Annotated in this window: 48 protein-coding genes (2 of these 48 running past the window's edge); 40 read left to right on the plus strand and 8 right to left on the minus strand. The window is 39.7% G+C overall.

The window, feature by feature from the left end; translation table 11 throughout:
- A protein-coding gene (locus F0342_RS08785; RefSeq protein WP_149155588.1) for an SLC13 family permease crosses the window boundary here: on the minus strand, positions 1-1,413 show its 5' portion. Its footprint begins 345 nt before the window's first position; 1,413 of the gene's 1,758 nt are visible here — the first part of the coding sequence; its start codon is at positions 1,411-1,413; its stop codon lies off the left edge, out of view.
- 29 nt (positions 1,414-1,442) lie between these two features.
- On the minus strand, positions 1,443-2,591 hold the full coding sequence (gene sat / locus F0342_RS08790) for a sulfate adenylyltransferase (RefSeq protein ID WP_262481679.1): 1,149 nt from the start codon (positions 2,589-2,591) through the stop codon (positions 1,443-1,445).
- A 400-nt stretch (positions 2,592-2,991) separates the two neighbouring features.
- On the opposite strand from sat, the gene F0342_RS08795 reads away from it, so the two are divergent.
- Positions 2,992-4,197 (plus strand): hypothetical protein, encoded by a 1,206-nt coding sequence (locus F0342_RS08795; RefSeq protein ID WP_149155590.1) that lies wholly within the window; start codon positions 2,992-2,994, stop codon positions 4,195-4,197.
- A gap of 52 nt (positions 4,198-4,249) precedes the next feature.
- Here F0342_RS08795 and F0342_RS08800 read toward each other — a convergent pair whose 3' ends face one another.
- The gene (locus F0342_RS08800) at positions 4,250-5,605 is read right to left on the minus strand and encodes a coiled-coil domain-containing protein (RefSeq protein ID WP_149155591.1); all 1,356 of its coding nucleotides are present in this window, start codon (positions 5,603-5,605) and stop codon (positions 4,250-4,252) included.
- Positions 5,606-5,881: 276 nt separating this feature from the next.
- Between F0342_RS08800 and miaB the strand changes: the two genes are divergently transcribed.
- The 3 genes from miaB to F0342_RS08820 all read left to right on the plus strand — a co-directional run bounded on the left by miaB (position 5,882) and on the right by F0342_RS08820 (position 8,874).
- Positions 5,882-7,447 (plus strand): tRNA (N6-isopentenyl adenosine(37)-C2)-methylthiotransferase MiaB, encoded by a 1,566-nt coding sequence (miaB, locus tag F0342_RS08805; RefSeq protein ID WP_149155592.1) that lies wholly within the window; start codon positions 5,882-5,884, stop codon positions 7,445-7,447.
- A 1-nt stretch (position 7,448) separates the two neighbouring features.
- On the plus strand, positions 7,449-7,880 hold the full coding sequence (locus F0342_RS08810; RefSeq protein ID WP_149155593.1) for a YlbF/YmcA family competence regulator: 432 nt from the start codon (positions 7,449-7,451) through the stop codon (positions 7,878-7,880).
- Between the two features lie 457 nt (positions 7,881-8,337).
- Positions 8,338-8,874, plus strand: a complete 537-nt coding sequence (locus F0342_RS08820; protein WP_113968133.1) for an outer spore coat protein CotE — start codon at positions 8,338-8,340, stop codon at positions 8,872-8,874.
- 118 nt (positions 8,875-8,992) lie between these two features.
- On the opposite strand, the gene F0342_RS08825 is transcribed toward F0342_RS08820, so the two are convergent.
- Positions 8,993-9,982 carry a YeiH family protein gene (locus F0342_RS08825; protein WP_262481680.1) on the minus strand — a complete coding sequence of 330 codons (990 nt, stop codon included), beginning with the start codon at positions 9,980-9,982 and terminating at the stop codon, positions 8,993-8,995.
- 150 nt (positions 9,983-10,132) lie between these two features.
- Between F0342_RS08825 and F0342_RS08830 the strand changes: the two genes are divergently transcribed.
- The 14 genes from F0342_RS08830 to F0342_RS08895 all read left to right on the plus strand — a co-directional run bounded on the left by F0342_RS08830 (position 10,133) and on the right by F0342_RS08895 (position 27,401).
- A complete protein-coding gene (locus F0342_RS08830) occupies positions 10,133-12,301 on the plus strand; it encodes a DNA topoisomerase III (RefSeq protein ID WP_149155595.1) in 2,169 nt (722 codons plus the stop codon).
- A gap of 101 nt (positions 12,302-12,402) precedes the next feature.
- Entirely contained in the window at positions 12,403-12,921 is a 519-nt protein-coding gene (locus F0342_RS08835) for an ankyrin repeat domain-containing protein (RefSeq protein WP_149155596.1), read from the plus strand.
- A 287-nt stretch (positions 12,922-13,208) separates the two neighbouring features.
- Positions 13,209-14,657 (plus strand): carbon starvation CstA family protein, encoded by a 1,449-nt coding sequence (locus tag F0342_RS08840; protein ID WP_149155597.1) that lies wholly within the window; start codon positions 13,209-13,211, stop codon positions 14,655-14,657.
- Positions 14,658-15,086: 429 nt separating this feature from the next.
- Positions 15,087-15,977 (plus strand): nitrilase-related carbon-nitrogen hydrolase, encoded by an 891-nt coding sequence (locus F0342_RS08845; protein ID WP_149155598.1) that lies wholly within the window; start codon positions 15,087-15,089, stop codon positions 15,975-15,977.
- A gap of 92 nt (positions 15,978-16,069) precedes the next feature.
- On the plus strand, positions 16,070-17,425 hold the full coding sequence (locus F0342_RS08850; protein ID WP_149155599.1) for an NAD(P)-dependent oxidoreductase: 1,356 nt from the start codon (positions 16,070-16,072) through the stop codon (positions 17,423-17,425).
- Between the two features lie 23 nt (positions 17,426-17,448).
- Positions 17,449-18,735, plus strand: a complete 1,287-nt coding sequence (gene preA / locus F0342_RS08855) for an NAD-dependent dihydropyrimidine dehydrogenase subunit PreA (protein WP_149155600.1) — start codon at positions 17,449-17,451, stop codon at positions 18,733-18,735.
- A gap of 16 nt (positions 18,736-18,751) precedes the next feature.
- Entirely contained in the window at positions 18,752-20,179 is a 1,428-nt protein-coding gene (gene hydA / locus F0342_RS08860) for a dihydropyrimidinase (protein ID WP_149155601.1), read from the plus strand.
- Between the two features lie 132 nt (positions 20,180-20,311).
- Complete coding sequence (locus F0342_RS08865) at positions 20,312-21,781, plus strand: NCS1 family transporter (RefSeq protein ID WP_149155602.1); 1,470 nt, start codon at positions 20,312-20,314, stop codon at positions 21,779-21,781.
- Positions 21,782-21,852: 71 nt separating this feature from the next.
- Positions 21,853-22,056 (plus strand): hypothetical protein, encoded by a 204-nt coding sequence (locus F0342_RS08870; protein ID WP_113968125.1) that lies wholly within the window; start codon positions 21,853-21,855, stop codon positions 22,054-22,056.
- Positions 22,057-22,077: 21 nt separating this feature from the next.
- On the plus strand, positions 22,078-22,263 hold the full coding sequence (locus tag F0342_RS08875) for a hypothetical protein (RefSeq protein ID WP_149155603.1): 186 nt from the start codon (positions 22,078-22,080) through the stop codon (positions 22,261-22,263).
- 72 nt (positions 22,264-22,335) lie between these two features.
- Entirely contained in the window at positions 22,336-23,937 is a 1,602-nt protein-coding gene (locus F0342_RS08880) for a PucR family transcriptional regulator (RefSeq protein ID WP_149155604.1), read from the plus strand.
- A 148-nt stretch (positions 23,938-24,085) separates the two neighbouring features.
- Positions 24,086-25,552: a CoA-acylating methylmalonate-semialdehyde dehydrogenase gene (locus tag F0342_RS08885; protein WP_149155605.1), complete on the plus strand. Its 1,467-nt coding sequence runs from the start codon at positions 24,086-24,088 to the stop codon at positions 25,550-25,552.
- 21 nt (positions 25,553-25,573) lie between these two features.
- Positions 25,574-26,926 carry an aspartate aminotransferase family protein gene (locus F0342_RS08890; protein WP_149155606.1) on the plus strand — a complete coding sequence of 451 codons (1,353 nt, stop codon included), beginning with the start codon at positions 25,574-25,576 and terminating at the stop codon, positions 26,924-26,926.
- Between the two features lie 106 nt (positions 26,927-27,032).
- A complete protein-coding gene (locus F0342_RS08895; RefSeq protein ID WP_149155607.1) occupies positions 27,033-27,401 on the plus strand; it encodes a VOC family protein in 369 nt (122 codons plus the stop codon).
- A 43-nt stretch (positions 27,402-27,444) separates the two neighbouring features.
- On the opposite strand, the gene F0342_RS08900 is transcribed toward F0342_RS08895, so the two are convergent.
- A complete protein-coding gene (locus tag F0342_RS08900; RefSeq protein WP_262481681.1) occupies positions 27,445-28,371 on the minus strand; it encodes a VanW family protein in 927 nt (308 codons plus the stop codon).
- A 129-nt stretch (positions 28,372-28,500) separates the two neighbouring features.
- On the opposite strand from F0342_RS08900, the gene F0342_RS08905 reads away from it, so the two are divergent.
- The 4 genes from F0342_RS08905 to mutL all read left to right on the plus strand — a co-directional run bounded on the left by F0342_RS08905 (position 28,501) and on the right by mutL (position 34,785).
- Positions 28,501-29,319 (plus strand): hypothetical protein, encoded by an 819-nt coding sequence (locus tag F0342_RS08905; protein ID WP_149155608.1) that lies wholly within the window; start codon positions 28,501-28,503, stop codon positions 29,317-29,319.
- 127 nt (positions 29,320-29,446) lie between these two features.
- Positions 29,447-30,067, plus strand: a complete 621-nt coding sequence (locus F0342_RS08910; RefSeq protein ID WP_149155609.1) for a DedA family protein — start codon at positions 29,447-29,449, stop codon at positions 30,065-30,067.
- A 184-nt stretch (positions 30,068-30,251) separates the two neighbouring features.
- Complete coding sequence (gene mutS, locus F0342_RS08915; protein ID WP_149155610.1) at positions 30,252-32,882, plus strand: DNA mismatch repair protein MutS; 2,631 nt, start codon at positions 30,252-30,254, stop codon at positions 32,880-32,882.
- Positions 32,883-32,895: 13 nt separating this feature from the next.
- On the plus strand, positions 32,896-34,785 hold the full coding sequence (gene mutL, locus F0342_RS08920; protein ID WP_149155611.1) for a DNA mismatch repair endonuclease MutL: 1,890 nt from the start codon (positions 32,896-32,898) through the stop codon (positions 34,783-34,785).
- A gap of 180 nt (positions 34,786-34,965) precedes the next feature.
- Here the strand turns inward: mutL and F0342_RS08925 are convergent, their stop codons facing one another.
- A complete protein-coding gene (locus F0342_RS08925) occupies positions 34,966-35,403 on the minus strand; it encodes a hypothetical protein (RefSeq protein WP_149155612.1) in 438 nt (145 codons plus the stop codon).
- A 439-nt stretch (positions 35,404-35,842) separates the two neighbouring features.
- Here F0342_RS08925 and F0342_RS08930 point away from each other — a divergent pair, with 439 nt between their 5' ends.
- The 5 genes from F0342_RS08930 (at position 35,843) to spoVK (ending at position 42,294) form a co-directional block, all read left to right on the plus strand.
- Positions 35,843-36,880, plus strand: a complete 1,038-nt coding sequence (locus F0342_RS08930) for a class I SAM-dependent methyltransferase (RefSeq protein ID WP_149155613.1) — start codon at positions 35,843-35,845, stop codon at positions 36,878-36,880.
- A gap of 176 nt (positions 36,881-37,056) precedes the next feature.
- Complete coding sequence (locus tag F0342_RS08935) at positions 37,057-39,441, plus strand: penicillin acylase family protein (RefSeq protein ID WP_395940670.1); 2,385 nt, start codon at positions 37,057-37,059, stop codon at positions 39,439-39,441.
- A 288-nt stretch (positions 39,442-39,729) separates the two neighbouring features.
- Positions 39,730-40,689: a tRNA (adenosine(37)-N6)-dimethylallyltransferase MiaA gene (gene miaA / locus F0342_RS08940; protein WP_149155614.1), complete on the plus strand. Its 960-nt coding sequence runs from the start codon at positions 39,730-39,732 to the stop codon at positions 40,687-40,689.
- Between the two features lie 27 nt (positions 40,690-40,716).
- Positions 40,717-40,953 carry an RNA chaperone Hfq gene (gene hfq, locus F0342_RS08945; protein WP_113968114.1) on the plus strand — a complete coding sequence of 79 codons (237 nt, stop codon included), beginning with the start codon at positions 40,717-40,719 and terminating at the stop codon, positions 40,951-40,953.
- Between the two features lie 387 nt (positions 40,954-41,340).
- Positions 41,341-42,294: a stage V sporulation protein K gene (gene spoVK, locus F0342_RS08950; protein WP_149155615.1), complete on the plus strand. Its 954-nt coding sequence runs from the start codon at positions 41,341-41,343 to the stop codon at positions 42,292-42,294.
- A gap of 72 nt (positions 42,295-42,366) precedes the next feature.
- On the opposite strand, the gene F0342_RS08955 is transcribed toward spoVK, so the two are convergent.
- A complete protein-coding gene (locus F0342_RS08955) occupies positions 42,367-42,975 on the minus strand; it encodes a trimeric intracellular cation channel family protein (protein WP_149155616.1) in 609 nt (202 codons plus the stop codon).
- A gap of 217 nt (positions 42,976-43,192) precedes the next feature.
- Here F0342_RS08955 and hflX point away from each other — a divergent pair, with 217 nt between their 5' ends.
- The 4 genes from hflX to glnA all read left to right on the plus strand — a co-directional run bounded on the left by hflX (position 43,193) and on the right by glnA (position 47,659).
- Entirely contained in the window at positions 43,193-44,434 is a 1,242-nt protein-coding gene (gene hflX, locus F0342_RS08960; protein ID WP_149156064.1) for a GTPase HflX, read from the plus strand.
- 18 nt (positions 44,435-44,452) lie between these two features.
- Positions 44,453-45,730 (plus strand): methionine gamma-lyase family protein, encoded by a 1,278-nt coding sequence (locus F0342_RS08965; protein WP_149155617.1) that lies wholly within the window; start codon positions 44,453-44,455, stop codon positions 45,728-45,730.
- 139 nt (positions 45,731-45,869) lie between these two features.
- The gene (locus F0342_RS08970) at positions 45,870-46,286 is read left to right on the plus strand and encodes a MerR family transcriptional regulator (protein ID WP_149155618.1); all 417 of its coding nucleotides are present in this window, start codon (positions 45,870-45,872) and stop codon (positions 46,284-46,286) included.
- Positions 46,287-46,324: 38 nt separating this feature from the next.
- On the plus strand, positions 46,325-47,659 hold the full coding sequence (glnA, locus tag F0342_RS08975) for a type I glutamate--ammonia ligase (RefSeq protein ID WP_149155619.1): 1,335 nt from the start codon (positions 46,325-46,327) through the stop codon (positions 47,657-47,659).
- Between the two features lie 128 nt (positions 47,660-47,787).
- Here the strand turns inward: glnA and lexA are convergent, their stop codons facing one another.
- Positions 47,788-48,408, minus strand: coding sequence for a transcriptional repressor LexA (gene lexA, locus F0342_RS08980; RefSeq protein ID WP_148969243.1), 621 nt, complete (start codon positions 48,406-48,408; stop codon positions 47,788-47,790).
- A 156-nt stretch (positions 48,409-48,564) separates the two neighbouring features.
- Here lexA and yneA point away from each other — a divergent pair, with 156 nt between their 5' ends.
- The 9 genes from yneA to F0342_RS09025 all read left to right on the plus strand — a co-directional run.
- Positions 48,565-48,891: a cell division suppressor protein YneA gene (gene yneA / locus F0342_RS08985; protein ID WP_149155620.1), complete on the plus strand. Its 327-nt coding sequence runs from the start codon at positions 48,565-48,567 to the stop codon at positions 48,889-48,891.
- Positions 48,892-48,902: 11 nt separating this feature from the next.
- Entirely contained in the window at positions 48,903-49,553 is a 651-nt protein-coding gene (locus tag F0342_RS08990; protein WP_149155621.1) for a YneB family resolvase-like protein, read from the plus strand.
- A gap of 105 nt (positions 49,554-49,658) precedes the next feature.
- Complete coding sequence (locus F0342_RS08995; protein WP_113968105.1) at positions 49,659-49,892, plus strand: DUF896 domain-containing protein; 234 nt, start codon at positions 49,659-49,661, stop codon at positions 49,890-49,892.
- 185 nt (positions 49,893-50,077) lie between these two features.
- Entirely contained in the window at positions 50,078-52,081 is a 2,004-nt protein-coding gene (tkt, locus tag F0342_RS09000; protein ID WP_149155622.1) for a transketolase, read from the plus strand.
- A gap of 205 nt (positions 52,082-52,286) precedes the next feature.
- Positions 52,287-52,724, plus strand: coding sequence for a sporulation inhibitor of replication protein SirA (gene sirA, locus F0342_RS09005; protein WP_149155623.1), 438 nt, complete (start codon positions 52,287-52,289; stop codon positions 52,722-52,724).
- Positions 52,725-52,808: 84 nt separating this feature from the next.
- Positions 52,809-53,030, plus strand: coding sequence for a YneF family protein (locus tag F0342_RS09010; RefSeq protein ID WP_044337285.1), 222 nt, complete (start codon positions 52,809-52,811; stop codon positions 53,028-53,030).
- Positions 53,031-53,218: 188 nt separating this feature from the next.
- Entirely contained in the window at positions 53,219-54,340 is a 1,122-nt protein-coding gene (locus tag F0342_RS09015) for a CamS family sex pheromone protein (RefSeq protein WP_149155624.1), read from the plus strand.
- A 193-nt stretch (positions 54,341-54,533) separates the two neighbouring features.
- Positions 54,534-56,282 (plus strand): ABC transporter transmembrane domain-containing protein, encoded by a 1,749-nt coding sequence (locus F0342_RS09020; RefSeq protein ID WP_149155625.1) that lies wholly within the window; start codon positions 54,534-54,536, stop codon positions 56,280-56,282.
- Positions 56,283-56,285: 3 nt separating this feature from the next.
- A protein-coding gene (locus F0342_RS09025) for an ABC transporter ATP-binding protein (RefSeq protein ID WP_149155626.1) crosses the window boundary here: on the plus strand, positions 56,286-57,671 show its 5' portion. 420 nt of this gene lie beyond the right edge of the window; only the first 1,386 of its 1,806 coding nucleotides appear in the window; the start codon lies at positions 56,286-56,288; its stop codon lies off the right edge, out of view.

Consider the following 57,671-nt stretch of genomic DNA (forward strand, 5'->3'; position numbering starts at 1 on the left):
TAAAGTAGCAATATAAGTGGCAACACCTGAGTTTATTAAGGCATATCCAATGCCAAATGAACACGAAACCAGTAACAAAACATTCCATTGGATAGCATTTTTCACCTCTTGTGCAGATACAATCTTTAATAAAAATAATACTAAGGCGGTACATGCCATTGCTGTCAGCATGGATATAAATCCTAATGTCACCAATAGGATCATTGTTCCTAATAATGCGATAGAGAACCATCCTTGCCTTGATTGTTTGCGGGTGCTGATTTTATTATCAATTGGAGTTGCGTAATAAAAGTCATTTGTATGGACTTTTTTATGAAAATCAGATCCAGTAACGAGCAGCAAAATATCTCCAGGCTTTAAAATAATATCCCCTATTTTGGCTTTTAAGCGCTGATTTTGTCTATGAACAGCGATGACGGCTGCATTGTGTCTACTCCTGAAATTCGTATCTTTGATCTTTTTATATAATAAGGTTGAATGATGTGATACGACAGCCTCCACCAATTGATGAAAGGGGAAATATGAACCGTTATTACTTTGTAATTGAAGACCCTTACTGAACTGAAGCTCCGTGATGGTTGTAATGTCCCCTATGAAAATTAAACGATCATTTTCTTTAAGAATGGTTGTATTGGTGACAGGGGTAATGATTTCGTCATCACGAATGATACTGACAAGAAATAGTCCTCTTAAACTCCTTAATCTGGCCTGTTCAACAGTTTTGTGGATATATGGGAATTCTTTAAGGACTAGGATTTCACCTGTAAACTCCCTTAAGGACTCAAGGTTTGTAATGGGGCTGCTTTGACGGACTGGCAACAAGTAAGAACTGAAAAATACAAGGTAACATAAACCAACGAGGGTTATTGGAACCCCGATCTTACTAAGTTCGAAAAAAGTGAAGCCACGAAGGTTATGATCAAGAAGCAAACCATGCACGACAAGATTCGTCGATGTTCCAATGAGTGTAATAGTACCGCCAAGAATCGTCGCATAAGAAAGAGGGATCAGGAATTTTGAAGGGGAAAGTCGATGATCTTCACACCACTTCTTAACAAGAGGGGTGAATGCAATGACAATGGGAGTATTGTTAAGAAAAGCTGACAGGAAAGAGATTGGGAAGAGAATCTTGGCAAGAATGTGTTTTCTTGAAGTTGAATGATTCAGCAACATCTGAAAAACGTGATCTACAATCCCGCTATTTTGAATACTACCAGCTATTATAAACAATAAACCGATGGTGAGCATCCCTTCATTTGAAAAGCCCCTTGTAGCTTCTTGAGGCGTAATGACACCTGTTAATACGAATAGGAGAAGAGTTGCGGGTAGAATGATTTCGGGCCGTTCCAATTCAAAGACCAAGCATGAGAGCATAACAATCATTCCAAATATTACAATATAAAATTCAATCATGATGTCGTCTCCTTGTGGTATACCTTGATCTATGAATCACGGTTCATTTCATTAATAAGTACGTCAATCACTTCTGGCCTTGAAAATTCCTTTGGCGGCATTATCCCATCCTTTAACATTTTCCGTACTTTGGTTCCGCTCAAATGAATGTGAAATTCATCGTCATGAGGGCACGTTTTTGTAGTAGCCATCGTAGCGCACTTAATGCAATAAAATGCATGTTCAAATTTTAAAATCTCTATTCCTATCTCTTCTTTTGTAAATTCAGAGAAGATTTTCTGAGCATCAAATGTTCCATAATAATTCCCAACTCCAGCATGATCTCTTCCCACAATGAAATGTGAACAGCCAAAATTTTTCCGTACTAAACTATGGAATACAGCCTCACGAGGCCCGGCATATCTCATTGCTGCTGGAAAAGTAGATAATAGTACCCGGTCTTTAGGATAGTATTCATCGAGTAGTTTTTTATAGCTTTTCATTCGAATCTCTGCAGGGATATCGTCTTGCTTTGTGTCTCCGACTAAAGGGTGAATCAATAATCCATCGACATTTTCCAAGGCTGTTTTTTGAAGGTATTCATGGGCCCGGTGTATGGGGTTTCTTGTCTGGAAGGCTACGATGGTGTCCCAACCTAATTCCGTATATCGTTTCCTCAATTGTTTTGGTGTTAGAAAATCCCTTCTGAAGCTATCAGGGTATTGGAGAAGCTTAACGGGTCCAGCAACATACACATCCTCTTTTGTGAAAACCTTCTGAACCCCGGGGTGAAGTTTGTCCAATGTTTTAAATACGAAAAGAGCCTCTGCTTCTTTACAGTATTCATACATTTCTTGTATATCCATCATACCGTAGACCTCTCCATCCTCTCCTTTAAGAAACACGGTATCACCAATTGAAAGACTATCCCTTAATTGTTTAGAAATAGGTAGCGTAATAGGTAAACTCCAAACCAGTCCTTTTGCCAATCGCATTTCTTTCAGCACATTCAGATAGTCTTTTTGGTTCATGAATCCCTGTAAGGGGCTGAAGGCACCTGTGGCAATCAGAACTAAATCGGAAAGCCCCCATGAATCTAACGTGATGGATGGAAGGGAAGATATTCGGGTTAATAGCTCATCACGTTCTTTCCCTTTTACTACCTGGTCAATGAGTTTACCGCCATGAGGGGTAATCATAATGAATTCTCCTTTCATAAAACATCAATTTTATTAAATATTGCTGACCAATAACATGGGCATCAACGTCCAAATGATGAAGTGTAGATCGATCACCTGACTCTTACTAGTTTATGTTAAAAATAATGAGAGGAGAGGGCTGTAGTATAAAACAAACATCAGCCTACCCCTTATAACGAAAGCATCTTTATCAGTACTGCTAGGCGTAAAGCGATATTTTTAATATTAAGATGTTGGGCCAATAGTTTCTGATTGACTTCCTCTGAAAAAGGAGCTGGATGAACCATATAATCAAGCGAATCGATATCGGCGTTTGCTACATGCGAAAGAACTAAATCATATTTCATTCTTAATTTTCATAAGATACATAGACAACTTCAATAGGGTGGTGAGCATTTACATGAAATTAAAAATTAATAATCATGATTGGGGATCAATTCCAGCCTATTCTTTATCAGCCATCCAGTTTTTTTGTGTGGAGAATAATTATCATTTCAATTGGAACAAAGAAGAACAAATAGTGGAAGTGAAAAGTTCTTTACACAGAAAAAAAGTTTGGCTATCAGTGAACACATCGAATGAAAAAATAAATCATGACATAATTGAAAAAGTGAAAGAGGTATTAACTCATTATGGAATTGATATTTCAATAGTGGAAAATACTGAATGGCTTAGTGATGGGGACCTCTTTATTGAATTAGTGTCGAGTAAAGCCAAAAGCGATAAACGGTTTGTTTCAATAGGATATAACGAAAAACTCAATTCCATCAATTTGAAAAAAAATCTCTCGAACTATAAAGATGAGCTGCATTTCAATGGGTATTATTTATTACCCGAACGCCACTCAATTCCGCACCTTAGATGTTCCTTACAGTGTAAAGATGAGGAATTTTTACTTAATGAGGGCCCATCAATTTTGACGACTTGTGTACTGAAAACACTACTTGGGAATCAAAAACCCACATTACTCGATTTGAATGTTCTACACTTTTTAAAAACGACAGGTAAGCTTGTTGAGGATACCGGCATAAACAGGGGAGAGGTGAAGAAGCCGAATAGAAATACCGAGATTGATGATAAAGAATACGAAGAAATCAAAAAGCAAAAAGCGGATCGGAAAATTCGGGAAGCCCAGGTAAAAAAGCCATCTGCTGAAATCTATTTTGATTATAATTTACTACCTAATCGAAAACTGGAACGATATTCTATTAAAGCTGATTTTTTTATAAAGAATACCGGAAACGTAGACTTATTGAATCCAAAAATCTGCTTTCGAATGAACCCTCCAGATAAAATTGAAATTGGAGGACAGATCATCCCCCCTGAAATGAGTGATATTTTTTCCATTCAAGGCCAAAACGGTGCACAAGGATGGAAATATATAGGGGAAGACTGGTTGGAAAAGGCATTTGCAACTGGAGATTATTGGATTGAATCTATACAGGAATGCGTTATTCCGCCGGGTGAAAAAATTGCGGTGGAGGGATTACAATTTACGTTAGAAAACCTCGAAGAACAGGAATCTTCTACAATTTTAGGGTTTGTGTTATTTGAAGAACAAGAGCTTCAGCTCAGTTCAAACAACAAAATCATGATTACCTTTTAATTATAAAGAGTTGCCGAGGGATTTCCCAAGGCAACTTTCTTTATTTCTCACTTTATTCTCTTGAACTGTCATCGTTTTGTGTGACCATCTTATCTGCTGAAGGTTTCTGACGAGGTTTAATAATATGAGTCTGACTTCGTTTTTGGTTTTCAACCATACGTTTCAGCTCAAATAAATTGTGGGTCATTCTGGAATTTTGGTTGCGGATGGAATCCACTTCTTCAATAAATTCTATAAATCGCTGCTCGACTTCTTCGAATTTGTCCTTTAGTACTTCATTCTGATGAATGAAGTGGAGTTCCTGCTCCTGCTCAACCGCTTCAATCCGTTCGTTCTGATGTTTTGACCGTTGATCAATATCGGCAAATTGGGTGGAAAACCACCACTCATTCTCTTCAAATTGCTTTTGATATTCGCTGATAAATGTTTTAATATATTCCATTTTTTGTTTTTCTGCTTCAACTAACTGATCCTTTGCGAACTGCAAAGAATCAAGAGTATGTTTCCTCTCAGACATTAGCTTTTCTAACTCTTCTGTTTTAGAAATAAGGTTATAGAACATTTCTTTCTTCGTTTCTTCGGAATGAGCTAATGCAGCATTTAAATCCGAAATATGCTGTTGTTGACTATGGACCTTCGTATTTAAAGATTGGTTTCGTTGCAGTAATGTTTGATTTTCTTTTAGTAACGTTTGGTTTTCAGTGGATGACTTGTTATGACTATCTTCCAGCTTGGTTAAGGAAAGAGAGAGGGTATTGAGTTCATTTTCGGATTGAAGGTGCTTTTTTTCTAGTTCATTAATGGTTATGGCCTTTTCTTGAAGCAGACTTTCCTTATGGTGAAGCTGTTGACGGAGTGAATCTCTTTCTTCTTCTAGCCTGGACATGGAAAGGGCCAGGTTTTTCCGTTCCATCTCAGTTTGAACCAGCTTTTGCTCCAACTCTTTTATCGTTTCACCTTTTTCCAAAAGGAATTCTTCCTTGCTGATAAGCTTATCCTGAAGTATTTTCACTTCTTCTTCTAATAAGGATAAAGATACTGATAGATTTTTTCGCTCCATTTCGATCTGAAGCAGCTTTTGCTCTAATTCATGAATCTTTTCAGTCTTCTCTATAAGGATATTTTCCTTGATGTGTAGTTGATGAAGAAGATCATTTACTTGATACTCAAGCTTTTCTTTCCATTCTTTAAATCTATTTCGATCCTTCATAAGTTCTTCCTCAGAAACCCGGTTTACTTCTATCTCCTCGTTTAGATGCTCTAATTGGTGAAGTTTGGAATTTAAAAGTTCTTTATAATGCTGAACCTCAGCATACAGATAGCTTTCTTGTAATCTTTCAATGGTATGGTTTAGTTCATCTATTTTGGAATGGAAGTATAATTTTTCTTGGTTTTCAATGTTATACATAGGTGTCTTTATTTTATTCTTTGCTATTTGAATCTCCTCCCTGGGTATTTGTCTTACTTTACGTTATGCGCCATTTGCAAGGGGAGTTACATGGATGAAAGCCCATTTATACTGGTAAGCGGGAAGTTTCGAACAAATTTCAACACTTAAGCGCCTCTATTGTATGTAGCCTCGAAAACCTTTATACTATTATAATGTGCAAGAATGTATATCTTCTTAGATTGTTTATAATAGAAGATAAGCGGTTTGGTTATAGAGGTAGAAAGGGGATTTTTCATGAACGAAGAGCAAAGAAAACATGGACAACAATCGAATTCTGTTACTCCATCGGACCAAAAATCCGAAAAGGATTACAGTAAATACTTTGAAAGTGTCTATATCCCACCATCGTTAAAAGACGCCAAAAAGCGTGGGAAGGAAGAAATTAAATATCATAATGACTTTACGATTGATGATCAATATAGAGGTTTAGGGGAAGGCAAGAAATTCTATATTCGCACGTACGGTTGTCAAATGAATGAACACGATACAGAAGTGATGGCAGGGATTTTCATGGCATTAGGCTATGAAGCGACGAATTCAACTGATGATGCAGACGTTATCCTTTTAAATACATGTGCGATTCGTGAAAATGCCGAAAATAAGGTGTTTGGAGAATTAGGGCATCTGAAGCATTTGAAACGGGAAAAACCCGAGCTATTAATCGGTGTATGCGGGTGTATGTCCCAGGAAGAATCCGTTGTAAATAAAATCCTGAAAACATATCAGCAGGTTGATATGATTTTTGGAACTCATAATATTCATCGTCTTCCTAAAATCCTTTCCGATGCTTATATGTCCAAAGCAATGGTAGTTGAAGTTTGGTCTAAAGAAGGGGACGTCATCGAGAACCTTCCGAAGGTACGCCGCGGGAACATTAAAGCATGGGTGAACATCATGTACGGGTGTGACAAGTTCTGTACGTACTGTATCGTTCCATACACACGCGGTAAGGAACGGAGCCGCCGTCCTGAAGAAATCATTCAGGAGGTACGACACCTTGCCGCCCAGGGATATCAAGAAATCACTCTTCTTGGTCAGAACGTGAATGCCTATGGTAAAGATATCGAGGATCTTGAATATGGCCTGGGAGATTTAATGGATGACCTTCGAAAAGTGGATATTCCACGTATTCGATTTACGACCAGTCACCCGAGGGATTTCGATGATCATTTAATTGAAGTCCTTGCGAAAAAAGGGAATCTGGTTGAGCATATTCATTTACCAGTTCAATCAGGATCGACAGATGTTCTAAAAATCATGGCCCGTAAGTATACACGTGAGCAATTCCTGGAATTAGTAAGGAAAATTAAAACAGCGATGCCGGACGTTGCTCTTACAACTGACATCATCGTCGGATATCCGAATGAAACCGACGAGCAATTCGAAGAAACACTTTCTTTATATCGGGAAGTTGGATTTGAATCGGCTTTTACGTACATCTATTCTCCTAGGGAAGGTACCCCTGCGGCGAAAATGAATGACAATGTACCGATGGAAGTCAAAAAAGAGCGACTTCAACGATTAAATGCCGTTGTGAAGGAATACTCTGCTGAAGCGATGAAGAACTATAGAGGACAGATCGTCGAGGTACTGGTGGATGGAGAGAGTAAGAAAAACCCTGACATCCTCGCCGGCTATACCCGACGCAGCAAGCTTGTCAACTTCAAGGCTCCTAAAACAGCCATTGGAAAAATTGTAAAGGTTAAGATCACAGATGCTAAATCGTGGTCACTGGATGGGGAAATGGTCGAAAAAGGCCTGATTGGATCAGAATTTCAAGAACCGGTAGAGGTGAATTAATATGGCAAAGTACACAAAAGACGATATTATGAAGCGGGCAGAAGAGCTTGCAACGATGATAGCTGAAACAGAAGAAGTGGATTTCTTTAAACGCGCTGAAGCTCAGATTCACGAAAATCAAAAAGTGCGTGAAATGATCGCAAGTATTAAGAGCTTACAAAAACAAGCGGTTAACTTCCAGCACTATGGTAAGACAGAAGCGTTAAAAATGGTTGAAGAAAAGATTGAGAACCTGGAAAGGGAAATCGATGCCATTCCAGTCGTACAACAATTTAAAGAGTCTCAAACGGACGTGAATGATTTACTGCAAATTGTTGCTTCCGTTATTTCTAATAATGTGACCGATCATATCATTGAAACCACCGGGGGAGACTTACTCCGTGGTGAAACCGGATCACAAGTGAAAAACTCAACTCCTGGAAGCTGTTCTTAATAGAAGAATAGTGTAAATAGGTGCATAGTGAAAATAAAAAACGATCGCCGCTTAAAGGAATATCCCTTTCATGCGGAGATCGTTTTTTGTGTTTTGTTTGATCTTTTGCTATTGTTTCCTTTTTCGTTTTAGTTGTGCGCTCCATTATCGAAAAGTCTGGTAGGGTACTTCGGAGCTTCGTCAAATCCCGGCCCGTATTTCTAAGGATATGATCCCTCTTGCGTCTTGCTTTGCTTTTTGACATGAATACATCCTCCTCTTGAAATTGTCACTTCATTGCTGAATCTTAGTTTACCATTTTTCTATGATGGCGGGTAGTGCATTCCGGAACATTCAATGGGTATTCGCATACAATACATTATCTCGCAACAATCCCATTATGCAATTAAATTTACTCGCACAAACACCTAGATAGTCGCATAAGATGAATTGAAAATGAATGAGGAGGTTCGCTCGAATGGCAGAATATAGAGAGATTATTACTAAAGCGGTCGTAGCGAAGGGACGTAAATTCACACAGTCTCATCATACGATTAGCCCGCCGCATAATCCATCGAGCATTTTAGGCTGCTGGATCATTAATCATCAGTATGAAGCACACAAAGTAGGCAAGAAGGTTGAAATTCACGGTTCATACGATATTAACGTATGGTACTCCCACAGTGACAACACAAAGACATCTGTTGTAACGGAGAGAGTACAGTATACTGACTGCATTAAGCTGAAATACCGTGATCCTGATTGCTTAGATGATATTGAAGTATGTGCTCGCGTACTGCAACAGCCGAATTGCTGCGAAGCGGTTATTTCACCAAATGGTAACAAAATCATTGTTCACGTCGAACGTGAATTCCTAGTGGAAGTTATAGGAGAAACGAAAGTATGTGTCCTTGTAAATCCTGAAGGTTGTGACGATGAAGACTGGGATTGTGACTTAGATGATGAAGAATTTGAAGAGTTAGATCCAGACTTCTTAGAAGGAGACGAAGAATAGCATTTACTAGGAAGACGGCCTCTTCCTAGTTTTTTCTTCTTCAGAGTTTAAAGGAATTTATCGCATAAGGGATGGTAAACAGTACAGGGGGCATCTCTCTAGATGCTCTTTTTTTAGTCTATAGAATAAGGAATAAACTGATGAGTGCACATGTAATAGAAGCAATTAAGCCAGTGAGGAGGGGTTTATATCCTAATTGAGTAATGTCTTTTATTCTCACTTGAAGACCTACTGCTGCCATTACCATGATGATTATAAATTTTGAAGAAATCTTAAGGTGAGATTCGAGCGTTTCAGGAATGAAACCAAATGTATGTAGTACAGAGACGGCCAAAAATAAGAATACAAACCAGGGGAATGCATTCCTGTATCGAGATTTACCTTCATTTCTCATTCTTAAGAAAAATGGTAAACAAAACATCACAGGAATCAAGAACAATGTACGGGCAAGCTTCACCGTCGTTGCCACCTCTCCTGCTTCATCTCCAAATGCATATCCAACGGCAATTGCTGAAGATGTATCATGTACGGCTGTACCTGCCCAAATGCCAAACGATAGATCAGACATGTGTAGGATATGGCCAATGATTGGATACATAATAAAAGCAATTAAATTAAAGAAAACAATAGTCGATAAAGCATAGGCTGTTTCATTTTCTTTCGCCCCAATGATTCCCTTCACAGCTGAAATAGCCGTAGCCCCGCAAATACTGGTGCCGATTCCTATCAACAAGCTTAAAAGTTTGTCTATACGAAGCCATTTCCCTATGAAATACGTCGCGGTAATACCGATGGAAACCGACAAAAATATCACCCATAAAGCTTTTTGCCCAATAAGAAGGATATCATACAGGCTCAAACCGACACCAAGAAATACGATGGCCACTTTCAACAGTGTTTTCAAGGTGAATTGTATACCTGGATCGAATGATGAAGGAAGTTTGGTTGTGTTCTTAAAAATTGCCCCTATAATAATCGCAAATAACAAACTGCCGATCAGAGGGTAAAGGGCACCCAATCCTTTAGATAATAAAGTGATAAATATAATGATGATCATGCCCCAAGCTTCTTTAGGAAGAAAGGAACCTTTTTGTATGTCATGCTGCAAAGTCCTATAGCTCCTTTGTGAAAAATTAACTATCCCTTAGTATAGTACAACCTCTAATGGACCTGAACTCTAAAACACTATTCATTTTATTGTATGTTAAAATAGAAAAGATATAGAAACAAAACACCTAGTATTGAAAGGATTTTTAATATGAAAAAGATTTTAGTCTTGGCAGAAAAACCTTCTGTCGGTAGAGATATTGCCAAAGTACTTCAGTGTACGAAAAAAGGTAATGGATTCTTAGAAGGAAACGACTATATCGTCACTTGGGCCCTGGGACATTTAGTCACATTAGCAGAGCCTGAAAGCTATGATGACCGCTACAAAGCATGGAAGCTTGAGGATTTACCCATGCTCCCTTCATCCCTTAATCTTGTAGTCATTAAGCAAACAGGGAAACAGTTTAGCTCAGTGAAAGCACAAATGAACCGTCCGGATGTCAAAGAAATCGTCATTGCCACTGATGCCGGCCGGGAAGGGGAGCTTGTTGCCCGCTGGATCATTGAAAAAGCCCGGGTAAATAAACCGTTGAAACGATTATGGATTTCATCTGTCACCGATAAGGCAATAAAAGACGGATTCAATAAACTGAGAGATGCTAAAAAATACGAAAACCTATATGCAGCTGCCCAAGCGAGATCTGAAGCCGATTGGTATGTGGGAATGAATGCAACCAGGGCTTTGACTACCAAGCACAATGCACAGTTATCATGTGGACGTGTCCAAACACCTACGTTAAGCATCATTGCTCAGAGGGAAGAAGAAATCAGGAACTTTAAACCACAAACTTATTATGGCATACAGGCTACAACGGATTGCGGTACGTTTATTTGGTCAAACCGTAAAAATAAAGATACGAAAACATTTTCGAAAGAAGAAATAACAAGCGTCATGAAATTATTGAAGGACAAAAAGGAAATCACTATTCAGTCAGTAAAAAAATTACAAAAGAAAAATCACGCTCCTTCTTTATATGATTTAACAGAATTGCAAAGAGATGCCCATAAAATCTTTGGCTACTCTGCTAAAGAAACACTATCCATTATGCAGAAATTGTACGAGCAACATAAATTAGTAACTTATCCAAGAACAGATAGTAAACATTTATCCAGCGATATGGTCGCTACATTGAAGGACAGATTGAAAGCAGTGAGCGTACAACCTTATCGTAAAATGGCTCATCTAGCGTTGCAGAGTTCAAAACAACTTTCAAAAGCATATGTTGATGACCAAATGGTGACGGATCACCATGCCATTATACCGACGGAGGAGACACCTTTCCTCCAAAGGTTACAGGACCGTGAAAGAAAGATATATGATCTAGTCGTGAAACGCTTCTTAGCTGTATTCTATCCTCCACATCTGTATGAACAAACGACTGTAGAAGCCTCGATTGGTACTGAAACCTTTCAGACGAAAGGAAAGCGGATTGTAGAAATCGGATGGAAAGAAGTATATGATTTTGATTCAGAAAAAGATCAATTGCTGTTAAAAATGGAAGAAGGGGGTATGTTTGCTGTTCTGGCAATAAAAGAAACAGAAGGGCAAACCAATCCTCCCGGCCGTTTTAATGAAGGAACACTTCTATCCGCAATGGAAAACCCAAAAAAATTCATGAAAGAAAGCAACAAAGATCTACTTGACACCATACATGAAGCCGGGGGACTGGGTACAGTTGCGACAAGGGCAGATATTATTGAAAAGCTTTTTAACTCAGGAGTGATTGAACCGAAAGGAAAAGAAATTGTTATTACGTCAAAAGGAAAGCAATTATTGGAATTGGCACCTCTTGAATTACAATCCCCGAGCCTTACAGCAGAGTGGGAGCAAAAGCTTGAAAAAATCGCAAATGGATCTCTAAATAAACAAGAATTTATAAAAGAGATTAAAGATTATACAAATAAGTCGGTTAATGAAATTAAAAACTCTACTAAGAAATTCTCTCATGATAATCTAACTGGAACGAAATGTCCTGACTGTGGGAATCTCATGCTGGAAATAAAGAATAAGCATGGTAAGAAATTGGTCTGTCAAGATCGCGAGTGCGGTCACCGGAAAAATATTAGCAAAAAAACGAACGCGCGTTGCCCTAATTGCCATAAACGATTAGATCTAAGAGGAGAAGGGGAAGGGCAGATGTTCACATGTGTGTGCGGACATAGAGAGAAACTTTCAACCTTTAATGATCGCAGAAAAAAAGAAAAGAATAGCAAAGCAACCAAAAGGGATGTAAATAAGTATTTGAAAACACAGCAGAAAGATGAGCCGGTCAACACTGCATTAGCCGACGCATTGGCTAAATTAAAACTGGATCAGTAATTTTTTTATAGGGATGACTCCCTATTTTAGGAGTCATCCCTATCTTTTTTTGATTATAATTGATAGAATATTTGTAATTATGTAAAAATGAGGTGAGTGTGATGACATCAATAACCATTCAAGAATTTTTTGAAGCAATCGAAAAAGGTGACAAAGAAACAGTAGAGCAGTCATTGAGAAATGATACAAATCTTTGCAACGCAGATAATGAACAAGGTTTAATAGCATTAGGGGTGGCTGCACATTTTGGTCATAGGGAGATCGTTGAGCTTCTGCTGAATTTTGGTGCGGATATCAATTCCTTCTCAAATTCGAAAGTTTCTTACATTCCTTCTAATACGGCTTTACATGCTGGAATAGCCGGGAAAGCCTCTAAAGAACTGTTGGAATTTTTACTAAAACAAGGAGCGAATGTAAATCAACCCGATTCATCAGGGCACACACCGTTACATATTGCTGCTTTCGACGGAAGTGAAGAAATTGTAGCCCTGTTACTGGCTCACGGAGATGGACAAGAAATACCAGGAAATGACCGTACTCCATTGGATATTGCAAGGGAAAGGAATAATAAAGAATTTTTAAAAGCTCATGAAGAATTTGTAAAAGGAAAAGTACAGTAGCTTCCAGTATGTTTCATGCACCTCTTTTAAGGGGTGTATTTTATTTTTGCTCTTTCTTTAAAAAAGAGTGTTGATTCAAGCAAAATGATTCTCTACATATGTATTATGTTATAAAACTTTTTTCAAATAATGTAATCACTTACATCATTGAAATAACAGACTTAAGTACAAATTTAATTTAGTTATTTATTCGGAATTAATAATATTTTTAGAAAATTCTGTTGTTATTTGTCGTTTGTCGTATTAGAATAAACGATAAATTCATTTACTGAAGGGAGGACATCGTGATGCTAACATTTCTTGCATCCATCTGTATTCTAGTAGTAGGTTATTTCATTTATTCAAAGGTGGTAGAGAAGATTTTCAGTATTGATGATACTAATGTGACTCCTGCATACTCAAAGAAGGACGGCTTAGACTATATGCCCATGAGCTGGTGGAAAGCAAGCCTGGTTCAATTGTTAAACATTGCGGGGTTAGGTCCGATCTTCGGGGCAATTTTAGGTGCTTTGTATGGACCTGTAGCATTCCTATGGATTGTGATTGGCACCCTATTTGCTGGAGCGGTTCATGATTACTTTTCTGGAATGTTATCTCTAAGGCATAATGGAGCTCAGTTTCCTTCAATCGTAGGAAAATATTTAGGTAAACCTCTACAATCCGTTATGAACATTTTATCAATTGTGCTGATGATTCTCGTAGCCGCCGCTTTTACGTCAGGCCCTGCACAACTAATGGCAGAGGTGACACCGCTTAATTTTATGACGTCTCTTGTCATTATTTTTACATACTTTCTCATTGCGACTGTCTTACCGATTAATAAGATTATTGGAAAGGTTTATCCGTTCTTTGGAGCCATCCTTATCTTTATGGCAGTGGCGATTGGAATTGGGTTGTTTTTCTTTGAACATCCAGTCCCAAATCTAACATTTGAAAACTTACATCCAAATGATTTACCTTTGTGGCCTTTGCTAATGGTTACCGTCTCATGCGGGGCAATCTCTGGATTCCATTCCACTCAAAGTCCCATCTTAGCCAGAACGTTAAAAAAAGAAAGTGAAGGGCGAAAAGTATTCTATGGAGCGATGGTGGCTGAAGGAATCATTGCATTGATCTGGGCTGCAGCAGGTATGGCATTCTTTAATGGAACAGCTGGACTTCAAGAAGCATTGGCAGCTGGCGGACCTGCTGGAGTGGTAAATGAAATCAGCAAAACGACGTTAGGCACGTTAGGTGGAGTTCTAGCCGTCCTGGGTGTAATCATCCTTCCAATCACAACAGGGGATACTGCGTTAAGATCATCAAGAATGATGCTTGCTGATTTAATTAATGATATACGTAAGAAAGATGTTGAAGGGAAATGGCTGCCGGTCTTGTTAGTTATTCCGGTGGCAGTCCCTACGTTTTTACTTACTCAAATTGACTATACCTTCCTGTGGAGATATGTTGGATGGTCCAACCAGGTAGTAGCAACCGTTATGTTGTGGACTGCTGCCATTTATTTATTACAACAGGCAAGATTCCACTGGATTTGCAGTATTCCTGCATTGTTTATGACAGGAGTTGTAAGCTCGTATATTTTTTACGCTCCAGAAGGTTTTGGTCTTCCCTATTCAACAGCCATGATGATTGGTTCCGCCATTTGGTTCGCTGTCTTGATTTGGTTTGTGGGACAAGTAGTAAAATACAGACCACTCAGGAAACAATTACTAGAGATGAAGTCAGTAAGTTCATAACGATTATCGACAAAAACAGCCTTTTAAGTAGAGAAGGCTGTTTTTTTTAGGATAAGTTCAAATGGTCTTGCACAGACCTTTAGGAATGAGCAGGAATGAATCATGAGGGAGGTCTGTATTATTTGTCGATTGAAAACTGAATTTTTTAAAGATTAAAACAAATCATTCTACAAAATTCGTAATGGAAGTATGCTACCTTAAGAGAAACCATTCATTTTATTGAATGTACATAATGACAAATTAGGGACGTAGTTAGTGTTACAGAATGTATAGTGCATTCTGTAAATGTACGAGTTAAAATAAAGTGAAAATACTTAAAATTCAGATTTTTATTCAGGTTAGTGAAATCTAGTAAGTGTGGACCAATGGAGCAAAAAAAATGAAAGCGCTTACTATTTTATAAAATCTATTTGTGTAGGGGGTAATAAAATGTCAGACTTGGTTAAAATTGGACTTATTCAAGCTTCTCATGATGTAGATGGAAGTGAAGGGGTAGACGTCCATAAGGAGCAAGCGATCAAGAAACATGTGGAACTGGTAAGAGATGCAGCAAAAAAGGGAGCTCAAATCATTTGTTTACAGGAAATATTCTATGGTCCTTACTTTTGCTCCGAACAAAATCCAAAGTGGTATGACTCTGCTGAAGAAATACCAAATGGCCCTACCACAATACAGTTTCAGGCGTTAGCCAAAGAGTTGGGTGTCGTCATTGTTCTACCAATCTATGAGAGAGAAGGAATAGCTACTTACTATAATACGGCAGCCGTCATAGATGCAGATGGATCCTATCTCGGAAAATATCGAAAACAGCATATTCCACATGTTGGGGTTGGACAGGAAGGTTACGGATTCTGGGAGAAATATTACTTTAAACCAGGAAACCTCGGGTACCCGGTATTCGATACTGCTTACGCAAAAGTAGGGGTTTATATTTGTTATGACCGTCACTTCCCGGAAGGTGCCCGCTTATTAGGTTTAAAAGGGGCAGAAATTGTGTTCAATCCCTCTGCAACCGTAGCTGGTTTATCTGAATACTTATGGAAACTTGAGCAGCCAGCCCATGCGGTGGCAAACGGCTACTACTTAGGAGCTATTAATCGTGTTGGTTTTGAGGGTCCTTGGAATATGGGTGAATTTTACGGACAGTCCTATTTAGTCGATCCAAGAGGCAGCTTTGTTTCCATTGGAAGCAGAGATAGTGATGAGGTCATTATCGGTGAAATGAATAAGAAGCTATTACGTGAAGTCCGGGATACATGGCAGTTCTATCGAGATCGCAGGCCTGAAACTTATAACGATATGACGGCTTTACTTCCTTAATAAGTTGAGGCTGACGGTGAACCATCATTGTCGGCCATGGTGTGTTTAATAGGTAATGGAAAATAATTGGAAATAAAGAGGGGGAAGTCAGTTTGTCTAACACACTTTCGTTACTCAATCTTGAGAATAATTTTCTTGAAGCCAATGAGGGTTTGACCAATAGGGAAGCAGTGGAGGAAGCAAACCGCTGCTTGTATTGTTATGATGCTCCGTGCATAAGAGCTTGTCCCACTAGCATTGATATACCTTCATTTATTAAAAAGATTGCATCCGGGAACTTGAAAGGATCGGCAAAAACAATCATGTCTGCAAATCCAGTGGGTGCGAGCTGCTCACGTGTCTGTCCGACAGATGAGCTTTGTGAAGGGGCTTGTGTACTGAATCATTCTACAAAGCCAATCATGATTGGTGATCTGCAGCGATATGCAACAGATTGGGCAAGACATAACGAAACAGTGCTATTTGAAGCAGGGGAGCCAAACGGAATTAATGTAGGGATTATCGGAGGGGGACCAGCCGGCCTATCGGCTGCAAGGGAACTTGCACGCTTAGGATATGAAGTAACAATATACGAGGCGGAAAATGAAGCTGGAGGCTTAAATACTTATGGAATCGTATCTTTCCGACTACCTCAGAGCATATCTTACTGGGAAGTGGAGCAGGTAAAGAAATTGAATGTCGATATTCGAACCAATGTAAAAGTTGGTCAAGACATATCTGCAGATGAAATCGTAGAGACCCATGATTTTGTCATCCTGGCAGCAGGAATGTCCCATGTTCCGGATTTGAAAATTGAAGGAGAAGACTTAAGAGGTGTTCATGACGCCATTGAATTTGTTAAGGCAACGAAAAGTGGCAGGCTGACGCAAGACTATGTAGGCAAAAAAGTGGTGGTGATTGGGGCGGGAAATACAGCCATTGATGGAGCCACCTGTTCCGTCCGCTTAGGAGCAGACAATGTAAAAATCTTATACCGACGTACTCAGGAAGAAATGACGGCTTATGATTTTGAATACGAGTTTGCAAAACAGGATGGCGTAGAATTCCGCTGGCTAACGGCACCTCAGCGAATTATAGGGAATGATGCGGGAGAAGTAACGGGGATCGAATGCATCAAGATGAAGTTAGGAGAGCCTGGTGAAGATGGAAGAAGACGTCCGATTCCTGTCAAAGATTCACAGTTTGTGCTTCCTGTTGACGCTGTCATTAAGGCGATCGGCCAAACTCGTCATCTATCACTTATTGAACAATTTGGACTGGAGCATTCAGACGGTGTTGTACAGGTTAATCGAGACACCTTCCAAACCTCTAATCCAAAGATTTTCGCCTGTGGAGACGTTGTTTTTGGAAAGGGAGTAGGTGAGGCAATGGTCGTTACGGCTGCAGAGCAAGGAAAACTTGCCGCCTATCATTTACACGCACAATTGGCTAATGTCCACTTGAATTAAGATTGTCCTAGGGGGGGAAACTCATGGCAAATTTAAACATTGATTTAGCAGGAATAAAATCACCAAATCCATTTTGGCTGGCGTCCGCACCACCAACGAACTCAGGATACCAGGTACAAAGAGCATTCGAGGCAGGTTGGGGCGGTGCAGTATGGAAAACGTTAGGGGAGCCCATTATAAATGTATCTTCAAGGTTCGCAGCTGTAAGTTTTAATGGACAAAAAGTAGCAGGGTTCAATAATATCGAACTCATTACCGATCGACCATTAGAAGTGAATCTGAAGGAAATCTATGAAACAAAAAAACGGTTTCCGAATCATGCAATCATTGCATCATTAATGGTAGAGCCTAAACAAGAAAAGTGGCATGAAATCGTAAAGAAGGTTGAAGACGTCGGTGTTGATGGGCTAGAGCTGAATTTTGGATGCCCACACGGAATGGCTGAACGGGGAATGGGATCTGCGTCCGGTCAGGTACCAGAACTCGTCGAGAAACAAACTTTTTGGGCGAAAGAGGTGGCCAGGACACCTGTAATTGTAAAATTGACACCAAACATTACAGATATTACTGTCACAGCTGAAGCGGCTGTCCGGGGTGGAGCGGATGCAGTAAGTATGATCAATACAATCAACAGTTTAGCAGGTGTTGATCTGGATTCTTGGAATACCATTCCTCATGTAGCCGGAAAAGGTGCTCATGGAGGTTATTGCGGACCTGCAGTGAAGCCAATTTCATTGAACATGGTTGCAGAATGCGCCAGAAATCCACGGATCAACGTTCCGATTTCAGGAATGGGAGGAGTTTCCAATTGGCAGGATGCCGTCGAATTTATGCTTATGGGAGCATCGGGGGTTCAGGTATGCACTGCTGCTATGCATCACGGTTTTAGAATTGTCGAGGATATGCTTGATGGCTTAAATAATTATTTGGATGAAAAAGGGATTGCTTCAGTCCAGGATATCGTCGGGAAATCAGTGCCGAGATTTTCTGATTGGGGAAATCTTGATCTTAATTATAGTGTTGTGGCAAAAATCAACACGGATGTTTGTATTAACTGTAATAAGTGTCATATTGCTTGTGAGGATACTTCTCATCAATGCATTGACATGCTGAAAGACCCTAAAGGAAACAGCTATTTAAAAGTGCGGGAAGAAGATTGTGTCGGGTGTAATTTATGTTCGATTGTATGTCCGGTTGATGGAGCTATTGACATGATAGAGGTTCCAAGTGGCCATATGCCAATGACATGGAATGAACGTCAGGCAGTAGTAGGTAACCTATCCGAAGCTAAAGTAAACGCGGCGAAATAATTCTGGAGGTATGGAAATGAATAAAATTATTCAAAATGGAACCATTGTTACGGCAACAGACACATATAAAGCGGATGTGCTTTTACAAAATGGGAAAATCTCAGCTATAGGTAAAGGGTTTGATACTAGCAATGCGGAAATTATTGACGCGAAAGGAAAGTACATTTTTCCAGGTGGGATCGATCCCCATACTCATCTGGAAATGCCCTTCGGTGGGACGGTATCAAAGGATGATTTCGAGAGTGGAACCATTGCAGCAGCGTTTGGAGGAACGACGACACTCATTGATTTCTGTTTGACCAATAAGGGAGAACCACTTCAAAATGCAATTGATACATGGCATGCGAAGTCTAAGGATAAAGCGGTGATCGATTATAGTTTCCATTTAATGATAGGGGAAATAAATCAAGATGTTCTATCACAGCTTCCTGAGGTAATGGATAAAGAGGGGATTACATCATTCAAAGTCTTTATGGCATATAAAAATGTATTCCAGGCAGACGATGAAACGCTATTTAGAACCTTAATAGCTGCGAAGGAATTAGGAGCACTCGTAATGGTACATGCAGAGAATGGCGACGTTATTGAGTATTTAACCGAAAAGGCTTTAGAGGAAGGGAAAACGGAACCAATTTATCACGCGCTTACGAGACCTCCTGAACTGGAGGGAGAAGCGACAGGCCGCGCAGCTAAACTAACCGGATTGGCAGATTCCCAATTATATGTTGTGCATGTTTCCTGTTCTGATGCCGTTGAGCAGATTTCAGCAGCAAGGAGTAAAGGATTGAATGTTTGGGGAGAAACATGTCCACAGTATCTTGTGCTTGATCAAACCTATTTAGAACGTCCGAACTTTGAGGGAGCTAAATACGTTTGGTCTCCTCCCCTTCGTGAGAAGTGGCATCAAGATGTTCTCTGGAATGCCTTGAAAAGTGGTCAGCTGCAAACATTAGGGTCAGATCAATGCTCATTTGATTTCCAAGGGCAAAAAGATCTTGGGAAAGATGATTTCACTAAAATCCCGAATGGCGGACCGATTGTTGAGGACCGTGTATCCATATTATTCTCAGAAGGAGTTGAAAAAGGGCGGATAAGCTTAAACCAGTTTGTTGATATCATGTCTACGCGTAGTGCAAAGCTGTTTGGTCTTTATCCTCAGAAAGGAACCATTGCTGTAGGTTCTGATGCTGATGTGGTCATTTTCGACCCAAATGCTGAGAGAGTAATCTCTGCTGAAACTCATCATATGGCAGCAGATTATAACCCGTTTGAAGGCATGAAGATAAAAGGTGAACCTGTTTCTGTTTTGTCCAGGGGTGAATATGTCATTAAAGACAAACAGTTCGTCGGTAAGCTGGGAACCGGAAAGTATATTAAGAGAGCAAAATACGGTGAGCTTATTTCAAGTGAAGAGAGTGAAGCACTTCAATCCTCTAAGTCTTAAAAACTTTAGAAAATAATGCATCTTAACTGTAGAACAACTCCTGCTAAGAGGAGGGGAGACTGCCTTCCTCTGGCCTCTCTTGTCAAAGATTGGTTTTGCCATTCGAAGCAAATCAAATAAGGGGTGTTCAAGATGAAGAAAAGTTATTTAAAGTCTCCGGATTTATTACCGATTAAAGAGAGCGAAAGAAAAATCACCAAGCTTGGCTATTCATTTATGTGGGTTGGAATGGTTGTTGTTCTTGCAACCTTTGCCATTGGGGGAGCCGGCGTCGTATCCCTACCTCTACCCCTTGTTGTGCTGGCCACCATTATTGGGTCTCTTGCGATCGGTCTATTTATTACATTAACCGGGGATATTGGGATTGAGCATGGGGTATCATTTCCAGTATATATGAGAGCACCTTTTGGAACGCTGGGAACCCATATTCCCTCTGTAGTTCGTGGTCTGGCTGCATCAATGTGGTTTGGAATAAACACTTACTTTGGTGCAACAGCGATGAACGGGATATTAAATATTTTATTTGGTTTTGATAACTGGTTTGTTTGTTTCGTGATTTTTGCGGTACTCCAATTAGTGAATACAGCTCTTGGGATTAAAGCGGTGGAAAGATTTGCCGACCTTGCCGCACCGGTCATCATTCTTATTTCTGTATGGATGTATTCATCCTTATCTGAATCAGCTGCTTCTCAAGGAAGAGACATTTGGAGCTGGGTTGAAAGTCCGGTAACAGGTGTTGCCACGTTTACGGCATTTCTGGTAGTCATCTTTAGTAATATGGGATTTTGGGCCACACTATCTGCTGATATTCCGTCCATTTCCAGATTCATGAAAGCTCCAAAAAATGAGCGGAATTGGTTTAAGAGAAACAAAAGTTCGTTAATTGGTAACCTTGTAGCTCTCCCTATTACTCAATCATTTATGGTGTTAATTGGTGGGATTTCATATATTGCCGTTTTAAATTATGATCCCGTTGTCGCCCTTCAAGAAGCAGCGAGCGGATTCGTTTTAGGGGTCCTTCTTCTGATGATCGTCCTGGCTCAATGGTCAACAAATATTGCTGCGAATATCGTTCCAGCTGCAACAATATTCTCTAATGTCGGGGGACCCAAATTCCCGTTCTGGGCAGGGGTCATCACCGCTGGTATTGTGGGTACGATCGTACAACCATGGAACCTTTTTGGGGTAATCATTCCAGTTCTACTTTTCGTAGGAGGCATTTTGTCAGCCATCGTAGGAATTTTGATTTCAGACTATTATTTTATCAGGAAACGAAGAGTCAATGTACCTGCATTATATGAAGACAAAGGACAATTCAAGTATATGAATGGAGTGAATCTTGCAGGGTTCATCTCATGGATTATTGGAGGAGTCGCCTCCTATTACGTTCCAAACTTCTCATTTTTAGTCGGCTTCGGGGTTGGAGCTCTTAGCTATTATGTATTGGCTAAATTCTGGTGGTTTAAGAAATACGAGCAGGCAGAACTAATTGATCCGAGTGATGAGAAATATCTTGGATTGTCTGTCGGTCGCGATTGGGAAATTCAAGTCGAAGAAGTCATTGTCTCAGAAGAATCCCCAACAGGCACAAGTTTTTCTTAAATGGAATGGTTTTCATTAAATCATGAAGCAAGGTAGTTCTTATCCGAAGATACGTTAGAAAGGGTGTCATCATGTCTGATTATCAAGAGTTTTTAAGTGAACGCGATAAGATTGATTTTCTCATTCAAAAAGGCTTTAAAATTGAGAAAATAACAGAGAACCTAAGTGGGGCATTTGTTCTGTTTAAGCATACTGAAAATAAAAGAAGTGCCACTCTTCATGTGAAAACGGCAAATGCACGAAAATATTTTTCGAATCTATTACTTCAAAACTAATAGTTGAAGGGGGAAACTTGGATGAGTGACGTTATGGGACCGCATGAAGGAAAGGAACTGACACTTTTTCCGGGAAATATGCAAACGTCTGATGAGTTAATCGATTGGGTGTTAGCCGTCTTATCTTCACAACAGCTATCAGATGAAGAAATAATGAAATGGTGGAGTGAAGAAATCCAGTTTGCAATCCCCTCTATAGAAGAATAAAAGCAAAATGAAGGATTGGTTCTGCCAATCCTTTTTCTCCATTTTCCCAAGGCAGAACATAAGGAGAGAAAAATGAAAAGTAATTACTATTTCTCAGTAGAAGATATTCTAGTAAGAAAATACTTTGAACATGCTAAAGTGATTGCTGGGCATAATGGTCTCAGCCGTCAGGTGAAGTGGGTCCATGTAGTCGAAGTAACATCAATAAAAAATCTTCTTAACGGAAATGAACTGATCCTTTCTACAGGAATCGCTTTACAGGAGGAAGAGACATTTCTTTCACTCCTTCAACAGTTAATCGAGAGTGAAGCAGCAGCCATTTGCATTGAACTTGATACAAATATTTCCACGATTCCGATTTCTGTATTAAAGTGTGCAGATACATTTGATTTTCCTATTATTGTGTTCGAAAGGGAAGTTCCGTTCGTTAGTATTACTCAGGATATTCACTCCGTACTAATCAATCAGCAATATGACATGATAAAAAAACTGGATTCATATGCACAGGAGTTAAATAGAAGGCTGCTCGTCGTTAATCACTTCAGAGAGCTTCTTCAGGCTTTACATAAGGAGCTTACTGTACCTGTACTATTTCAGTTGAAAGAACAAGAGGTGGAAATCTATCCGCTCATGTGCTCACCGGATGAAGAGAGAATACGAAAATGTTATCACAGTCATAAAGATTCCCTTAATCCCCATTTTGCCTCCACTAAAGTTATTCTATTTGACCAGGAATACGCAGAGTTATGTATATACAGAAGCGATCATCCTTTCAGTGAATATGAGCTTCTCATATTGGACAGAACATCAACGGCGTTAGCCCAGTATTTAATGAGAGAATTGTATTTTAACGAGCAAAAGCGGTTAGAAGACTCCAAATGGATTACCTGTTGGTTAAAAGGAGAACAGTCCTATGAGAAACTCTCTGCTTTTTTAGCCGGCTTAAAAGTACAGGTCAATGGTGGAGTCGTCTGTATTTGCCAGACGAATAGACTGAATGAACAAGAGCCGATTGATTTTACCTTTTTTAACCTTGTAACCAGAAGTATTTTTGAACAACAGGGTTTTCGAGTGTTACCCGAAAGAGTAGGGAATGATATCATTTTCATTCTTCTGGACACAAGGAGCACAGGAGATTGGAAATCGAGAGTCACCACTGCCTACGAAAAGATTCTTCAGTCTGATTTCTTTAGAGATTCTTCACAAACAGTATTTGCAACAGGTAAATACCAAATGGAGACGATGGAAATTCACAAGAGCTATGAAACAGCTAAAGATAGTCTCATGTTTCAGTCAAAGGTGGATGCTTCAAGAGCCTACTTTTTCTTTGATGATTTGCATTTATACAGACTGATTTCAATCGTTAACAACAATGTTAATCTGTGGGAAATGATCAAAGAGTACCTAACACCGCTCCTGGATTATGATCGTAAACATGATGGCAGTCTATTGAAGACGTTGAAGGTTTTCCTTGCATGTCAGGGATCAAAACAGGAAACATCCAAACAACTATTTATTGTAAGACAAACACTCTACCATCGACTCAAAAAAATTGAAGATTTACTTGGAGATGATTTCATGACCTCTGATAAACGTGTGGCCATCGAGTTTCTCCTTGCTGCCCATGATTACTTGCAACCGCTTACATCTTTGGAAAAGTCGGAGATTAATTAATTGTAAAATGTAAAATTGAGAAGTCAGGTTCTTTTACACAATGTCTAATGAAACCACTAACAATTTCTTTCATAATAAAACTATAAACTATACGACAGGTTCTACACCACACAGAAAAATCAGATGAAAAAATAAGGAGGAACTGAATATGACAATCATTAAAAAAGACGTAGCTGTATTAAAGAATTACATTGGAGGTGAATGGGTTGATTCTCTTAGCTCACAGACGTTACAAGTAGTGAATCCTGCTACAAATGAAGAGATTGCAAGAGTTCCGGTTTCTACTAAAGAAGACGTCGCTAGAGCTGTGAAAGCTGCTAAACAAGCTTCACAAACCTGGAAGAAGACGCCGGTTCCAAAACGTGCCCGTATTCTTTATAAATACCATTCTTTACTTTCTGACAATCATGAGGAATTGGCCAAACTGGTTGTACAGGAAAATGGTAAATCATTTAAAGAGGCGTATGGTGAAGTACAGCGGGGGCTTGAGTGTGTGGAATTCGCTTGTGGTGCACCGACTTTAATGATGGGTGAAACGCTGAGTGGTATTGCAGAGGATATTGACTCAGAGATGTTCCGATATCCACTTGGTGTAGTGGGGGGGATCACTCCCTTTAACTTTCCTATGATGGTGCCCCTGTGGATGTTCCCGCTTGCAATTGCATGTGGAAATACTTTCGTGTTGAAGCCATCTGAAAGAACCCCTATTTTAGCCAATAGGCTTGCAGAGTTATTAACAGATGCAGGAATGCCCGATGGTGTATTAAATGTCGTGCATGGTGCACATGATGTCGTAAATGGGTTGATCGAGCATAAAGATATCGCAGCTATATCCTTCGTCGGGTCTCAACCGGTGGCTAAATATGTGTACCAACAGGCTGCCTCTCATGGGAAAAGGGTGCAGGCATTATCCGGGGCGAAGAATCATCATGTTGTCATGCCTGATGCAGATATGAATAAAGCGGCTGAGCATATTATCAGTTCAGCGTTTGGCAGTGCCGGCCAGCGATGTATGGCGTGCAGTGCCGTAGTGGTTGTGGGGGATAATGAACCGTTTGTTAAAGCTTTAAGTAAAAAAGCAGATGAATTATGTATTGGTAACGGAATGGACGAAGAAGTGCTTCTCACTCCCGTCATTCGAAAAGAACATCGAGAGAAGACACTGGGTTATATTGACAAAGGACTGCAGGAAGGTGCATCCCTCATACGAGATGGGCGTAAAGAAATGGATGACTTCAAGGAAGGAAACTTCTTGGGTGCAACCATCTTTGACCATGTTTCACCGGATATGACCATTGCAAAAGAAGAAATGTTTGCCCCTATCCTCAGTTTACTAAGAGCCAAGGATTTGGATGAAGGACTTGATTATATTCGTCAATCAAGATATGGAAATGGTGCTACGATTTACACAAAAGATGCAAAGGCTGTCCGTCAGTTCAGAGAAGAAGCAGACGCCGGAATGCTGGGTATAAACGTTGGTGTTCCTGCGACAATGGCGTTCTTCCCATTTTCAGGGTGGAAGGATTCTTTCTATGGGGATATGCATGTAAACGGTAAAGACGGAGTAAATTTCTATACTAGGAAGAAAATGATCACTTCTCGATTTGATTTTTAATCAGAGTTAGGGGGAACTTTCATGGTGAAAGCAGGTCAATCTCAGGATGTATGGTTAAGGAATGATGAAAAGCTCATTTGGCATTCCATGAAACCATACAATCCCGATGGAACAATGGTCGTAACAGAGTCTGGTGGGTCCTGGATTACAGATAAGGATGGTCAAAAATTTCTGGATGGCATGGCAGGGCTATGGTGCGTAAACGTAGGATATGGTCGAGAGGAATTAGCAAAGGCAGCCTATGAACAGCTTAAAAAAATGGCTTACTTTCCACTAACTCAGAGTCATCAGCCGGCTATTGAGCTTGCAGAGAAATTAAATCAATTACTTGGGGATGAATATGTCATTTTCTTTTCCAACAGCGGATCAGAAGCCAATGAAACCGCCTTTAAGATTGCCAGGCAGTATCACCAGCAAAAAGGGGAACACGGAAGGTATAAAATTTTCTCCAGATATAGAGGGTATCACGGGAATTCCATGGGGGCCCTGGCCGCAACAGGTCAGGCTCAGCGGAAATATAAGTATGAGCCTTTAGCTCCTGGATTTATCCATATCGCTCCACCTGATAGCTATCGCGATGAAACATCGGGGGAAAGTCCACATGATCTTCCTGGAGTAAAGGCAATTGATCAAGCAATGACCTGGGAATTAAGTGAAACAGTGGCTGCGTTGATCATGGAACCGATCATCACGGGAGGTGGGATACTCGTTCCACAAGATGAATATATGAAAGCGGCGAAAGAAGTTTGTGAGAAGCATGGAGCACTTATGATTGTCGATGAAGTGATTTGTGGCTTTGGACGTACAGGCAAGCCATTTGGTTTCATGAATTATGATGTGAAGCCGGATATCATCACAATGGCAAAAGGGATTACAAGTGCGTATCTTCCGCTATCAGCAACAGCCGTGAAGCGTGAGATATATGAAGAGTTTAAAGGATCTGAGGAATATGATTACTTCCGTCATATTAATACATTCGGTGGAAACCCTGCAGCATGTGCCCTTGCTTTGAAAAACATTGAAATCATGGAGAGAGAGAAGCTTTTTGAACGCTCCGCTGATCTTGGTGAAAAGGCATTGAACACGTTGAAAAATCATTTACAAGATCATCAATATGTTGGAGATGTTCGAGGGAAGGGTCTGTTAATTGGAATTGAAATGGTAAGTGATAGGGAAACAAAAGAACCTTTAGACGTATCGAAGGTCAATGAGGTGATTGGATACTGTAAGCGAAAAGGTGTAATCATTGGGAAAAATGGGGCTACAGTCGCTGGTTATAATAATGTGCTTACCTTATCACCACCATTAAACATAGAAGAGGAAGATCTGGATCTGTTATTATCCACAGTGATGGATGGGATCAAGCAACTTTAATAATAATGACTGGGAAAACACCTGTTTGTTTGTGCAGGTGTTTTCCATTTTTATATTAAATTGAATTTTATGGTAAAATAAATGAGTAAGATCATAGGGGGAGGGGATGAGCATCATTTTCAAAGGTATTGATCATATTCAGTTTGCTGCTCCAAAAGGCTGCGAAGAGGAAGCTAGAAAGTTCTTTGGTGAAGTTCTTGGTCTGAAGGAAATACCGAAACCTGAAAATCTTCAAGGGAGAGGCGGTTGCTGGTTTCAATATGGACCACAAGAAATTCATGTAGGGGTACAAAATGATTTTGTGCCAGCAACAAAAGCACACCCGGGATTACTTGTTACAGATTTAGAAGCACTTAGAAGTAGCCTAATAGAGAAAGGTATCAGGATAAAAGAAGATACACCGATAAACGGTAGGAATCGCATCTTCGTCTCAGATCCATTTGGAAATCGAATTGAATTTCTAGAATACCATTAATAAAGAATGCACCTCATGAATTAGGAGGTGCATTTTCATAACACTATTCTTGAATAAATTTTCCCACATCTTTCTCCGTAGATGATTTTTGTGAAGCGCTAGGCACCTTTCTTTTTTCCACATTGATTAGATCGGAAGAATAAATCGAAGTGATAACTTGCCCGCCAATTACTTTTGCACGGATGAGCAGTGGCTGGTTATATGCGTTTCTAAAAGTGAAGTCGGGTCCATACCAGCTAACTGTAGCATCTCTGCCCATAGGCACGTAAGGAACCCTCTTTGAATGATGATACCGTTCTAATATTTTTACACCTGCCTGGTCGACGGCATTAAATAAAGTGGATGATACCTGACAAATCCCACCCCCTATATCTTCTGAAAGTTCCCCTTTTACAATCACGGGGGCTTTTTTATATCCTTTTTCTTTCGTTCTTCTTCCTACCACACCATTAAAGGAGAACACTTCTCCAGGGAACACAACCGTATTATTGATCTTTTCGGTAGCTAGAACTATATTTTGAGTCCGTTCCTCATTATGCTTATTGAAATATGTGACGTATCTTCCAATAAGCTGTGTTCGGATGTGCGCAAGGATCTCACTATCGACTTTGGGATGTAATGTCATAAGGGGTGCTTCCGTATTGATTGACCCTCTAGAAAAGAAGAAGGAATGAACCAGCTCACGAAATCTCCGTTCATTAAGTTTGTAACCGGCTCTTTCTGAAATAATTTGATTATTCTCATTGATATAAGCATTCTGAGGAGGAGTATAGACCCGATTTTGCACTTCTGAAACTAATTCCTCATATTGCTTTTCGTCCATTATTGGTTCATCTACCAATGGTGTATTCAATGAATTTCGTTCTATAGAAATTGGCGCATGATTTTGAAATTGAATATGTAATTGATCTTGACCATTCATCACAGGAAACAGTAAAAGACCAATTGTACTAATTTTAATCAAGAGCATGTGAACCCTTCCTTTCATATGTAGTATCGGTGGAAAAGGCTTCTTTCATGTTAAATCCTAATTGCCAAAAATTGATGGTTATGTATTTACAGCTGTGATTAGAAACTAAGGAAAAAAAGAGGTCTTTACATGCTTTATTTATTCAGGTTCATGATGGTTGTGTCTTTACTTTTTGCCTGCAGTGCTAAACCTGCAGGGGCAATACCTAGCTTTACTGTAGAAATACTTCCGTGGGATCAAGTGGAAGATATCATTCCTATACAATCGTATTTTACGATCATTGATGTAGAATCCGGCCTTTCTTTCAAGGTACAAAGAAGAGCGGGAAGCAAGCATGCGGATGTACAACCAGTTACAGAAAAAGACACGAAAATCATGAAATCCATCTATGGAGGAAAATGGAGTTGGGACCGTCGTGCAATACTCGTATTAGTTGATGATCAATTAATATCTGCCTCAATGAACGGGATGCCGCACGGAGCAGGTGCTCTCCAAAATAATTTTTCGGGACATTTCTGCGTACATTTTTATGGAAGTACAACCCATAAAACGCCAACGCCTGATTTAGCCCATAAGATCATGATTTTAAAAGCAGGCGGCAAACTGGATGAGTTTCTATACAAATTAGACCCCCATGAGTTGATCAGCGTTATGGAGATTGCTGTCAATCAGCATGATGAAAAGCTAATTTCACAAGTGATGTTTGGAAGTAATGGATCCTTGAAGGAAACCCTTATGAGAATGAAACATATAGATGTTATTCAAAGTTCGAAACTTCCTGTAGAGGATTCGCCTGCACTTGTTGGGATGAAGCTCAAGGTTAGAGTGAAATGGATGCGTTCCAATCAATCTCAAGAAGAAAATAACGTTCAATTCATCATTCGGAAAAATTCGCTTGAAGATCAATGGAAAATAGACGGTCATGCATTTCTTGAAGATATGGAATAAGGGGCAATTCAGATACATTAATATACACTATTTCCCTCCAGTGGATGAATTCTTATTCTTTATGAGCGTTTTCAAAATGCAAAATAGGGAAAAGGGTATATAAATAAAACGTGGAGGGAACACACCGATGTTTGATTTTGTAATAAATTTAATTAAGGAACTTGGAATGTGGGGATTATTCGCTGGAAATGCAATTGAAGCGTCATCCTTGCCATTTCCGGGAGCCCTCGTGACGCTGACATATGGTTACCTTTTAGATCCATCTTGGACGAAGCTGATCATTTTAGCATTAACAAGCAGTTTGGTTTATACATTATGTAGTTATATCCCTTATGGAATAGGAAATAAATTAAAAGATAAAATCAAAGAAAAAACCAGCTCGAAGAAAATGGCTAAAGGTCAGAAATGGTTTCGGAAATGTGGATTATGGAGTATTGCCATCACGAGACCGCTTGGCATTGGTAACTATATTTCTTATGTTGCAGGTATTAGTAAAGTGAACAAATGGACATTTGGAGGATTAACGTTCATCGGAATCTTTCCAATTATCCTCACGATGTTAATAGTCGGCAAGAATGGAAATCTCAAATATGTACAGTCTTTGATGAGTAACATACAAACCTACATTCTCACTGGAGGGGCTATACTGTTGATTGGTTTCTTATCATATAAATACTTTTTAAAGTTTAAGCCAAAAAACACCAGCTGTTTGGAGGATGAGTCAAGTATAGCAAAACAATCCGAATAAACAAGACATCGATTCGCTCCTCATTCGGGAAGCGGATTTTTTTATGAGGAAAGGAGATGTACACACTAATTTTGAGTTGAACAGATCCGGTTTCCTCAATCTACTACATGCTCCATCCCTTTCACGTGTGATATAATGAATAGTCGAGATTAGTAGATTTACTTGGAAAGGTTTGAATGAAACCATGACACAATATACTCCAATGATAAAACAATACTTACAAGTAAAGGCAGAATACCAAGATGCCTTTTTATTTTTTCGTTTAGGTGATTTCTATGAAATGTTTTTTGACGACGCCATTGCCGCATCGCAGGAACTTGAAATAACGTTAACAAGCCGAGATGGGGGAGGGAAGGAACGTATTCCCATGTGTGGTGTTCCCTATCACTCTGCTCCTAACTACATAGAGCAGCTCATCGATAAAGGCTTTAAAGTAGCGATTTGTGAACAAACCGAAGATCCGAAACAAGCTAAGGGAGTTGTGCGGAGAGAAGTTGTTCAGCTCATTACACCCGGTACGGTTATGGATGGAAAAGGCCTGAATGACAAAGAGAACAACTATATTGCTGCTGTTACTGATTTTAATGATGAAACATATGGACTTTCTTATAGTGACTTAACAACAGGGGAAACAAAAGTGACTTTGGTCACAGATGGTCTTCAAGCATTGTTGAATGAATTATCTACGATTGGTGCGAAGGAAGTCGTCATCCACCCCGATCTTAATGAAACGGTACAAGGAAAGATTAAAGAGCGAAACGATGTTACCTTGTCATATGAGAAAGGAGCTGACGGCGGAGGAGATTTTGCTCATCTCGTTGCCCCTTTGAAACAAGATAAACTAATAAAAGCTTCCTCCATCCTTTTTCACTACCTCTTCCGTACACAGAAGAGAAGCCTGGATCATTTACAAGTAGTTGAGACATATCAGCTGCATCAATTTATGAAAATGGATTACTATTCAAAGCGAAATCTGGAGTTGACGGAAACAATCCGATCAAAAGGAAAGAAAGGTTCGCTTCTTTGGCTATTAGATGAAACGATGACGGCTATGGGAGCCCGGTTACTTAAGCAATGGATCGATCGACCACTTATTCATAAACAGGACATTGAAAGGCGTCAAACAGTTGTTGAAGTGCTATTGGAGCGCTTCTTTGAGAGGCAGGACCTTAGAGAAAGATTAAAGGAAGTGTATGACCTGGAGAGGCTGGCGGGACGTGTTGCGTTCGGTAATGTGAATGCACGTGATTTGATTCAGTTGAAAAAATCACTTCAGCAAGTACCCGTGTTAATACACCTGGTGGGATCACTGGAAAATGAAGCAACCGATGATCTCGTAAAGAAACTTGATCCATGTAAAGAGCTGACAGAGCTTCTTGACCTAGCTTTAGTTGAAAACCCTCCTCTTACAATTAAAGAGGGAAGTCTGATTCGGGATGGGTATCATGATGAGCTTGATCAATACCGTGATGCAAGTAGAAACGGGAAGTCTTGGATTGCTCAGCTCGAACGTGATGAGAGGGAAAGGACTGGAATCAGGTCCCTTAAAGTTGGATTTAACCGGGTCTTTGGCTATTATATCGAAGTAACGAGAGCGAACCTTCAACACCTGGAAGAGGACCGCTATGAAAGAAAACAAACATTAACAAATGCGGAGCGATTCATCACCCCTGAGTTAAAGGAGAAAGAAGCGCTGATCCTTCAGGCCGATGAAAAAAGTGTGGATCTGGAATATGACCTGTTCCTTGGGATTCGTGAAAGCGTGAAAGAATTTATACCCCGCCTGCAGAAGCTCGCGAAACTCGTAAGTGAATTGGACGTTCTCCAATGCTTTGCAACGGTCAGTGAAAAGCGTCATTATAGCCGCCCTGCCTTTAATGAAGAAAGAATAATCCAGTTGAGGGACGGACGTCATCCGGTTGTCGAAAAGGTGATGGGTGCTCAGGAATATGTTCCGAACGACTGCTATATGGATCAAGAAAAAGAAGTCTTTCTTATAACAGGACCGAATATGTCGGGGAAAAGTACCTATATGAGACAGGTGGCTTTAACGAGTATTCTTGCTCAAATTGGGTGTTATGTTCCTGCCAGTGAAGCAAACCTGCCAATCTTTGATCAAGTATTTACGCGAATTGGGGCAGCGGATGATCTGATTTCAGGTCAAAGTACTTTCATGGTGGAGATGTTAGAGGCGAAAAATGCGATCATCAACGCGACTCAGCAAAGTTTAATATTATTTGATGAAATTGGACGTGGTACTTCCACTTATGACGGCATGGCATTGGCCCAAGCGATAATTGAATACATTCATGAACATATAGGGGCAAAAACCTTATTCTCCACTCACTATCATGAGCTGACGGTTCTCGAAGAAGAATTACAAAAGGTGAAAAACGTGCATGTAAGTGCCATGGAACAAAACGGAAAGCTCGTTTTCTTGCATAAAATCAAGGAAGGAGCAGCTGACAAAAGTTATGGAATTCATGTTGCCGAGCTTGCAGAGCTACCTAAAGCCCTGATTGAAAGAGCGAACGAAATCCTGCTTGAGCTTGAGCGTAAGGATGAGCCTTCTCACTACAGAGAAGTCAGAGAAGTGGCTGTTGCGAGGGAATCAGCTGTTGAGAAACACGAACCAAATGAAGAAGATCTTGCCCAGCTGTCCTTTTTTGCTGCTGAGAAAAAAGGGAAAAAAGAAAATCTTACTTCTAAAGAAAAGAAATGTTTAGATGAGCTTAAAAAGCTCGATATCCTGGAGATGACTCCATTGGATGCAATGAACACCCTCTACGGCATCCAAAAAAAGTTAAAAAATTAAAGGAGGTGAAACTGTGATGAAAATATTTCAGCTTGATGATTCGCTCTCTAATAAAATTGCCGCAGGTGAAGTTGTGGAAAGACCGGCTTCTGTCGTGAAGGAGCTCCTTGAAAACAGCATAGATGCAGGCGGATCCGTGATTGAAATTCATATTGAAGAAGCAGGCTTGCATTCGATTCGTATCATTGATAATGGGGACGGAATCGAAGAGGATGATGTGATAACAGCTTTCAAACGACATGCAACCAGTAAAATCAAAAACGAAAATGATCTATTCCGTATCCGGACATTGGGATTTAGGGGAGAAGCCCTGCCCAGTATTGCTTCCGTTTCCCATTTTGTACTTAAAACGAGTACGGGAGATGGTCCGGGTACGTATATAGAACTTGAAGGTGGAGATATCAACTCATTTGAAAAAACGTCGTCAAGAAAAGGCACAGATATCACAGTTTCACAATTGTTCTTCAATACACCAGCACGATTAAAATACATGAAAACTATTCATACTGAGCTGGGAAACATTACTGATGTGGTGAACCGGATTGCACTGGCTCATCCTAACGTTTCAATCAAGCTTTTGCACAACGGTAAAGCTTTATTACACACCAATGGTAATGGAGATGTCCTGCAGGTTCTGGCAGCTATCTATGGGGTCGGAATAGCCAAGAAGATGGTTCCGATTGAAGTGAGCTCACTTGATTTCGAGGTTAAGGGATTTATCTCCCTCCCTGAGGTTACACGCGCTTCCAGAAATTATATTTCAACGATGATCAATGGGCGTTTTATAAAAAACTATGCTTTGGCGAAAGCAATCGGCGAGGGGTATCACACCCTTCTTCCAATTGGTCGTCACCCCATCGTCCTTCTTAGCATAGAAATGGATCCCATCCTGGTAGATGTGAATGTACATCCTTCCAAGATGGAGGTCCGCATAAGTAAAGAAAGTGAATTAAATACATTAGTTACTGAAGGAATCAAAAGGGTGTTTAAAGGAAAAGAATTGATTCCTTCAGGATCCGTGGCACCGAAGATTGTACAGCCGAAATCAGAGCAAACGTTTATGAATCTGGACCATTCGGCTAAAACTCAGGAGAAGGAGGAAAGGGCGGGATTCGTAGATGCGGTTCGTGAACGGTTGCTTCCTAAAGAAGAGTTGGAAAAACTTTATGGGACAGAACCACAAAAAAGCGAATCCCACAAGGCAAAAATTCCTGTTTCAGATGAACCAGCAGTTCCGGACTTAACGCACACACTTCAGGAAGATGTGGAATTCCAGGATACAAATGTGGAAGAAGTATTCGATGAGAAAGGTCACTCTCCTAGAGTTCCTCCACTTTACCCTGTTGGCCAAATGCACGGTGCTTATATCTTTGCCCAAAATGATCGCGGCCTATATATCATTGATCAACATGCAGCTCAAGAACGAATAAAATATGAGTTCTTTAAAGAAAAAGTTGGGGAGGTTGCGAAAGAGCTCCAAGAACTCCTGGTCCCACTTACCCTTGAATTTTCTACAGACGAGTATATTAGAATTAATGAATACCGGCAACTTCTGGAAGAAGTCGGTGTGTTTCTGGAAGAGTTCGGCTACAATAGCTTTATTGTCCGGGCTCATCCTCAATGGTTTCCAAAAGGGGAAGAACAGCAAACCATCGAAGATATGATCGAACAGGTGTTGAAAATGAACCGGGTTGATATCAAAAAACTCCGGGAAGAAGCGGCTATTATGATGAGTTGCAAAGGTTCAATCAAGGCGAACCATCATTTGCGCAATGAAGACATGCAAGCTTTATTGGACGAACTGAGAAGAACCAGTGACCCATTTACCTGTCCACACGGGAGACCTATTATTATCCACTATTCAACTTATGAAATGGAAAAGATGTTTAAACGAATAATGTAAAAAGAGCCGATGGAATACTGCTATCCATCGGCTTTTGTCTTCATGAAAAATTCACAGTATTTCCAATTGTTGTTGAATCATAACGGGGAAAGTTGAGAAGATAATGCTGAATAGATCATTTGTAGTATCATAATGCCTCATCCAATAAAGGTGAGGCACAGGTTGTCCGATTAATAATTATCATCCAGCTGTTGCAATAGCACTAAAGCTTTCAGGACCAACTCGGATTGTCCCTAAAACTGAGGCGCTTATAAATGCACTATATACTAAAGGTCCACTTTCCGGCTTAGGGGCGTTAAAGTTTGCACCAGAAAATGTAACAAGCTGAGGACCCAATACTTCAAGACTCAATTGTTGTTCCGCAGAATATACTGTTGTTAATCCTGATTGTTGTGTACCTCTAACCACAGTGATAGTTACACTAGTTGCAAGTGGAACTAACGGTAACTGCACAGCGACAGTTCCATTGAACTCGACTCTTATCTGTCCAACGGTTGCCTTTGTTACGTCCAATCCAACTATACCAAATAAAGAATCGGTACCTACAAGGATTGGCTCAGATATACTGTTAGCCAAACTTGCATTTTGACTTGTTCTCCCATCTAGAAAAATTCCCATCATCTCACCCCCTTTTTTCTAATCTAATATATGTTATGTAATTCTACTATTTATGACTGTGCTGGTTGATTATAAATGGAAAACTACATCCAATAGTTGTGGGTTTTTAGTATGATTTGAGATCATGCCGTTTTGTGACAACGCTAGCAACTTTTTCGCATCTTCATTTCTTAGAAAATAGTATATATTTTAATGGTATGAATAGTGTATTTATGAAAAATTCATTATTTTAATTGGAGAAGGAACAGGGTGCTAATAAGTGTGGTGCACCTAATGAAATATAATCGCTAAAGGAAATGAGGGTAGCGATTTGTTTACAACAATAATATTATGGTAACTAATAAAATTTTCTGTTTTTAATGAAGGTGTTTTCAAACTTTTCGTTAATTATATAGTAATAGATTGTAAGCGCTTTATTAGGAAGGAGGAAGAGTGAAAAATGATCGAAATTGAAACGTCTGCAAATAATGAAGTGATTCATGAAGAAACATACCTCCAGCCATCTTATCGTGTAGATAAAAGACAGTTCACAGAAAGAGAATTTAATAAATTTGTAAAATTAAGAGGGGTAAGGGATTGGTCGACACTTTCATGGAAAGATGTAGGAAAGCCTTACGAAGTAACGACTTTTGCTAAAGAAAAAAAGGAATGGGAATCAGAAAACGGTAAAGTTCTTCCCGTTCATACTTCATGGGAAATGTTTAATCGCTCCTTTCATGAGTGGTTTGTGAAGGATGTTCCTGCGGAGTTGAATCAGAGCAGAAAACGATTTATAAGCAATGCCTTAAAATTGAATGTGAAAGAAACGGCGGCTACATTGGGTGAGCACCTTCGTCTTCATTTATGGAATTATGTTCACCGGATACAGGACGGGGTGTGGGATCCAAGAGGGAAGCGAGCATTATTTGGTGACCTTGACGCAGTGAAGCCTAGAATCTTATTCCTCGGTGCTGCTGAAGGCTATGAAGCAATGCAGCTTGCAGCGATGTATCCGGGGAGTGAAATTGTTCTCGTCGATTATGACCCATTCTGTAAGGACACCCGTTACAAGGAATTTCCTGACACCTATCCTTTCTTAGGACCTAATCCGGCTACGGGGGCGGATAAAATCTACTATAAAAATGACTTTCCAACAACGTATATTGTAGATGATATACGACACCTATCCTTTGGAAAAGAGTTTGACATTGTACTCAGTGTTGGGCTACTTGAACATTTCCCTGATGAGTATAAATCAGAAGTAGTCGAGTGGCATCGTAAATATTTGAAGCCAAATGGATACATGGTACTTACTACTCCAAGAGCTCAACTCAAATCCAAAATTTATTATGAAGTAATGTCTGATGTGATGAACCACACTTATAGGGAACTCATGACCATTGAACAAATGGGTCTCTATTTATATGAGAATGGAGTGGATATTTTGCAGCATGGTTATATAAAAGTTCATAACGGAATAATTGCAAAAATCCGGTAAGGAAAGAAAGCTTTTGATTGTAATGATATTCAGTCAAAGGCTTTTTATTTATGGCTTAAATTTCTATGAAAATATCTAAGATCACTAATTAGTTGAAGGAATTCCTCTCTTAAAAGGCTAATATTAAAGATATGAACATTTTCAGAAAATTCTTTATATAAACAGGGGGAAAAGGAATGAATGGAGGTATAGAGCTACAACGGGAGAAAAAAAATAAACGACTGAGGATCACTTTGTGGACGGCAGGGTCTCTTCTGTTTATCTTGCTTGGTATTCTGATATTTGTAAACTATTACATTGACAGATCCCTACCCATTACATCGGGTACAATTTCATTAGAGGAGCTATCTGAGGATGTGGAAGTAACAAGAGACAAGGACGGTGTCCCTCATATTCTGGCCCAAAATGAAAAAGATTTATATAGGGCACAAGGATATGTACAAGCGCAAGATCGATTATTCCAAATGGACCTAAGCAGGAGACAGGCCTCAGGACGTTTGAGTGAAGTAGTTGGTGAGAAAGCGGTAGATCGGGACAAATTTTTCCGTACATTTGGGTTGCAGAGGGCAGCGGAAGTATCTTATGCGGCATATCCTGATGATGCTAAGCAGCTTCTGGAGTGGTATGCAGATGGAGTCAACTCCTTTATAAATGAAGCGCAAGAAAAGGGGAAGCTGCCAATTGAATTTACTATCCTTGGTTATAAACCTGAAAAATGGACACCGATCGATTCATTGACCATCGGAAAATATATGGCATTTGATTTAGGAGGACACTGGCAAGGGCAGGCATTCAGATACTGGGCAATGGAGAATTTGCCAAAGGAAAAAGCGTATGATCTGTTCCCTTCATACCCTCAAGACGCTCCTTCCATTCTGTCGGATATTGGAGGAGTAAAGCTTGATATGGAGCAATCATTTGCGAGTGCAGTCATTCCCCCTGAGTTTAATGGAAGCAATAACTGGGTAGTAAGCGGTGAGAAAACAGCAAGTGGGAAACCTCTCCTAGCTGATGATCCCCATCTATCATTAGGAACTCCTTCCATTTGGTATCAGATGCATTTGGAATCACCACAAGTCAATGTCAGTGGTGTCATCTTTGCCGGCATACCGGGAATCATTCTTGGTCATAATGAACAAATTGCTTGGGGGGTTACGAACACAGGACCTGACGTCCAGGACTTATATGTGGAGAAACGAAATGAAGAAGATCCGACCTTATTTCTTTATGATGGTAAATGGGAAATGGCAACAATCATAGAGGAGCCTATTAAAGTGAAGGATGGTGATACTATCCCTTATGAAGTAACCATTACGAGACATGGTCCGGTGATTTCAGAATTTGCTCATCAAAATGAAAGTGGAAAAGTACTATCAATGAGATGGACAGCCCTTGATCCAAGTCTTGAACTTCTTGCAATCGTTAACATTAACAAGGCAAAGGATTGGGATGAATTTGAAGAAGCCTTAAAGGACTTTCACGTTCCTACGCAAAATTTCGTTTTTGCCTCAGCTGATGGAACGATTGCGTATAAGGCAAACGGGAAAATCCCAATTAGAAAAAAAGGGGACGGACTACTGCCTGTTCCCGGGTGGGATCCGGATTATGAGTGGGAAGGTTTTATACCATTCGAAGAACTTCCTAAGGTCGTCAATCCTGAATCCGGCTTCTTGGCAACAGCAAATAATAAAGTAGTTTCAGATGACTATCCATATCACATTAGTCATCACTGGGCTCAGCCATATAGGTTCATGAGAATATCGGAGTATTTAGAAGGGGAAAAGGATCTCACTCTTTCCGAAATGAAAGACCTTCAAATGGATCAGATGAATTTACATGCCCGTGAAATGGTTCCTATTCTTATTGAAGATTTGGAGAACGAGTCATTAACAGCTAAAGAAAAAGAAGCTGTTGAGCTGTTGAAGTCCTGGAACTATAAAGATGATAAAAAATTAGCTGCTCCACTCGTTTTTCATCAATGGATGAACGAAATTTCCACTGGCCTATTTAAAAAGGAAATTCCAAAAGATATGATGAAACTGTTTGAAGGTCGTCAAAGTGTCGTGGATGAACTCGTTCGAAAGGCTCATAACGGAGAGGAGTCTCAGTGGTTTTTGGACAGGGGAGGATACAAGACATTTCTAACAACTTCACTTACCCAAGCATTAGACGAGCTGGAAGAAGCTTATGGCTCTCAAATAGACGTGTGGGAGTGGGGGTTGTATCATAGAGTATATTTTGAACATCCACTATCCGGAGCTTCTTCCGTTTTGAAATGGTTCTTAAATGACAGGGATCCCGAGCCGGTTGGAGGAAGTAGAGTGACGGTTGGAGCTGCGAGTTACAATGAGAGTGGAATCGTCAATCATGGTGCTTCATGGAGATTTGTTATTGATACAGAGAACATGAACAATGGCTATCATATTGTAGGCCCCGGACAAGCGGGTCATTATAAAAGCAAATGGTATCAAAATCAAATGGACGCATGGAAAAACGGTGAATATCATCAAACATCCATTTCAAACCGAGATGGGGATAGGTTAATTTTAAAAGCAGATTAAAGTCTAAAGCAGCTGGTCATTAAAGGTAAAAAAAAGAAAGGTTATTAACATCTATAAACAGCCTGAAGACCCTCTCCAGGCTGTTTATAGTATGAGAGTTTAATATCGATGAGGTTTATCCCTTTTAGAAATGGGTACATTCACTTCTAAGAAGAAGGGAGGAAAATAGCTTCTAATATTGAATATTCATAAAAGAATTGGGTATACTGGCAAGATGTGATTCAACAACATCTATTATTATGGTACGATAATATGTAACGAAACATTTACATAGAAAGCAGTGAACGTATGACAAGAATTGAAAAAGAGAAAGTGATCGTTCTTATTGGTCCGACTGCTGTAGGTAAAACCAATACAAGTATAGAACTTGCCAAGAGGTATAATGGCGAAATCATAAGTGGTGACTCCATGCAGATTTATAAAAAAATGGATATCGGTACCGCGAAAATCACACCTGAAGAGATGGAAGGTGTCCCACATCATCTGCTTGATATTAAAGATCCCAGTGAATCCTTTTCTGTAGCAGAATTTCAGCAACTTGTCCGAAAGAAAATTTCTGAGATTCACTCACGTGGAAAAGTCCCTCTTATAGTAGGGGGAACAGGGCTTTATATTCAGTCGGTATTATACGATTATCAATTCACTGAAACTCCAGGTGATGAAGACTATCGTGAGGATTTAGAAGCAAGCCTTGAGAAAAATGGTTCCGAGTGGCTTCATGATCGATTAGTATCTGTGGATCCCGTATCAGCAGGGAATATACACCGGAATAATACTCGACGAGTCATTCGTGCATTGGAGATCTATCATTGTACTGGCAAGACAATGTCTGAGTATCAACAAGAGCAATCCCAGGAGATGCAGTACGAAGTGGCTTTTATTGGGTTAACCATGGATCGGGAAAAACTTTATGGAAGAATAAACCTTCGTGTTGATCTGATGATGAAACAAGGTTTATTAGAAGAAGTAAAAGAATTATACGATGAAGGAATAAGAAATGTTCAGTCTGTTCAAGCCATTGGGTACAAAGAACTTTACGATTACTTTGATGGCACAGTCAGCTTGGAACGGGCAATAGAAAGCCTAAAGCAAAATTCAAGAAGATATGCAAAGCGCCAACTTACATGGTTCAGAAATAAAATGGATGTTACCTGGTTCGATATGACAAATGAGAGTCAGCGCACCAAAAATATTGAGGATATTTCAGAATTTATTGCAGGAAAGCTACAGTTAAAGTCGAATAAGTAATGTAGAGATAGAAGAGGAGGACTAACCATGAAACAATCCATTAATATCCAAGATCAATTCCTTAATCAATTGAGAAAAGAGAGTTCACTATGTACGGTATTTTTATTGAATGGATTCCAAATCCGTGGACAAGTGAAAGGTTTTGATAACTTTACAGTGCTGTTTGAATGCGAAGGAAAACAGCAGCTTGTATATAAGCATGCCATTTCAACATTCGCTCCACAGCGTAATGTCCAAATAAATTTTGAAGAACAAAGCAATTAATATTAAAAACTGCGAAAGCTGCCTCAATGGGCAGCTTTTTTTGTAGTCTTTATCAGTATGATTTATCATACTGATAATGTATCTGATTCAGGATTGCAAGAATTAATTAATGAAACGAAAAGTAATTGAATAGGATGATAAGAGAGGCTTTTTTTATGTCCCTCACTTATAATGTCCCAATTTAGTTTTCAATAGTTAATGAATATGCTGAACCGTTATGAAAAATAAACGAAGCAAAACACTCCGTATTTCTTTTTATTTCTCGGGAAAGCGCAGGAATAGACGGAATTCTTCTAATTTGTCGAAAAAACCAGGTGAAATATAGGCGTTTGTCACCCTAAAATCTTCAGGAGCGTATACTGTCTTAAGAATGGTGAGGTGAATCCATTGGATCAACCAATGAGAATGAAAAATAATGGTCAAATCAGCATTGTATTGAATTCTCAAAAACGGAGTTCAGTAAAAGATACGTTAAGGCATGATTCCGTTCCTCAGTCGCTCCCTCAAGAGCATGTCGCGTTAAAAGAAATAGAAGAAGAACTTGGATCTCTAGTCGGAATGGAAGAAATGAAGAAAATGGTGAAAGAAATCTATGCTTGGATATATGTTAATAAGAAACGGGAAACAATCGGGTTGAAAGCGGGAAAACAAGCCCTTCATATGATGTTCAAAGGAAATCCCGGTACAGGAAAGACTACTGTCGCAAGGATTATTGGAAAACTATTCTTGAAAATGAATGTACTTTCTAAAGGACATTTAATTGAAGCAGAGAGAGCTGATCTGGTTGGTGAATATATTGGTCACACAGCTCAGAAAACAAGAGACCTTGTCAAAAAAGCCTTAGGAGGAATTTTGTTTATCGATGAAGCGTATTCACTAGGCAGAGGAGGAGAGAAGGATTTCGGGAAAGAAGCCATTGATACACTTGTCAAACATATGGAAGATAAGCAGCATGAATTCATCTTGATCCTGGCTGGATACTCGAGGGAAATGGATCACTTTCTTACCTTGAATCCCGGCCTCCAATCACGATTTCCTCTCGTATTTCACTTTCCTGATTATTCAGTTGATCAGCTGATGGAAATCGGCAGAAGGATGTTAGAAGATAAAGAATATTTATTAAGTCATGATGCAGAAAGAAAGATTCGGGAACATCTTCACTCAGCAAAAAATAATCTATCTCCTATGGCATTTTCAAATGGCAGGTATGTACGAAATGTTTTAGAGAAGTCAATTCGTGCTCAGGCCATGCGGCTGCTAATGGAAAATTGTTATGATCGACATGATTTATTAACCATCCGCAGCAATGATTTAGTGTTTAACAAAGGGTCATCTGAATGACTATACTTAGTAAACATCTAGTATTATAAAAATCTATGAAAAAATGCATTCATAAGTGAATGCATTTTTTCATTATACATGTGCTCGTAAACTCCTATTCGGTAACCTCCATTTATATAAATAGGATAGAACACGTAATGTTGTTGTGATCACGAATAAAGAGTAGAGTTCAAATGCTGAATGGACTATCCCGAGCCCGATTGCTGCTCCACACAGGACTGCCCACACAGCATAAATTTCTGAACGAAGCACTAATGGTTTACGACCGGCAAGGAGATCACGAATGATTCCACCCCCGCTCCCTGTCAGCACAGCTGCTACAATAATAGCGCTTATTGGATGATTCATTTCAGAAGCATACAGTGCTCCTTGGATAGCAAAAGCTGAAAGACCTATGGCATCAAAGAAATTCCCCCATTTTCTCCAGTGTTTAAGGAGATTATTAGGGAAAAGAAAGACAGCTGTTATTGAAAGCAGGGCAATCTGAAACAACATGCCTTGCTCCCATAGAGCGGAAACAGGGACGCCAATCAGTAAATTCCGAATAGCCCCTCCACCGAATGCTGTGACAATTCCTAATATATATACACCGAGGATATCGTATTCCTCTTCCATGGCAATGATAGCTCCTGAAATAGCAAAAGCAATGGTACCTATAATACTCAAAACTTCCCACGTCATACACATTCCTCCTAACCCTATTACAATATGCTACATGCCATTATGTAGATTCTTGAATGAGTGTGATTTCGTAAATTCAAACATACTGATTTTAACACGTCTGCACTTAATTGCAACCACTTTTCACTGCTTTTAACATAGAGTTTACGAGACGGATTTGTTATGATGAAGATGAATATGATATGTACAGAAAGAAGGATGTTTATTGAAGAGTGAAATGAAGGAAAAAGTCATTCTGGTTGGGTGTCAACTGGAAGAAGATGACTTGCGTTTTCAATATAGTTTAGCGGAGCTTGAAGAACTGACTCAAACCGCTCATGGTCAAGTCGTCGCTGCTCTCACTCAAAAAAGGGACCGAGTTCATCCTGGCACTTATATCGGGAAAGGAAAAGTAGAAGAGCTGGTCCTGTTGGAAGAACAATTTGAACCGGATATCATCATATTTAATGATGAACTATCTCCGAGTCAATTGCGAAACTTATCGAAAGATTTACATGCAAGGGTGATCGATCGAACTCAACTGATCCTGGATATTTTCGCTGGGCGCGCCCGTTCAAGAGAAGGGAAATTACAAGTAGAGCTTGCACAACTTCAATACTTACTTCCAAGATTAATCGGACAGGGAGCATCTCTCTCCAGATTGGGAGGAGGGATTGGTACAAGAGGACCTGGTGAGACAAAACTCGAAAGTGATCGTCGTCACATTCATCGCAGAATTGATGATATTAAGAAACAATTACAAACCATTGTTGAGCATAGAGAAAGGTATCGTGAACGAAGAAAGCGTAACAAAGCATTTCAAATTGCACTGGTAGGTTATACAAACGCTGGGAAATCGACTTTGTTTAATCGAATTTCATTAGCAGATTCTTATGAAGAGAATCAACTTTTCGCTACATTGGACCCGATGACAAGAAAAATGCCCTTGCCCAGTGGGTACTCAACATTACTTACGGATACTGTCGGATTTATTCAGGATCTCCCTACTACATTAGTAGCGGCATTTCGTTCTACCCTGGAAGAGGTGAAGGAAGCGGACCTGCTTCTACATATAGTGGATAGTTCAAATCCAGATTACAGTCAGCATGAAAAGACCGTTCAGTCATTATTGGAAGACTTAGATATGAACGGACTTCCTCAGTTAACGGTATACAACAAGCGGGATGTGGTGGACCCTGACTTTGTTCCGGGTAGTGAATGGGATCATATCATGATCAGTGCCTTGAACGAAGAAGATCGAGGTCAGCTTTTATTAAGAATAGAAGAAATCGTGAAAAATTATATGACATCTTATCATGTGTACATCCCAGCAAGTGAAGGGAAGCTCCTTTCACAATTAAAAAATGATACGATCTTAAGAAAATTAGAATTTTTAGAAGAAATCCAGGTTTACGAATTGACGGGCTATCACCTGGAAGATCATCCAATCGCAGGCACCATCAAGAAATTTCAAAGGTAGAAGGGAAACAAAAACCTCATGTTTGAACAATTAGTGCACGGAAACACTCTAAAACCATTGGTAACAAAAGTTGAAGCAAGCATTAAAGATATACACAATCAAATTGAAGAACGAGCTGAAAATAACCAGTTCAGTGTGCTTAGATCTTTTCAAAAGCACCGTGTAAGCGATTCTCACTTCATACCTTCAACTGGTTATGGGTATGACGATGCAGGAAGAGACACATTAGAAAGTATTTATGCCGATGTATTCGGAGGAGAAGCAGGACTAGTGCGACCTCAGATTATTTCAGGTACTCATGCGATCTCCATCGCCTTATTTGGTGTACTTAGACCTGGGGATGAACTAGTGTATATAACGGGAAAACCTTATGATACACTTGAAGAAATTGTTGGGATTCGCGGGGGAGGAACCGGGTCACTGAAAGACTTTCAAATTGGTTATCAAAGTGTAGATTTACTTGAGTCTGGAAAGGTCGATTTTGAAGGGGTTGCAAAAACGATTTCTTCCAAAACAAAAATGGTGGGGATTCAGCGATCTAAAGGATATGCTAATCGACCTTCCTTTACTATAGAAGAAATCAAAGAAATGATTGATTTTGTTAAAGAGATCAACCCTGAAATGGTCGTCTTCGTAGACAACTGCTACGGAGAATTTGTAGAAGAGAGTGAGCCTTGCCACGTCGGAGCAGACTTAATGGCAGGCTCCCTTATCAAAAATCCTGGTGGGGGCCTTGCTAAAACCGGGGGCTACATTGTAGGAAAGAAAGAACACGTTGACGCATGTTCATATCGAATGACCTCCCCTGGAATAGGGGCAGAGGCGGGTGCATCTCTATATAGCTTGCAAGAAATGTATCAAGGCTTCTTTTTGGCACCCCATGTGGTGGCACAATCATTAAAGGGGGCCGTCTTCACATCGGCGTTCTTAACGGAACTTGGCATGAATACAAATCCAAGTCCCCATGCAAAGCGAACAGATTTAATCCAGTCTGTGCAGTTCGATGACAGAGATAAGATGGTCGCATTTTGTCAGGCAATCCAGTTTGCATCACCTATAAATTCTCATTTTACTCCATATCCGGACTATATGCCCGGCTATGAGGATGATGTCATAATGGCGGCAGGAACATTCATTCAAGGTTCCAGCATTGAATTATCTGCAGACGGTCCGATAAGACCACCTTATGTGGCATATGTTCAGGGGGGATTAACTTACGCCCACGTGAAAATTGCCGTTTGCTCAGCAGTAGATAATTTGATTGAAAAAGGTTTAATCACTGTGACTAAAGGATAATAAAGTAGTAAATGGATAGTCTAAATCTGACTATCCTTTTCTTCTGAATTCTTATGTAAGAAAATCTAACATTTGATTGACAGAACTCCTAACATTACATATAATAAAGTCAAGAAGGAAAACAAAAGGGGGAATCAAGATGAGCGGAAGTGAAATTCGTCGAACGATGGCATTATTCCCAATTAGTATTGTCATGCAGCTCACGGACCTAACAGCTCGTCAGATTCGATACTATGAAGAGCACCAATTGATCAGCCCTGCACGTACTGAGGGGAATCGTAGGCTCTTTTCCTTGAATGACATTGATAAGTTATTGGAAGTAAAGGATTTGTTAGATCAAGGCATCAACATGGCTGGGATTAGGAAGATTTTTGCGGTATCCAGTCATAATGAAAGTAAAGTAGTATCTGACGTAAGTAATGAAAAGGAAGAAAAAGCACGACAGGATTTATCCGATGACGAGCTGCGTAAATTACTTCGAAATGAATTGATGCATTCCGGTCGATTTACTAAAGCATCTTTGCGTCAAGGTGACATGTCTCGCTTTTTTCATTAAATAAAAACCTTTAATAAACTTGAGGAGGAAACACGTAAATGGCAAAGTATACTAGAGAAGATGTTTTAAGATTAGCGAATGAAGAAGGTGTAAAGTTCATCCGACTGCAATTCACTGACATTCTGGGAACGATTAAGAACGTAGAAATCCCTCTTAGTCAGCTTGAGAAGGCATTAGATAACAAGATGATGTTTGACGGATCTTCAATTGAAGGATTTGTTCGAATTGAAGAATCAGATATGTACCTATTCCCTGATATAGACACTTGGTTAGTATTCCCATGGACAGCTGAAAAAGGAAAAGTAGCCCGACTGATCTGTGATATCTACAATCCAGATGGTACTCCATTCGAAGGAGATCCGCGGAACAATTTAAAGCGCATCTTAAGTCAAATGGAAGAGCTAGGGTTTACTGACTTCAATCTTGGACCTGAGCCAGAATTCTTCCTTTTTAAATTAGACGTAAATGGTGAGCCGACATTAGAATTAAACGATAACGGTGGCTATTTCGATTTAGCTCCTACAGATTTAGGTGAGAACTGCCGTCGTGATATCGCATTAGAACTAGAAGAAATGGGCTTTGAAATCGAAGCATCTCACCACGAAGTTGCCCCTGGTCAACATGAGATCGACTTTAAATATGCAAGTGCATTAAGAGCATGTGATGATATCCAAACATTTAAACTAGTGGTTAAAACGATTGCACGTAAGCATGGATTACACGCAACATTCATGCCTAAGCCTCTATTTGGTGTAAATGGATCAGGAATGCACTGTAACATGTCCCTATTCAAAAATGGGGAAAACTCTTTCTTCGATGAAAAGGGAGATCTGCAATTAAGCGATACTGCTCGTCAATTCCTTGCAGGTATCATTAAACATGCAACTGACTTTACAGCGATCACGAATCCGACTGTAAACTCATACAAGCGTTTAGTACCAGGATATGAAGCACCTTGTTATGTTGCATGGTCTGCTCGTAACCGCAGCCCGTTAATCCGTATCCCTGCTTCTCGTGGATTAAGCACACGTGTTGAAGTCCGTAGTGTTGACCCGGCAGCTAACCCATACCTGGCGATGGCTGTATTACTGGCAGCTGGATTAGATGGAATCAAAAATAACCTTCCAGCTCCTAAGCCAATCGACCGTAACATTTATGTTATGGACAAAAAAGAGCGTGAAGAAGCGGGAATCGTAGATCTTCCAGCAACATTACACGCTGCATTAGAAAACCTTAAAACAAATGAAGTAATCGTTAAATCTCTTGGAGAACACATCTTCGAACATTTCGTAGAAGCGAAAGAGATCGAATGGGATATGTTCCGCACACAAGTTCATCCATGGGAGCGCGAGCAATACATTCAAATGTATTAATCCATGAAAATTGCTATTAATTAAAAGCAGTGAGTGGTAGCGAAAATGCTACCACCCACTGCTTTTTTTAGGACCTTCAAAAGTATAGATAAAATTAAGCCGCTATTATAAATAGCGGCTTAAACATATTAATGTACTTGACGATAAACTCCGACAACTTTTCCTAAAATGGATACATTTCGTAAAATGATCGGAGCCATAGTTGAATTCTCTGGTTGTAATCGAACATAATCCTTTTCTTTAAAGAAGCGTTTTACAGTCGCTTCATCTTCCTCTGTCATCGCTACGACGATGTCTCCATTATTTGCTGTTTGCTGCTGACGCACGATAACAAAATCCCCATCCAAGATCCCGGCTTCTATCATACTGTCACCCATGATTTCCAGCATGAAGACCTGTTCATCTGAAGGTGCCATACGCTCAGGCAGTGGGAAGAATTCCTCGACATTCTCCACAGCCGTAATGGGTTGACCGGCTGTAACCTTACCGATTAAAGGAACGTTCACAACCCGCTGACGCGGAATCGTATCCTCTTCAAGATTTAAGATTTCGATGGCTCTTGGTTTTGTGGGATCTCTGCGAATAAGACCTTTGCTCTCTAACCTGGCCAGATGTCCGTGTACGGTAGAACTAGAAGCAAGACCAACGGCTTCCCCGATTTCCCGTACGGAAGGTGGATACCCTTTTTCTCTTACTGCAATTTTAATATATTCTAGTATGTCTTGCTGTCTTTTAGACAATTTTGTCATGTTCACGCACCTCTATTATAGATCTTATGTTCCCATTATAGCATGTCTTTCCAGCTGGTACAAACATAAGTTCGAATTTCTGTTGACTCCAAACGAGTGTTCGTATTACAATAAATATAACAAAAACAGAACAAACATTCGTATGGAGGTATTTTTATGTTAACTCACATTTGGAATCGTTTCTCTTACATTATAATATTATTTGTTTTAGCGCTTTTATCTGCAGCCTATTTGCTATTATTTATGGCAAACCAGCCGTCATATCAAAGCATCACCGTTCAGGATGGGGACACACTTTGGACTATTGCCAAACAGTACAATGAAGAATATTCTATGACTGTGGAAGAATTTATCGCTTGGGTAGGAGAGGAAAACAATCTCACATCTTTCTCAATCAAACCCGGTGAATCACTTGTGTTACCTATAGAAAATCCAACATTATCCACCCATTCAGACTATGAATTGGTAATGAACGAAGAATAGAGGGATAGAAGATGAAGGCAGTAATTTACTGCAGAGTCAGTACAAAGAAAGATACACAGGAAACATCTTTGGAACGTCAAGAAGAGGAATTAGCGAAATTAGCAAAAGAACACCAATACGAAGTGTTTGCTATCATTAAAGATCAAGCGAGCGGTTTTGAATTAGATCGCCCTGGTGTTCTTGAACTTCTTGATTTGATTAAAGATGAGTCGATTGGGGCTGTTCTCATACAGGACGAAACAAGAATTGGCAGAGGGAATGCCAAGATTGCTCTCATTCATTGTTTATTAAAAGAGGAAGTCAAGATCATCAGTCAAACACATAGTGGGGAGCTTCACTTATCTGAATCAGATTCTATGGTGATTAATATCGTAAGCATGGTTGAGGAGTATCAAAGGAAACTCCATAATTTAAAAATCAGACGAGGGATGAAAAGGGCAGTGGAAAATGGTTTTCAACCTCATAAAAATCTGAAAAATAAAGGGAATGCAGATGGAAGGGAGCGGATTGAAGTACCCGTTGAGGAAATTGTCAGGTTAAGAAAGAACGAACTGACATTTGCTGAAATTGCAGCCACTTTAAGAGGGTTTGGGTATGATGTCTCCAAAGCTACCGTACATAGGCGTTTTAAAGAATATATGTCTTCGTTGGAAAATGCGTAACTCTTGTTTTATCTCCTTTAATCTAGTAACATGACGATAGTATTAAGCTTAACTATTAGTTGTATATTAGATTTTGCTGATTATGCAATAAAGGAGTTTTTATAGATGCTTTCAAAAACAAAGATGAATCGAATCAATGAACTTGCCAAGAAGTCTAAAAGTAGCGGACTAACCGAACAAGAAGCAAAAGAGCAGTCCAAGTTGAGAAAAGAATACCTGGAAACGTTTCGTCAATCGATGAAAGGGACCATTGAAAATACCAGAATCTTTGATCCGGAAGGTAATGAAGTGACGCCTAAGAAGATTCAGGATATACAAACTAAAAAGAAAATGCATTAATTTAATGAACTGTCCGGTCTATTTTATTTGGACCGGGCAGTTTTTTTCATTCCCCCCCCTTATGTTTTCATAAGGGTTTTTATTTTCAAGGACTATAAAGTCATGTTATCATTCAAGATAGTTGTATAAACTATCAAAGAAGATTAATATTAATAAGGTACATTAAAAGGAAGGATGTCTGACATATGTTTGATAACACAGATCAATTAGCAATTAATACAATCCGTACACTATCCATCGATGCAATTGAAAAAGCAGGTTCTGGACACCCCGGAATGCCTATGGGAGCAGCTCCGATGGCGTATGCACTTTGGACAAGATTCATGAATCATAATCCGAAAAATCCTGAGTGGTTTAACCGGGATCGCTTCGTTTTATCCGCTGGTCATGGATCAATGCTATTATATAGCCTTCTTCATTTATCGGGTTATGACGTTTCAATGGAAGATCTTAAAGAATTCCGTCAATGGGGAAGTAAAACACCGGGTCACCCGGAATACAAACATACACCAGGTGTTGAAGCTACGACTGGACCACTTGGCCAAGGAATCGGTATGGCAGTCGGTATGGCATTAGCTGAAAGGCACCTAGCTTCTACATACAATAAGGATCAATACGATATGGTAGACCATTTTACATATTCTATTTGTGGAGATGGAGACTTAATGGAGGGGGTTGCCTCTGAAGCAGCATCATTAGCAGCTCACTTGAAATTAGGTCGACTTGTAGTTCTCTATGATTCAAATGATATTTCACTTGATGGAGAATTAGACAAATCTTTCTCTGAAAGTGTGAAAGGCCGCTTTGAATCCTATGGTTGGCAATATATTCGTGTTGAAGACGGGAATGACCTTGATGAAATTTCCAAAGCAATCGAAGAGGCTCAAGGTGATACTAGCCGTCCAACTATGATCGAAGTTAAGACAGTCATCGGATACGGAGCTCCAAATAAATCAGGGAAATCCGCTGTGCACGGTGCTCCACTTGGTGAAGACGAAATGAAGCTTACGAAAGAAGCTTATCAATGGACTTTTGAGCAGGATTTTCATGTACCTGAGGAAGTTTACAGCAGATTCGAGGAAAAAATCCAACAAGAAGGTTCTGAAAAAGAAGAAGCTTGGGCTGACTTATTCATAAAATATAAAGAGGAGCATCCAAAGCTTGCTGTCCAATTAGAAGCAGCAATCAAAGGCGGTCTTCCAGAAGGATGGGATCAAGATATCCCGGTATATGAAGAAGGAAAAGCACTAGCAAGCAGAGCTTCCTCCGGTGAAGTGTTAAATGCGATTGCAAAGAATCTTCCTTCCTTCATTGGTGGATCAGCTGACTTAGCCGGATCTAACAAGACGATGATTAAAGATGAAGCAGACTTTACTCATGAATCGTATGAAGGTCGTAATATCTGGTTCGGTGTTCGTGAGTTCGGTATGGGTGCAGCTATGAATGGTATGGCTCTTCACGGCGGTCTGCACGTATTCGGAGGAACATTCTTCGTATTCAGTGACTATTTAAGACCCGCTATCCGCTTAGCAGCTCTAATGGGCTTACCTGTGACATATGTATTCACTCATGATAGTATTGCCGTCGGAGAAGATGGACCTACACATGAACCTGTAGAACAGCTCGCTTCGCTTCGTGCCATGCCTAACCTTTCTGTCATCCGCCCTGGTGACGGAAATGAAGTTGCTGCAGCCTGGAAATTATCCTTAGAGTCTAAGGATCAGCCTACGATGTTAGTTCTATCGCGTCAGGACCTCCCAACTCTTAAAGGTACTGCAGATAAAGCATATAACGGCGTAAACAGAGGTGCATATGTGGTATCTGCTTCAGGCAAGGAACAGCCTGATGCCTTACTGATTGCAACTGGTTCTGAAGTGCATTTAGCAGTAGACGCTCAAAAAGCACTTGAAAAAGAGGGAATCAGTGTATCTGTCGTAAGTATGCCATCTTGGGATCGCTTTGAGAAACAATCAAAAGAATACAAAGAATCTATTCTGCCTAAGAGTGTGAAAAAACGTCTTGCTATCGAAATGGGATCTCCAATGGGTTGGGATCGCTATGTAGGAGACGAAGGCGACATTTTAGCTATTGATGGATATGGTGCATCTGCTCCTGGAGCAAGAGTCATGGAAGAGTACGGCTTTACATCAGACAATGTAGTTTCAAGAATCAAAGCATTGATTCAGTAATAAATTAAAGACATGAAAGGTCGACTCCTTAATACTCTTAAAGGAGTCGACCTTTTTTTCCTAAATATTACAACTTGAGAAAATCACCGATATTTTGAGTTAACTTGCCCTTCGACAAAACTAGTGTAGATTTTCAACAATTTCCGACAATGACTCCTTTCTAGTTGATTTATACTATATGAAAGAAAGGTAGGAGGGTGTAAAGGTGCGAAACTATCAAATCTATTGGATTGAAGAAATGTTTGTTCAGCACTATTATGGTCGGGAAAGAATATTCTATCAGCTGTTTTCCGAATGGGAAGCAAGTTCAGGGGAGCTTCACGATATCATCTCGAAACAAGTAAATTACATTACTAGGCCAATTCCATACCTTCCTACACAAAGACTCCTGCAGCACGAGATCATTAAAATTGAAGGAGCGACTTGGGTTGATTCTGTTGCAACGATTGAAAGGATTGATTCAGGTGCTACACTTGTTCTCAATGAAAAATGGATGACGCTCAATGCTTGGGGGCACGATGAATCTGAATATGTCTTTTTTGAAATCCTGCGCAGAAATATGGGCCAGCTGCTCGCGATTGATATCCAAAATGAACGTTTTGGGTGGTTAAAACCGATAAAACAAAGAAAATTTATATATTAATAAGAAATTATGACAGAAATATTGTATAATGTTTCATGGTTTAGTACACTTTTATAAGGACAACATGAAGGAGGAAGTAAGAGTATGTCAACGACTGGGTTACTTATTCTAGTTGGAGTTCTAGCATTACTTGCTGGAGTTGCACTAGGATTTTTCATTGCTCGTAAATATATGATGAGCTATCTTAAGAAAAATCCACCAATTAACGAGCAAATGTTACGCATGATGATGATGCAAATGGGTCAAAAACCTTCCCAAAAGAAAATCAATCAAATGATGAATGCAATGAATAAGAACATGAAGTAATAGATAGAAGCACTCAGGTGATGAGTGCTTTTTCTATTTGTGACTATACTACTTACGATAATGCGCTTATAACCCGTTCTTTCGTAATTTAGGCTAAAATGATTATTTTAGTCAATTCAAAAAAACTTACTGATTATCATTCAGATTAAAATTGAATTTATGATAGAATATAGTCCGGAGGGAGTCATATGAAAAAATGGATGATTGCTTCACTGTCTCTCATGATTATTGTTGCTGGTTGCAGCAATAAGCCTCAAGAAGTGATGGATGAAGAAACGCTTGAAATTCAAAATAGTGCAGCTGGAGAAGCGCGCGAATATTTAAATTATAAAGTGAATAAAGAGAAGAAATCAATCAATCGTGGTCTCATAACGATGATGATTAACAACCGCAGTGATATGGATGAAATCGAAACAGGCCTCATGTCATTATCCACCGAGCATTTTTCACCAGAGGATTTTGTGTACCAGGAAGGTCAATATCTTAAAGATCTAAATTCATGGTTGGGAAGAAAGTCTAAATCAAATAAATTAGGGCTTAATCCTACTCTGGAGATTACCGATGATATGGGCTGGGAAGAACGAATGGAGCTTGAAAAAAAGAATCCCATGTATCTCGCTTATATCCATGAACAGAACTACGTTGACTCAGAAGGGAAAATAAAAGGGATTTCCCTCGGTCTTTCTATGAATACTGTAGATTATATTCGCGTAGAAGATGAAAATAAACTCATGCATTTTGATGAGGTAAAGATCGATGACCAACAGTTAGAAGAATACGGAAAAAAGATAGCTAACACCGTTGTCAGTAGGGTGAAATCCAATAAGGAACTAAAAGATGTCCCTATACTGATATCCCTATACAAACTTCAACCATTGAATAGCGTAGTGTCCGGCAACTATATTACTTCCAGTTATGTTGACGAAAATGATAAGACTGTAAAAAAATGGAATGATGTTACGGATAAATATTATTACTTCCCTAGTGATGAAGGGGAAGAGAAAGATCGAGATCTACATAATCGGATACGTGATTTAGAAGATTATGTTTCGAAATATTTTTCACACCAGGATATTGAATTTGTCGGAAAAGCCTTATACCAAAAGGACACCTTGAATAAACTCGTGATTGATGTACATACAGGTATGGTGAAAGAAACAGAACTAATTGGCTTTTCTCAGGCGATTGGCCCCGAGATCGTTGATTACTTCCCTCACACGCCGGTTTACCTATATGTGAAGACACCAAAGGGTCTGAAAGCAACCATTGTAAAAGAAGTGGACCAAGAACCATTTGTTCAAATCCATTAGTAAACTATAAGAACATCTCTTAAGACATTAAGAGGTGTTCTTTTTGTATATTAAGCTTATTAAGGCTCTTGTCGTAAAGCTTTTTTAGCAAAGATTGTTGTGTTTATATAGCTTATTTCAAAAAAAGATTTCTCATTTTTTTGAAATTTGGTAAAATAAAGAGTCGATTTATTATAGATACGGGGGAGACAGAATGAAGGTCTTTTTAGATTTAAAGTGGTTTTTTCTACAAGAAAAAAAGTCATATATCACAGGAACCATCCTGCTTTTATTTGTTGCATTTCTTCAATTGATTCCACCAAAGATTGTAGGGATTATTGTGGACAGTATTAAAGCGGGCTCATTGACCCGTGAAGACATGTTCAAGTGGATTTTCATACTCATCACCACGGCTCTATCAATGTACGGACTTCGGTTTGTATGGAGGATCATGATTTTTGGTTCGGCGACCAAACTTTCCCGCTTGCTCCGGAATCGTTTGTATCATCATTTTACCAAGATGTCGCCCTCCTTTTATCAAAAGAAAAGAGTCGGTGATTTGATGGCGCATGCCACAAATGATCTTCAAGCAATTCAACAAACCGCAGGAGTTGGAGTATTAACATTTGTAGACTCCATATCTACAGGAGGATTCGTAATACTGGCCATGGCTTTTACAATCAGTTGGAAGCTTACTCTTATTGCTTTGATCCCAATGCCGTTCATGGCTATGCTGACGAGTTTTTATGGTACTCTTTTACATAAACGCTTTCATAAAGCACAGGAAGCATTCTCATCCTTAAATGATAAAACGCAGGAAAGTGTAACGGGGATCAAGGTTCTTAAGACGTTTGGACAAGAGAAAGAGGATATCGAATCATTTCGAAAGCAATCCGAAGATGTAGTGCAAAAGAATATATCTGTTGCAAAAGTGGATTCCCTTTTCGATCCGACCATTTCAATAATAGTAGGAATTTCCTTCTTTCTATCCATTGTATTTGGGTCAAGATTTGTCGTGAGTGGAGAACTGACAATAGGAGAATTAATCTCTTTTACTACCTACCTGGGACTTCTCATTTGGCCGATGCTCGCATTCGGTTGGTTATTCAATATTGTAGAAAGAGGACGTGCGTCTTACGACCGTGTATCTCTGGTGTTAAATGAAAGGGTAGACATTAAAGATCACGAAAGAGCGCTGGATCGAGTTCCTTCTGGAGATATAGAATATAAGATTGAGACCTTTTCTTATCCAAATGAAGATGAGCATGTTCTAGAGAATATTCACTTTTCCTTAAGAAAAGGTCAAACGTTAGGAATCGTAGGGAAAACTGGAGCAGGTAAAACAACCTTACTAAGATTATTACTAAGGGAATTTGAAGGGTATAACGGCGAAATAACGTTCGGCGGGGAGAAGATCCAGGAATATAAATTAACCCGTTTACGTGAAAGTATAGGATATGTGCCTCAAGATCATTTTCTTTTTTCAGCCACGATTCTTGAGAATATAGCTTTCACTCTTCCTCTTACCCCGAAAGAAAAAGTGGAAGAGGCGGCTGCACTTGCACATATCCATGATGATATCATTCATTTCAGTGACGGATACGGTACTGTGGTCGGTGAAAGAGGCGTTTCCTTGTCTGGTGGACAAAAGCAAAGGATCTCGATTGCGAGAGCCCTGTTAATGAATCCAGAGGTACTCATTCTTGACGACTCGTTGTCTGCTGTTGATGCAAGGACAGAGGAGTCCATTTTGACATCATTAAAGGAAAATAGAGCTGGAAAAACGACCATGATCACTTCTCATCGATTAAGTGCCATTCAACATGCAGACTTAATCATCGTTCTTGAAGAAGGAAAGGTTATGGAGAGAGGCACTCATAATGAACTGATGAAGAAAAAAGGGTGGTATCGGGAAATGTATTTGCGTCAACAGTTAGAAGAAATAGTGGAGTTTGGGGGATAAGATATGGATACTATACCGACTTTAACGGCGAAAGAGCAGCGAAACATTTTTTTTCGCCTAATGAAATATACAAAGCCGCATAAGAAAACGATTTTATTTGCATTTTTGTTATTGTTGTTGACCACGATCGGCGATGTTTTTGGACCAATCATCATCAAGGTCTTTATAGACGATTATTTAACCCCAAGAGAGTTTCCGTACGGTCCACTTGTGGGATTGGGAGCGACCTATTTATTCATACAAATCGGAAATGTATTGATCTCTTACTTTCAATTATTGAAGTTCCAGGAAATAGCCCTGAAAATCATTCAGCAGCTTCGTGTGGATGTTTTTACGAAGGTACAGGGTTTAGGAATGAGGTATTTCGATGAAACCCCGGCAGGAAGTATTGTTTCCAGGGTGACCAATGATACGGAAGCAATTAAAGATATGTTTGTGAGTGTGCTGGTATCCTTCATTCAGGGAGCATTCCTATTAACAGGTATCTTTATCGCCATGTTTGCACTCAATACACGGCTTGCCTTCTTCTGTTTATTTATTTTGCCGCTCATTTATATGATTATGAATCTTTACCGCAAATTTAGTGCCATCTTCTATCAGGATATGCGTGAGAGATTGAGTCAGCTTAATGCAAAGCTTAATGAGTCTCTTCAGGGAATGCCCATCATTCAAGTTTTCAGGCAGGAAAGAAGACTAAGAGAAGAATTCGGCGATATTAATGAAAAACATTATTTAGCAGGAATGAAAAATATTAAAGTGGATGGATTATTATTAAGACCCGCCATTGATCTGGTGTATGTGGCTGCCTTGATAGTTGTGTTAAGTTATTTTGGCGTGACATCATTCAATCAACCAATTGAGATAGGGGTATTATATGCATTTGTAAATTATCTGGACCGATTCTTTGAGCCTGTCAATCAAATCATGATGAGACTATCCATGTTTCAACAGGCTATCATTGCCTCTTCCCGTGTCTTTAAGCTGCTGGATGAAAATGAACTCTCTCCTGCACAGAATGTAGATATTCATTCGAAAGGCACAATCAGTGAAGGGGAAATAACATTTGACAATGTTTCGTTCTCTTACGATGGGCAGAGAGATGTACTTAAGAATATTTCATTTACTGCAAGCCCGGGAGAAACAGTTGCTCTAGTAGGACACACAGGAAGTGGTAAGAGCTCAATCATCAATTTACTCATGAGGTTCTATGAATTTGAACGTGGGAATATTCTAATAGACGGTCAAAACATTAAGTCTTATCCAGTAGAAGAGCTCCGTGGGAAAATGGGGCTTGTCCTGCAGGATCCATTTCTCTTCTTCGGAACGATCAGAGATAATATCAAGCTTCATTCAGAAGAGATGACGGATATAGAAGTGGAGGGAGCTGCC

Source organism: Bacillus sp. CH30_1T, from assembly GCF_008364765.1.
In the GTDB taxonomy this organism is placed as follows: Bacteria; Bacillota; Bacilli; order Bacillales; family Bacillaceae_B; genus Rossellomorea.

What these genes read in the sequence shown, in the direction of transcription:
- sat (WP_262481679.1), bottom strand. Translation starts at nt 2,591, where the DNA reads ATGATTACCCCTCATGGCGGTAAACTCATTGACCAGGTAGTAAAAGGG.
- F0342_RS08795 (WP_149155590.1), top strand. Translation starts at nt 2,992, where the DNA reads ATGAAATTAAAAATTAATAATCATGATTGGGGATCAATTCCAGCCTAT.
- F0342_RS08800 (WP_149155591.1), bottom strand. Translation starts at nt 5,605, where the DNA reads ATGTATAACATTGAAAACCAAGAAAAATTATACTTCCATTCCAAAATA.
- miaB (WP_149155592.1), top strand. Translation starts at nt 5,882, where the DNA reads ATGAACGAAGAGCAAAGAAAACATGGACAACAATCGAATTCTGTTACT.
- F0342_RS08810 (WP_149155593.1), top strand. Translation starts at nt 7,449, where the DNA reads ATGGCAAAGTACACAAAAGACGATATTATGAAGCGGGCAGAAGAGCTT.
- F0342_RS08820 (WP_113968133.1), top strand. Translation starts at nt 8,338, where the DNA reads ATGGCAGAATATAGAGAGATTATTACTAAAGCGGTCGTAGCGAAGGGA.
- F0342_RS08830 (WP_149155595.1), top strand. Translation starts at nt 10,133, where the DNA reads ATGAAAAAGATTTTAGTCTTGGCAGAAAAACCTTCTGTCGGTAGAGAT.
- F0342_RS08835 (WP_149155596.1), top strand. Translation starts at nt 12,403, where the DNA reads ATGACATCAATAACCATTCAAGAATTTTTTGAAGCAATCGAAAAAGGT.
- F0342_RS08840 (WP_149155597.1), top strand. Translation starts at nt 13,209, where the DNA reads ATGCTAACATTTCTTGCATCCATCTGTATTCTAGTAGTAGGTTATTTC.
- F0342_RS08845 (WP_149155598.1), top strand. Translation starts at nt 15,087, where the DNA reads ATGTCAGACTTGGTTAAAATTGGACTTATTCAAGCTTCTCATGATGTA.
- preA (WP_149155600.1), top strand. Translation starts at nt 17,449, where the DNA reads ATGGCAAATTTAAACATTGATTTAGCAGGAATAAAATCACCAAATCCA.
- hydA (WP_149155601.1), top strand. Translation starts at nt 18,752, where the DNA reads ATGAATAAAATTATTCAAAATGGAACCATTGTTACGGCAACAGACACA.
- F0342_RS08865 (WP_149155602.1), top strand. Translation starts at nt 20,312, where the DNA reads ATGAAGAAAAGTTATTTAAAGTCTCCGGATTTATTACCGATTAAAGAG.
- F0342_RS08870 (WP_113968125.1), top strand. Translation starts at nt 21,853, where the DNA reads ATGTCTGATTATCAAGAGTTTTTAAGTGAACGCGATAAGATTGATTTT.
- F0342_RS08875 (WP_149155603.1), top strand. Translation starts at nt 22,078, where the DNA reads ATGAGTGACGTTATGGGACCGCATGAAGGAAAGGAACTGACACTTTTT.
- F0342_RS08880 (WP_149155604.1), top strand. Translation starts at nt 22,336, where the DNA reads ATGAAAAGTAATTACTATTTCTCAGTAGAAGATATTCTAGTAAGAAAA.
- F0342_RS08885 (WP_149155605.1), top strand. Translation starts at nt 24,086, where the DNA reads ATGACAATCATTAAAAAAGACGTAGCTGTATTAAAGAATTACATTGGA.
- F0342_RS08890 (WP_149155606.1), top strand. Translation starts at nt 25,574, where the DNA reads ATGGTGAAAGCAGGTCAATCTCAGGATGTATGGTTAAGGAATGATGAA.
- F0342_RS08895 (WP_149155607.1), top strand. Translation starts at nt 27,033, where the DNA reads ATGAGCATCATTTTCAAAGGTATTGATCATATTCAGTTTGCTGCTCCA.
- F0342_RS08900 (WP_262481681.1), bottom strand. Translation starts at nt 28,371, where the DNA reads ATGCTCTTGATTAAAATTAGTACAATTGGTCTTTTACTGTTTCCTGTG.
- F0342_RS08905 (WP_149155608.1), top strand. Translation starts at nt 28,501, where the DNA reads ATGCTTTATTTATTCAGGTTCATGATGGTTGTGTCTTTACTTTTTGCC.
- F0342_RS08910 (WP_149155609.1), top strand. Translation starts at nt 29,447, where the DNA reads ATGTTTGATTTTGTAATAAATTTAATTAAGGAACTTGGAATGTGGGGA.
- mutS (WP_149155610.1), top strand. Translation starts at nt 30,252, where the DNA reads ATGACACAATATACTCCAATGATAAAACAATACTTACAAGTAAAGGCA.
- F0342_RS08925 (WP_149155612.1), bottom strand. Translation starts at nt 35,403, where the DNA reads ATGGGAATTTTTCTAGATGGGAGAACAAGTCAAAATGCAAGTTTGGCT.
- F0342_RS08930 (WP_149155613.1), top strand. Translation starts at nt 35,843, where the DNA reads ATGATCGAAATTGAAACGTCTGCAAATAATGAAGTGATTCATGAAGAA.
- F0342_RS08935 (WP_395940670.1), top strand. Translation starts at nt 37,057, where the DNA reads ATGAATGGAGGTATAGAGCTACAACGGGAGAAAAAAAATAAACGACTG.
- miaA (WP_149155614.1), top strand. Translation starts at nt 39,730, where the DNA reads ATGACAAGAATTGAAAAAGAGAAAGTGATCGTTCTTATTGGTCCGACT.
- hfq (WP_113968114.1), top strand. Translation starts at nt 40,717, where the DNA reads ATGAAACAATCCATTAATATCCAAGATCAATTCCTTAATCAATTGAGA.
- F0342_RS08955 (WP_149155616.1), bottom strand. Translation starts at nt 42,975, where the DNA reads ATGACGTGGGAAGTTTTGAGTATTATAGGTACCATTGCTTTTGCTATT.
- hflX (WP_149156064.1), top strand. Translation starts at nt 43,193, where the DNA reads ATGAAGGAAAAAGTCATTCTGGTTGGGTGTCAACTGGAAGAAGATGAC.
- F0342_RS08965 (WP_149155617.1), top strand. Translation starts at nt 44,453, where the DNA reads ATGTTTGAACAATTAGTGCACGGAAACACTCTAAAACCATTGGTAACA.
- F0342_RS08970 (WP_149155618.1), top strand. Translation starts at nt 45,870, where the DNA reads ATGAGCGGAAGTGAAATTCGTCGAACGATGGCATTATTCCCAATTAGT.
- glnA (WP_149155619.1), top strand. Translation starts at nt 46,325, where the DNA reads ATGGCAAAGTATACTAGAGAAGATGTTTTAAGATTAGCGAATGAAGAA.
- lexA (WP_148969243.1), bottom strand. Translation starts at nt 48,408, where the DNA reads ATGACAAAATTGTCTAAAAGACAGCAAGACATACTAGAATATATTAAA.
- yneA (WP_149155620.1), top strand. Translation starts at nt 48,565, where the DNA reads ATGTTAACTCACATTTGGAATCGTTTCTCTTACATTATAATATTATTT.
- F0342_RS08990 (WP_149155621.1), top strand. Translation starts at nt 48,903, where the DNA reads ATGAAGGCAGTAATTTACTGCAGAGTCAGTACAAAGAAAGATACACAG.
- F0342_RS08995 (WP_113968105.1), top strand. Translation starts at nt 49,659, where the DNA reads ATGCTTTCAAAAACAAAGATGAATCGAATCAATGAACTTGCCAAGAAG.
- tkt (WP_149155622.1), top strand. Translation starts at nt 50,078, where the DNA reads ATGTTTGATAACACAGATCAATTAGCAATTAATACAATCCGTACACTA.
- F0342_RS09010 (WP_044337285.1), top strand. Translation starts at nt 52,809, where the DNA reads ATGTCAACGACTGGGTTACTTATTCTAGTTGGAGTTCTAGCATTACTT.
- F0342_RS09015 (WP_149155624.1), top strand. Translation starts at nt 53,219, where the DNA reads ATGAAAAAATGGATGATTGCTTCACTGTCTCTCATGATTATTGTTGCT.
- F0342_RS09020 (WP_149155625.1), top strand. Translation starts at nt 54,534, where the DNA reads ATGAAGGTCTTTTTAGATTTAAAGTGGTTTTTTCTACAAGAAAAAAAG.